General features: G+C 72.6%; 58 protein-coding genes (1 of these 58 running past the window's edge). 30 read left to right on the top strand and 28 right to left on the bottom strand.

Annotation, left to right across the window (positions count from 1 at the left end; translation table 11 throughout):
• Nucleotides 1-66 carry the final stretch of a sacsin N-terminal ATP-binding-like domain-containing protein gene (locus tag B6R96_RS20050; RefSeq protein WP_081523120.1) on the top strand. Its footprint begins 3,066 nt before the window's first position, so only the last 66 of its 3,132 coding nucleotides appear in the window; its start codon lies off the left edge, out of view; it ends in the stop codon at nt 64-66.
• Between the two features lie 85 nt (nt 67-151).
• Here B6R96_RS20050 and B6R96_RS20045 read toward each other — a convergent pair whose 3' ends face one another.
• Both B6R96_RS20045 and B6R96_RS20040 read right to left on the bottom strand, forming a co-directional pair.
• Nucleotides 152-931, bottom strand: coding sequence for an SGNH/GDSL hydrolase family protein (locus B6R96_RS20045; RefSeq protein WP_081523119.1), 780 nt, complete (start codon nt 929-931; stop codon nt 152-154).
• Nucleotides 918-1,484 carry a PadR family transcriptional regulator gene (locus B6R96_RS20040; RefSeq protein ID WP_030387380.1) on the bottom strand — a complete coding sequence of 189 codons (567 nt, stop codon included), beginning with the start codon at nt 1,482-1,484 and terminating at the stop codon, nt 918-920. The genes B6R96_RS20045 and B6R96_RS20040 overlap by 14 nt, the downstream gene beginning before the upstream one ends.
• 92 nt (nt 1,485-1,576) lie before the next feature.
• Here B6R96_RS20040 and B6R96_RS20035 point away from each other — a divergent pair, with 92 nt between their 5' ends.
• Complete coding sequence (locus B6R96_RS20035) at nt 1,577-1,990, top strand: nuclear transport factor 2 family protein (RefSeq protein ID WP_081523118.1); 414 nt, start codon at nt 1,577-1,579, stop codon at nt 1,988-1,990.
• Here the strand turns inward: B6R96_RS20035 and B6R96_RS20030 are convergent.
• Nucleotides 1,987-3,093: a serine hydrolase domain-containing protein gene (locus B6R96_RS20030; protein ID WP_159396345.1), complete on the bottom strand. Its 1,107-nt coding sequence runs from the start codon at nt 3,091-3,093 to the stop codon at nt 1,987-1,989. The genes B6R96_RS20035 and B6R96_RS20030 overlap by 4 nt on opposite strands.
• Nucleotides 3,094-3,319: 226 nt before the next feature.
• On the opposite strand from B6R96_RS20030, the gene B6R96_RS20025 reads away from it, so the two are divergent.
• The gene (locus tag B6R96_RS20025) at nt 3,320-4,051 is read left to right on the top strand and encodes a hypothetical protein (RefSeq protein ID WP_081523116.1); all 732 of its coding nucleotides are present in this window, start codon (nt 3,320-3,322) and stop codon (nt 4,049-4,051) included.
• 14 nt (nt 4,052-4,065) lie between these two features.
• On the opposite strand, the gene B6R96_RS20020 is transcribed toward B6R96_RS20025, so the two are convergent.
• The gene (locus tag B6R96_RS20020) at nt 4,066-6,531 is read right to left on the bottom strand and encodes a cation-translocating P-type ATPase (protein WP_053704525.1); all 2,466 of its coding nucleotides are present in this window, start codon (nt 6,529-6,531) and stop codon (nt 4,066-4,068) included.
• Nucleotides 6,532-6,815: 284 nt separating this feature from the next.
• Nucleotides 6,816-7,154, bottom strand: a complete 339-nt coding sequence (locus tag B6R96_RS20015) for a DUF2530 domain-containing protein (RefSeq protein ID WP_081523115.1) — start codon at nt 7,152-7,154, stop codon at nt 6,816-6,818.
• A 128-nt stretch (nt 7,155-7,282) separates the two neighbouring features.
• On the opposite strand from B6R96_RS20015, the gene B6R96_RS20010 reads away from it, so the two are divergent.
• Complete coding sequence (locus B6R96_RS20010) at nt 7,283-8,749, top strand: NCS2 family permease (RefSeq protein WP_030387374.1); 1,467 nt, start codon at nt 7,283-7,285, stop codon at nt 8,747-8,749.
• Nucleotide 8,750: 1 nt separating this feature from the next.
• Here the strand turns inward: B6R96_RS20010 and B6R96_RS20005 are convergent, their stop codons facing one another.
• The gene (locus B6R96_RS20005; RefSeq protein WP_030010567.1) at nt 8,751-8,933 is read right to left on the bottom strand and encodes a hypothetical protein; all 183 of its coding nucleotides are present in this window, start codon (nt 8,931-8,933) and stop codon (nt 8,751-8,753) included.
• A gap of 130 nt (nt 8,934-9,063) precedes the next feature.
• Between B6R96_RS20005 and B6R96_RS20000 the strand changes: the two genes are divergently transcribed.
• The 3 genes from B6R96_RS20000 to thpR are packed head-to-tail and all read left to right on the top strand — an operon-like array spanning nt 9,064 to nt 11,481.
• Complete coding sequence (locus B6R96_RS20000) at nt 9,064-9,501, top strand: MarR family winged helix-turn-helix transcriptional regulator (protein ID WP_030387373.1); 438 nt, start codon at nt 9,064-9,066, stop codon at nt 9,499-9,501.
• A gap of 25 nt (nt 9,502-9,526) precedes the next feature.
• Complete coding sequence (locus B6R96_RS19995) at nt 9,527-10,894, top strand: MFS transporter (protein ID WP_081523114.1); 1,368 nt, start codon at nt 9,527-9,529, stop codon at nt 10,892-10,894.
• 32 nt (nt 10,895-10,926) lie between these two features.
• Nucleotides 10,927-11,481, top strand: a complete 555-nt coding sequence (thpR, locus tag B6R96_RS19990; protein ID WP_081523113.1) for an RNA 2',3'-cyclic phosphodiesterase — start codon at nt 10,927-10,929, stop codon at nt 11,479-11,481.
• Between the two features lie 261 nt (nt 11,482-11,742).
• Here the strand turns inward: thpR and B6R96_RS19985 are convergent, their stop codons facing one another.
• A complete protein-coding gene (locus B6R96_RS19985; protein ID WP_030387369.1) occupies nt 11,743-12,732 on the bottom strand; it encodes an aldo/keto reductase in 990 nt (329 codons plus the stop codon).
• Between the two features lie 59 nt (nt 12,733-12,791).
• Complete coding sequence (locus tag B6R96_RS19980; RefSeq protein WP_081523112.1) at nt 12,792-13,484, bottom strand: GDSL-type esterase/lipase family protein; 693 nt, start codon at nt 13,482-13,484, stop codon at nt 12,792-12,794.
• 76 nt (nt 13,485-13,560) lie between these two features.
• Between B6R96_RS19980 and B6R96_RS19975 the strand changes: the two genes are divergently transcribed.
• From B6R96_RS19975 to B6R96_RS19970, 3 genes are all read left to right on the top strand, one after another.
• Nucleotides 13,561-14,568: a hypothetical protein gene (locus tag B6R96_RS19975; protein ID WP_081523111.1), complete on the top strand. Its 1,008-nt coding sequence runs from the start codon at nt 13,561-13,563 to the stop codon at nt 14,566-14,568.
• Nucleotides 14,569-14,759: 191 nt separating this feature from the next.
• Nucleotides 14,760-14,906, top strand: a complete 147-nt coding sequence (locus B6R96_RS37295; RefSeq protein ID WP_159396344.1) for a hypothetical protein — start codon at nt 14,760-14,762, stop codon at nt 14,904-14,906.
• Between the two features lie 42 nt (nt 14,907-14,948).
• On the top strand, nt 14,949-15,857 hold the full coding sequence (locus tag B6R96_RS19970) for a hypothetical protein (protein WP_237291464.1): 909 nt from the start codon (nt 14,949-14,951) through the stop codon (nt 15,855-15,857).
• A gap of 156 nt (nt 15,858-16,013) precedes the next feature.
• Here the strand turns inward: B6R96_RS19970 and B6R96_RS19965 are convergent, their stop codons facing one another.
• The 3 genes from B6R96_RS19965 to B6R96_RS19955 all read right to left on the bottom strand — a co-directional run bounded on the left by B6R96_RS19965 (nt 16,014) and on the right by B6R96_RS19955 (nt 18,834).
• Entirely contained in the window at nt 16,014-17,474 is a 1,461-nt protein-coding gene (locus tag B6R96_RS19965; protein ID WP_081523109.1) for a flotillin family protein, read from the bottom strand.
• Nucleotides 17,475-17,601: 127 nt separating this feature from the next.
• Nucleotides 17,602-17,832: a hypothetical protein gene (locus B6R96_RS19960; protein WP_053704517.1), complete on the bottom strand. Its 231-nt coding sequence runs from the start codon at nt 17,830-17,832 to the stop codon at nt 17,602-17,604.
• A 78-nt stretch (nt 17,833-17,910) separates the two neighbouring features.
• Nucleotides 17,911-18,834, bottom strand: coding sequence for a DUF3027 domain-containing protein (locus tag B6R96_RS19955; protein WP_078626411.1), 924 nt, complete (start codon nt 18,832-18,834; stop codon nt 17,911-17,913).
• A gap of 328 nt (nt 18,835-19,162) precedes the next feature.
• Here B6R96_RS19955 and B6R96_RS19945 point away from each other — a divergent pair, with 328 nt between their 5' ends.
• The 4 genes from B6R96_RS19945 (at nt 19,163) to B6R96_RS19930 (ending at nt 22,729) form a co-directional block, all read left to right on the top strand.
• Nucleotides 19,163-20,521, top strand: coding sequence for an MFS transporter (locus B6R96_RS19945; RefSeq protein ID WP_079405301.1), 1,359 nt, complete (start codon nt 19,163-19,165; stop codon nt 20,519-20,521).
• 127 nt (nt 20,522-20,648) lie between these two features.
• Entirely contained in the window at nt 20,649-21,140 is a 492-nt protein-coding gene (locus tag B6R96_RS19940) for a hypothetical protein (RefSeq protein ID WP_030387362.1), read from the top strand.
• Between the two features lie 13 nt (nt 21,141-21,153).
• Nucleotides 21,154-21,885 (top strand): futalosine hydrolase, encoded by a 732-nt coding sequence (locus tag B6R96_RS19935; protein ID WP_053173694.1) that lies wholly within the window; start codon nt 21,154-21,156, stop codon nt 21,883-21,885.
• Nucleotides 21,866-22,729: a 1,4-dihydroxy-6-naphthoate synthase gene (locus tag B6R96_RS19930; protein ID WP_081523108.1), complete on the top strand. Its 864-nt coding sequence runs from the start codon at nt 21,866-21,868 to the stop codon at nt 22,727-22,729. The genes B6R96_RS19935 and B6R96_RS19930 overlap by 20 nt, the downstream gene beginning before the upstream one ends.
• Before the next feature lie 65 nt (nt 22,730-22,794).
• On the opposite strand, the gene B6R96_RS38695 is transcribed toward B6R96_RS19930, so the two are convergent.
• On the bottom strand, nt 22,795-23,178 hold the full coding sequence (locus B6R96_RS38695; RefSeq protein WP_030012939.1) for a cold-shock protein: 384 nt from the start codon (nt 23,176-23,178) through the stop codon (nt 22,795-22,797).
• 178 nt (nt 23,179-23,356) lie between these two features.
• Between B6R96_RS38695 and B6R96_RS19920 the strand changes: the two genes are divergently transcribed.
• Entirely contained in the window at nt 23,357-23,608 is a 252-nt protein-coding gene (locus tag B6R96_RS19920; RefSeq protein WP_030387359.1) for a hypothetical protein, read from the top strand.
• Between the two features lie 15 nt (nt 23,609-23,623).
• Here B6R96_RS19920 and B6R96_RS19915 read toward each other — a convergent pair whose 3' ends face one another.
• A complete protein-coding gene (locus B6R96_RS19915; RefSeq protein ID WP_237291463.1) occupies nt 23,624-24,256 on the bottom strand; it encodes an HAD family hydrolase in 633 nt (210 codons plus the stop codon).
• 96 nt (nt 24,257-24,352) lie between these two features.
• Nucleotides 24,353-25,360 (bottom strand): hypothetical protein, encoded by a 1,008-nt coding sequence (locus B6R96_RS19910; protein WP_053704510.1) that lies wholly within the window; start codon nt 25,358-25,360, stop codon nt 24,353-24,355.
• Nucleotides 25,361-25,446: 86 nt separating this feature from the next.
• Between B6R96_RS19910 and B6R96_RS19905 the strand changes: the two genes are divergently transcribed.
• Together B6R96_RS19905 and B6R96_RS19900 are read left to right on the top strand one after the other, a co-directional pair.
• Nucleotides 25,447-27,933, top strand: coding sequence for a helicase C-terminal domain-containing protein (locus B6R96_RS19905; protein ID WP_081523106.1), 2,487 nt, complete (start codon nt 25,447-25,449; stop codon nt 27,931-27,933).
• Between the two features lie 116 nt (nt 27,934-28,049).
• A complete protein-coding gene (locus B6R96_RS19900; protein WP_081523105.1) occupies nt 28,050-28,646 on the top strand; it encodes a DUF4291 domain-containing protein in 597 nt (198 codons plus the stop codon).
• A gap of 119 nt (nt 28,647-28,765) precedes the next feature.
• On the opposite strand, the gene B6R96_RS19895 is transcribed toward B6R96_RS19900, so the two are convergent.
• A complete protein-coding gene (locus B6R96_RS19895) occupies nt 28,766-29,308 on the bottom strand; it encodes a DoxX family membrane protein (protein WP_079405306.1) in 543 nt (180 codons plus the stop codon).
• A gap of 230 nt (nt 29,309-29,538) precedes the next feature.
• Between B6R96_RS19895 and B6R96_RS19890 the strand changes: the two genes are divergently transcribed.
• Nucleotides 29,539-31,182, top strand: coding sequence for a DNA repair helicase XPB (locus tag B6R96_RS19890; RefSeq protein ID WP_030387353.1), 1,644 nt, complete (start codon nt 29,539-29,541; stop codon nt 31,180-31,182).
• Here B6R96_RS19890 and B6R96_RS19885 read toward each other — a convergent pair.
• A complete protein-coding gene (locus B6R96_RS19885; protein ID WP_081523104.1) occupies nt 31,140-31,907 on the bottom strand; it encodes a glycosyltransferase 87 family protein in 768 nt (255 codons plus the stop codon). The genes B6R96_RS19890 and B6R96_RS19885 overlap by 43 nt on opposite strands.
• Before the next feature lie 69 nt (nt 31,908-31,976).
• Entirely contained in the window at nt 31,977-32,162 is a 186-nt protein-coding gene (locus B6R96_RS19880; protein ID WP_081523103.1) for a hypothetical protein, read from the bottom strand.
• A 333-nt stretch (nt 32,163-32,495) separates the two neighbouring features.
• Here B6R96_RS19880 and B6R96_RS19875 point away from each other — a divergent pair, with 333 nt between their 5' ends.
• The gene (locus B6R96_RS19875; protein ID WP_081523102.1) at nt 32,496-34,580 is read left to right on the top strand and encodes a HelD family protein; all 2,085 of its coding nucleotides are present in this window, start codon (nt 32,496-32,498) and stop codon (nt 34,578-34,580) included.
• Between the two features lie 216 nt (nt 34,581-34,796).
• On the opposite strand, the gene B6R96_RS19870 is transcribed toward B6R96_RS19875, so the two are convergent.
• Complete coding sequence (locus B6R96_RS19870; protein ID WP_081523101.1) at nt 34,797-35,483, bottom strand: copper homeostasis protein CutC; 687 nt, start codon at nt 35,481-35,483, stop codon at nt 34,797-34,799.
• A 120-nt stretch (nt 35,484-35,603) separates the two neighbouring features.
• Here B6R96_RS19870 and B6R96_RS19865 point away from each other — a divergent pair, with 120 nt between their 5' ends.
• The 3 genes from B6R96_RS19865 to B6R96_RS19855 all read left to right on the top strand — a co-directional run bounded on the left by B6R96_RS19865 (nt 35,604) and on the right by B6R96_RS19855 (nt 38,988).
• Nucleotides 35,604-36,272: an HD domain-containing protein gene (locus B6R96_RS19865; protein ID WP_079405310.1), complete on the top strand. Its 669-nt coding sequence runs from the start codon at nt 35,604-35,606 to the stop codon at nt 36,270-36,272.
• A 54-nt stretch (nt 36,273-36,326) separates the two neighbouring features.
• Nucleotides 36,327-37,547, top strand: a complete 1,221-nt coding sequence (locus tag B6R96_RS19860) for a Cmx/CmrA family chloramphenicol efflux MFS transporter (protein ID WP_081523100.1) — start codon at nt 36,327-36,329, stop codon at nt 37,545-37,547.
• 160 nt (nt 37,548-37,707) lie between these two features.
• On the top strand, nt 37,708-38,988 hold the full coding sequence (locus tag B6R96_RS19855; protein ID WP_081523099.1) for a serine hydrolase domain-containing protein: 1,281 nt from the start codon (nt 37,708-37,710) through the stop codon (nt 38,986-38,988).
• Between the two features lie 16 nt (nt 38,989-39,004).
• Here B6R96_RS19855 and B6R96_RS19850 read toward each other — a convergent pair whose 3' ends face one another.
• The 3 genes from B6R96_RS19850 to B6R96_RS19840 all read right to left on the bottom strand — a co-directional run bounded on the left by B6R96_RS19850 (nt 39,005) and on the right by B6R96_RS19840 (nt 40,633).
• Entirely contained in the window at nt 39,005-39,874 is an 870-nt protein-coding gene (locus tag B6R96_RS19850; RefSeq protein ID WP_081523098.1) for an AraC family transcriptional regulator, read from the bottom strand.
• A gap of 107 nt (nt 39,875-39,981) precedes the next feature.
• The gene (locus B6R96_RS19845; RefSeq protein WP_030387344.1) at nt 39,982-40,251 is read right to left on the bottom strand and encodes a DUF4031 domain-containing protein; all 270 of its coding nucleotides are present in this window, start codon (nt 40,249-40,251) and stop codon (nt 39,982-39,984) included.
• Between the two features lie 7 nt (nt 40,252-40,258).
• Complete coding sequence (locus B6R96_RS19840) at nt 40,259-40,633, bottom strand: hypothetical protein (protein WP_052876164.1); 375 nt, start codon at nt 40,631-40,633, stop codon at nt 40,259-40,261.
• Between the two features lie 208 nt (nt 40,634-40,841).
• Between B6R96_RS19840 and B6R96_RS19835 the strand changes: the two genes are divergently transcribed.
• From B6R96_RS19835 to B6R96_RS19825, 3 genes are all read left to right on the top strand, one after another.
• Nucleotides 40,842-41,684 (top strand): MurR/RpiR family transcriptional regulator, encoded by an 843-nt coding sequence (locus B6R96_RS19835; protein WP_237291676.1) that lies wholly within the window; start codon nt 40,842-40,844, stop codon nt 41,682-41,684.
• 119 nt (nt 41,685-41,803) lie between these two features.
• Entirely contained in the window at nt 41,804-42,739 is a 936-nt protein-coding gene (murQ, locus tag B6R96_RS19830; RefSeq protein WP_081523096.1) for an N-acetylmuramic acid 6-phosphate etherase, read from the top strand.
• 23 nt (nt 42,740-42,762) lie between these two features.
• Nucleotides 42,763-44,271, top strand: coding sequence for a PTS transporter subunit EIIC (locus tag B6R96_RS19825; protein ID WP_107475546.1), 1,509 nt, complete (start codon nt 42,763-42,765; stop codon nt 44,269-44,271).
• Nucleotides 44,272-44,346: 75 nt separating this feature from the next.
• Here B6R96_RS19825 and B6R96_RS19820 read toward each other — a convergent pair whose 3' ends face one another.
• Nucleotides 44,347-45,606, bottom strand: coding sequence for an alpha/beta hydrolase (locus tag B6R96_RS19820; protein ID WP_081523095.1), 1,260 nt, complete (start codon nt 45,604-45,606; stop codon nt 44,347-44,349).
• 274 nt (nt 45,607-45,880) lie between these two features.
• Here B6R96_RS19820 and B6R96_RS19815 point away from each other — a divergent pair, with 274 nt between their 5' ends.
• The gene (locus B6R96_RS19815; RefSeq protein WP_081523094.1) at nt 45,881-46,264 is read left to right on the top strand and encodes a hypothetical protein; all 384 of its coding nucleotides are present in this window, start codon (nt 45,881-45,883) and stop codon (nt 46,262-46,264) included.
• Between the two features lie 16 nt (nt 46,265-46,280).
• Here B6R96_RS19815 and B6R96_RS19810 read toward each other — a convergent pair whose 3' ends face one another.
• Nucleotides 46,281-46,808: an amidase gene (locus B6R96_RS19810; RefSeq protein ID WP_237291462.1), complete on the bottom strand. Its 528-nt coding sequence runs from the start codon at nt 46,806-46,808 to the stop codon at nt 46,281-46,283.
• On the bottom strand, nt 46,805-47,026 hold the full coding sequence (locus B6R96_RS19805) for a hypothetical protein (RefSeq protein WP_030387336.1): 222 nt from the start codon (nt 47,024-47,026) through the stop codon (nt 46,805-46,807). Before B6R96_RS19805 ends, B6R96_RS19810 begins: the two co-directional genes overlap by 4 nt.
• A gap of 116 nt (nt 47,027-47,142) precedes the next feature.
• Here B6R96_RS19805 and B6R96_RS19800 point away from each other — a divergent pair, with 116 nt between their 5' ends.
• Together B6R96_RS19800 and B6R96_RS19795 are read left to right on the top strand one after the other, a co-directional pair.
• The gene (locus B6R96_RS19800; protein ID WP_081523093.1) at nt 47,143-47,979 is read left to right on the top strand and encodes a helix-turn-helix domain-containing protein; all 837 of its coding nucleotides are present in this window, start codon (nt 47,143-47,145) and stop codon (nt 47,977-47,979) included.
• A complete protein-coding gene (locus tag B6R96_RS19795; protein WP_081523092.1) occupies nt 47,963-48,229 on the top strand; it encodes a DUF397 domain-containing protein in 267 nt (88 codons plus the stop codon). Before B6R96_RS19800 ends, B6R96_RS19795 begins: the two co-directional genes overlap by 17 nt.
• Here the strand turns inward: B6R96_RS19795 and B6R96_RS19790 are convergent.
• A complete protein-coding gene (locus B6R96_RS19790; protein WP_081523091.1) occupies nt 48,213-49,394 on the bottom strand; it encodes a S8 family peptidase in 1,182 nt (393 codons plus the stop codon). The two genes, B6R96_RS19795 and B6R96_RS19790, sit on opposite strands and share 17 nt — an antisense overlap.
• Before the next feature lie 282 nt (nt 49,395-49,676).
• Nucleotides 49,677-50,888 (bottom strand): S8 family peptidase, encoded by a 1,212-nt coding sequence (locus B6R96_RS19785; protein WP_081523090.1) that lies wholly within the window; start codon nt 50,886-50,888, stop codon nt 49,677-49,679.
• A gap of 368 nt (nt 50,889-51,256) precedes the next feature.
• On the opposite strand from B6R96_RS19785, the gene B6R96_RS19780 reads away from it, so the two are divergent.
• Nucleotides 51,257-51,595, top strand: a complete 339-nt coding sequence (locus B6R96_RS19780) for a protease inhibitor I9 family protein (protein WP_081523089.1) — start codon at nt 51,257-51,259, stop codon at nt 51,593-51,595.
• 192 nt (nt 51,596-51,787) lie between these two features.
• On the opposite strand, the gene B6R96_RS19775 is transcribed toward B6R96_RS19780, so the two are convergent.
• Nucleotides 51,788-52,393: a phosphoribosylanthranilate isomerase gene (locus tag B6R96_RS19775; RefSeq protein WP_081523088.1), complete on the bottom strand. Its 606-nt coding sequence runs from the start codon at nt 52,391-52,393 to the stop codon at nt 51,788-51,790.
• A 58-nt stretch (nt 52,394-52,451) separates the two neighbouring features.
• Here B6R96_RS19775 and B6R96_RS38535 point away from each other — a divergent pair, with 58 nt between their 5' ends.
• Nucleotides 52,452-52,577 carry a hypothetical protein gene (locus B6R96_RS38535; protein ID WP_257789499.1) on the top strand — a complete coding sequence of 42 codons (126 nt, stop codon included), beginning with the start codon at nt 52,452-52,454 and terminating at the stop codon, nt 52,575-52,577.
• A 97-nt stretch (nt 52,578-52,674) separates the two neighbouring features.
• Here B6R96_RS38535 and groL read toward each other — a convergent pair whose 3' ends face one another.
• Nucleotides 52,675-54,297 (bottom strand): chaperonin GroEL, encoded by a 1,623-nt coding sequence (gene groL, locus B6R96_RS19770; RefSeq protein WP_030387326.1) that lies wholly within the window; start codon nt 54,295-54,297, stop codon nt 52,675-52,677.
• Nucleotides 54,298-54,518 lie beyond the last annotated feature (221 nt).

Genomic DNA, 54,518 nt, shown 5'->3' with positions numbered 1-54,518 from the left:
GTGGCGGCCCTCCTGGAGGACCCCTCCCGCACGGCGGAACTGGCCCGCGACCGCTGGTTCGACTGAACGTCGCGGCCGGGCCCGGACGTTCGGGCCCGGCCGGATCGGGCTGGACGGCCGGGTCGCACCGGCATGTGATCGGGCGAGGGGCTCAGGCCGGGCCGAACGGCAGGAGTTCGGGTCGCTTGGCCGTGCGGCCGTCCCCGGAGGAGCGGCCGCGCAGGCGGCGGCCCAGCCAGGGGCCCAGGAAGGCGGCCGCCCAGCGCAGTTCGGCCGCCACGGTGGATCCGCCCGCGGCGAGCGGCAGCGGCGGGAGCGGGTGCGTCCAGGTGTCGTCGCTGCCGGGCAGGCCGACGGCGTGGGCGAGGGCCGCAGCGATCCGGGCGTGGCCGACGGGGCTGGCGTGCAGGCGGTCCGTGGTCCACATCCGCGGGTCGGTCACGGCGACCGGCCGGGCGGTCTCGGCGACGGTGACCCCGTGGCGGGCGGCCGCGGCGCGGATGCGGTCGTTGAGGTCGGCTATGCGGGGTGCGACGGGCCGGGCGAGGGGCACGAGCACGCTGAGGTCGGGGAAGGTCACGGTCGCCACGTGGGCCCCGGCGGCCGTGAGCGCGGCGAACATCTCCTCCAGGTGGGCGGCGACCTCCGCGGCGTCGAACTTGGGCCGGAGGATGTCGTTGACCCCGGCGACGACGGTGGCCAGGTCGGGGTGCAGCTCCAGGGCGGGGCCCAGTTGTTCGGCGCGGACCTGTCCGGCGAGGCGTCCCCGTACGGCCAGGTTGGCGTACCGCAGGCCCGGGTTGGCGGCGGCGAGGTGCGCCGCGAACCGGTCGGCGAAGCCGCGCAGGCCCACGGTGTCGTCCCCGTCGCCGAGGCCTTCGGTCTGGCTGTCGCCCAGGGCGACGTAGCGCACGTACTCACCGTTCGGCACGGTTCATCCTCTCCCTCAGGACGGCCGCGCTGCGGCGGCACCAGTCGCGGTGTCCCTGTTCGAAGGCGAGGCCGCGCAGGCCGGTCAGGTACCCGCCGATCCGCTCGCCGTGGAGGAGGAACTCCTCCTCGTCCGTGTCGCCGCGCATCTTGCGCAGCACCTTGCCGAGCAGCTCGATCTTGGCGTCGGCGGCGACCGCGCGCGCCTCGAGCTGTTCGATCACCGGCTCGATGCCGATCCGGTCGGCGGTCTGCACCTTGACGAGGAGGTCGTCGCGGATGACCGAGGACTTCAGCGGGGCCGCGGCGAACTCCTCCAGTTCGGTGCGGCCGGCTTCGGTGACCCGGAAGAGGCGTTTGTTGGGCCGGGTCTCCTGGACCACCTCGCGGCCCTCGACCAGCCCTTCCTTCTCCAGCTTGGCGAGCTCGGCGTAGAGCTGCTGGGGCAGGGCGTGCCAGAAGTTCGCGACGCCGATGTCGAAGGACTTCGCCAGTTCGTAGCCGCTGTACTCGCCGTCCAGCAGCGCCGCCAGTACGGCATGCCGCAAGGCCATTCCGGCCTCCCCTTCCGCTCCACCACCAACACCGGCATCATACTCATGAAAGTGACTAGTCAGATTCATGAATATGAGCATGAGGAGGGGTCATGGAGAGTGCCGAACGCTTCCGCGCCGCCGTGGAGAAGCGGGATCTCAGCGCGTTGGAGGACCTGTTCACCGAGGACGTGCGGTTCTACAGCCCGGTGAAGTTCACCCCCTTCGAGGGGCGGCCCATGGTGCTGGGGCTCTTCGGGGTCCTGCTGCGCGTCTTCGAGGACTTCCACTACGTCGGCCGCTTCGAGGGCGCCGCCGAGACCAGCACCGACGGCGCGCAGGCCCCGGCGGAGGTGCTGCTCTTCCGGGCCACGGTGGACGGCAGGGAGATCCACGGCATCGACCTGCTCCACTTCGACGAGTCGGGCCGGATCAAGGAGTTCACCGTGATGGTCCGCCCGCAGTCCGCCGTGCAGGCCCTCGGCCAGGCGGTCCTCGCCGGCCTGACCGCGGACGGCCTCGCCTAGGCCGCCCGGCCGCCCGGCCGCCCGGCCGCCTGGACGGCCGCCCTGACGATGTCGGCCAGCAGCTGCGCCGTGCCGTCCGCCGGGTGGGCCAGGCGGGTGCGGGTCAGGGCGAACGACAGACCGCGCGCCCGGTCCGCGAAGGCGATGGTTCCGCCGCTGCCGTGGTGGCCGAAGGCGGTGTCCCCGCCCATCGGGGGCAGGCCGAGGAAGTAGCCGAGCCCCTTGGCGTGGTGCCGCATCAGCATCCGGTCCCGGCCCTCCACCTCGACGGCCGCGACCTCGGCGACCCGTGCCGGCGACAGCAGTCGTACGCCGTCCACCTCGCCCAGCAGCGCCGCGTACATCCGGGCCGCCGCCCGGGCGGTCACGGTGGCGTTGGCGGGGAGGTCGGTGCGCAGGTAGCCGGGCCGGTTCGCGAGGGTGGCGGTGGTCCACAAGCTCCGGTTCGGGGCGACCAGCCGGGTGAACGGGGCCCCGTACGGGAGCCCGGCGAGGTACGCCTCCCAGCCGCCCTCCACCAGCGGCACCACCCGCGGCAGTTCGGCCTCCGGCACCCCGAAGTACAGCTCGTCCGCGACCCCGAGGGGTTCGGCCACGTACTCCCGCAGGGCCTGCCCGGGGGTGAGTCCGGTGGCCCGCCGGACGGTCTCGCCGAGGATCCAGCCATACGTCCAGCCGTGGTAGCCGCTGTCGGACCCCGGCGCCCACAGCGGCCGCAACCCCTCCACGACCCCGCACATGGTGTCCCGGTCGCACAGCCCGGCGGCCGTCAGGGAGCGGGGCAGCTGGGGGATCCCGGCGGTGTGGGTCAGCACGTGGCGCAGGGTGATGCCGGCCTTGCCGTGGGCCGCGAAGGCGGGCCAGTACCGGGCCACGGGGGCGTCGTGGTGGAGGATCCCGCGCTCCGCGAGCACGTGCACGAGGGTGGCCGTGACCCCCTTGCCGACGGAGAACGCGTGGACCAGTGCCCCGGGTCCGGGCACGCCCGCCCAGACCTCCGCGAACGGCAGCCCGTCCCGGTACGCGCACACCTGGAGCCCGCCCTCGGCCCCGGAGGCCACCAACCCGTCGACCACCCGCTGAAGCTCCGCCTGAAGATCCATACGGCCACTCCTACCGCACCGCACCACAGCGCGCCCCGACCGCCGCACCGCGCAGTCCGGCGCCGGCCACCCGCGGGCGGGCGGCCGCGGGTGCGCCGGGGTCGCCGCATCAAGTACCCCTGCACCGAAGGCCTGTTGACCCTGATGCACCCTCAGGGGCGGCTCAGGGCCGGGCCGGGGCCTTCCCCGAGGCCACCGGGCGGGCGCCGGCAGCACCGTAGGGGCCATGAAGAAGACGACCACCACCGGATTCGCCCTCGCCACTGCCGCCGCGCTCGCGGTCTCCCTCGCGGGCGCGGCCGGCGCATCCGCCGCGCCGACACCCACGTACGACTTCTCCGACTGCCCGGCCATCCCCTCCGGGGTCGACGCCACGCGCTGGAAGTGCGAGGTGCTCACCGCCACCGGGTCCATGCGCCTGGGCAACCGCGAGGTCCCCGAGCTGGCCCCGATGACCATCACCCATGCCGAGGGCCCGATGCCCGACGGCAGCAACGGCCAGGTCTGGGGCGCCCTTCGCGGCGGCCCCACCGCCGTCCCCGGCGGCCTCCTCGGCACCCCGCCCGGGGACCGCGGCCCGCTGCTCGGGCTCTCCCTGCAGCCGGAGTACGGCGGCCGGTCCGACTTCTACACCGTCGGCGACCGGATGGGCCTGTTCACCCTGCGCTTCCGCGCCGTCAGCCCGCTCCTGCCCGGGGGCTGCGTCATCGGGGGCGGCGACGCCCCGATCGAGATACGCCTGACGCGGGTGGGCAGCTCGGAGTGGATCTCGAAGAACCCGCCCGTCATCAAGTTCACGGCGACGGACGACACCTTCACCGTCCCGGCCGCCACCGGCTGCGGCCCGCTGACCCGCCTGGTCAACGACCGCCTCGGCCTGCCCGCGCAGACCGGCAACAGGATCACCTTCTCCGCCGTCTACACCTTCAAGACGTACGACCTGCTCCCCGCGCGCTGACGCGGGGAGACGGCCTAGGCGGGGAACTTCCGGTCGACCCACCTGAAGGTGAACTCGATCAGGACCGCGGCCCCCACCGCGACGGCCACCGCGATCCACGGCACCGTGACGCCGACCAGCTTGAGCTGGAAGAAGTCCTGCAGCCACGGCACGACGAGGACGATCAGGAAGGCCCCGCCCATCGCGCCGACCAGCGCGACCCGCCACCACGTGTACGGCCGGGCGATGATCGCCAGTACCCACATCGAGGTCAGGAACAGCGTCAGCGTGGCCGCGCTGGACTCGGCCTCCAGGGCGCCCTCGCCCGTGTAGTGGTGGCGCGCGATCAGGTACGACACGAAGGTGGCCACGGCGGCGATGACACCGCCGGGGATCGCGTACCGCATGACCCGCTTCACGAAGTGCGGTTTGGCGCGCTCCTTGTTGGGGGCCAGGGCCAGGAAGAACGCCGGGATGCCGATGGTGAGCGTGGACAGCAGGGTCAGGTGGCGCGGCAGGAAGGGGTACTCGACCTGCGAGCAGACCACCAGGATGGCCAGCAGCACCGAGTAGACCGTCTTGGTGAGGAAGAGCGTCGCAACACGGGTGATGTTGCCGATGACCCGGCGCCCCTCGGCGACCACCGAGGGCAGGGTCGAGAAGCTGTTGTTGAGGAGGACGATCTGGGCCACCGCCTTGGTCGCCTCCGAGCCGGAGCCCATGCTCACGCCGATGTCGGCGTCCTTGAGGGCGAGCACGTCATTGACGCCGTCGCCCGTCATGGCGACCGTGTGGCCCTTGGACTGGAGGGCCCCGACCATGTCCCTCTTCTGCTGCGGGCTCACGCGTCCGAAGACGGAGTTGTCGTCGAGGACCTTCGCCATGTCCTCCCGGTCCGTGGGGAGCTTGCGGGCGTCGACGGTGTTCTCCGCGCCCGGCAGCCCCAGCTTGCCGGCGACCGCACCGACGGAGACCGCGTTGTCGCCGGAGATGACCTTCGCCCGGACGTTCTGGTCCTCGAAGTAGCGCAGCGTGTCGGCGGCGTCGGGGCGCAGCCGCTGCTCCAGGACGACGAGGGCGGTCGGCCGGACCCCGGTGGCGACGGCCGCGTCGTCGAGTTCGCGGGCGGAGCGCGCCAGCAGGAGGACGCGCAGCCCCTGTTCGTTGAGGTCGTTGATCTCCTCCAGGGCCGGGTCCCCGGCGGGCAGCAGCACGTCGGGGGCGCCGAGCAGCCAGGTGTTGTTCTCGCCGTCGCCCTCGCTGAAGCTGGCGCCGCTGTACTTGCGGGCGGAGGAGAAGGGCAGGGACTCGGTGCAGCGCCACTCCGCACTGTCCGGGTAGGCGTCGATGATCGCTTGGAGGCTGGCGTTGGGGCGCGGGTCGGACTCGCCGAGAGCGCCGAGCACCTTCTGGACGTACGCGGGGTCCGCGCCGCCGAGCGGGCGCAGCTCGGTGACGTCCATGCCGCCCTCGGTGAGAGTGCCGGTCTTGTCGAGGCAGACCACGTCGACGCGTGCGAGGCCCTCGATGGCGGGCAGCTCCTGGACCAGGCACTGCTTGCGGCCGAGCCGGATGACGCCGATCGCGAAGGCCACGGAGGTGAGCAGGACGAGCCCCTCGGGGATCATCGGGACGATGCCGCCGACGGTCCGGGCGATGGAGTCCTTGAGGTTGTTGTCCTTGACGAGGAGCTGGCTGATGATCAGGCCGATCGAGGTCGGGATCATCATCCAGGTGACGTACTTGAGGATGGTGGAGATGCCGGAGCGCAGCTCGGAGTGGACGAGCGTGAAGCGGGAGGCCTCTTCGGCCAACTGGGCGGCGTAGGCCTCGCGGCCGACCTTGGTGGCGGTGAAGGCGCCTCCGCCGGCGACCACGAAGGAGCCGGACATGACCGGGTCCCCGGGCTTCTTCAGGACGGGGTCGGCCTCGCCGGTGAGCAGGGACTCGTCGATCTCCAGGCCGTCGGCCTCGCCGACGGATCCGTCGACGACGACCTTGTCGCCGGGTCCGAGTTCGATGACGTCGCCGAGGACGATCTCGGAGGTGGAGATCTCGGCGGTCCGGCCGTCCCGGCGCACGCTGGGTTTGACCTCGCCGATGACGGCGAGGCTGTCGAGGGTCTTCTTGGCGCGCAGTTCCTGGATGATGCCGATGCCGGTGTTGGCGATGATCACGAAGCCGAAGAGGCTGTCCTGGATCGGCGCGACGACGAGCATGATCGCCCAGAGCACGCCGATGATCGCGTTGAACCGGGTGAAGACGTTGGCACGAACGATGTCGGCGGTGGAACGGCTGCTCCGGACGGGAACGTCATTGACCTCGCCACGCGCAACACGCTCGGCGACCTCGGCGGTACTGAGCCCCCCCGGCTTGAAGCGGGGCGCCGGCGGCCGCATCGGGTGTACGGGGTCCAGCTCCGCTCCCGCGTCGATGGCGGGGGCGGCCGTCCCGCCACCCGGCTCCGGTCCGTCGGATTCGGTTCCAGCCCGCTGCGTCATGCCTTCGACGTTAAGCGGGCTTCTTGCGCTTCACCCGCCGAGAAGTCCGAAGATCCGACTTCGGGATGACCCGAATCGTCCCCTGGTAGCCCCGCGGGTCAGACGCACTCGGGGACATCCCCGGAGACCGGGGAACCATGCCGTGGGGCGGGGACACTCCGGGACGTCCCCGCAGGTCGAGCGAACCCACCGCCGAACCACGGGCCGGTCCGGCCAAGGGTTCGCGAGCCGAGGAGACGTCCCGGAGGGGCACCGCCCCACCCGAACGACCCCGCCGCGCCCCGCTAGGCCTGCGGCCCCGAGTCCTGCCCGGGGCCCTGCTCCGAGCCCGCCGAGCCCGCCGAGCCCGCCTGCCCGGCCCGCTCAGCAAGCGCAGCGGCCTCGGCATGGCGCGCAAGCGCCGCCTCCCGCCCCCGGACGTACCAGATGCCGATCAGGCCGAGGAAGCCGCCGGCCGCGCAGGTCCAGACCCACCACAGCTGGTCCCGGTCCGCGAACCACCCGTAGAACGGCAGCTGGACCAGGAACAGGGCGAACCACAGGATCGTGCCACCTGTGACGGTGGCGACGACGGGGCCCTCCAGGGGCTCGGGCGCCTCGCGCTTCGCAGTCCATTTGGCCATGCGGCAAGTCTAGGCGTCGCGAAACGCCATCTACGCGCGGAGATGGACGCACTTTCGTTCATGTGTTCATACTGAAACGGTTTGGGCGCGGCCCATTTTCTTCGTATGAACCACCCAATGAGGACCGTATGAGCACCCCGGCCCCCGCCCCCGCAGCCGCCACCTCCCCGGAACCGTCCCCCCGGGGACCCTCCGGCGGACTGGACCGCTACTTCAAGATCTCCGAGCGCGGTTCGACCGTCGCCCGTGAGATCCGCGGCGGCCTCGCGACCTTCTTCGCCATGGCCTACATCATCGTGCTGAACCCGATCATCCTGGGCAGCGCGAAGGACATGTACGGGCACCAGCTCGACTCCGGCCAGCTGGTGACGGCCACCGTCCTGACGGCCGCCTTCACCACCCTCCTCATGGGTGTCATCGGCAACGTCCCGATCGCGCTCGCCGCCGGCCTCGGCGTGAACACGGTCGTCGCGCTCCAGCTCGCCCCGCGCATGAGCTGGCCCGACGCCATGGGCATGGTGGTCCTGGCCGGCTTCGTGGTGATGCTGCTGGTCGCCACCGGTCTGCGCGAGCGGGTCATGAGCGCCGTCCCGCTGGGCCTGCGCAAGGGCATCGCGATCGGCATCGGCCTGTTCATCATGCTGATCGGCCTGGTCGACGCGGGCTTCGTCTCCCGCATCCCGGACGCCGCGCACACCACGGTCCCGCTCCAGCTCGGCGGCACCGGTCACCTGGACGGCTGGCCGGTCCTGATCTTCGCGATCGGTGTGCTGCTCACCTTCGCCCTGCTGATCCGCAAGGTGCCGGGCGCGATCCTGATCTCCATCGTGGCCATGACCCTGGTCGCCGTCGTCGTCCAGCTGATCGCGGAGGTGCCCGACTCGGGCTGGGGCCTGACCGTCCCGGAGTGGCCCGGCAACCCGGTGTCCGCGCCCGACTTCGGGCTCGTGGGGCAGGTCAGCCTGTTCGGCGGTTTCGACAAGGTCGGCATGCTGACCGGCATCCTCTTCGTCTTCACCGTGCTGCTGTCCTGCTTCTTCGACGCGATGGGCACGATCCTCGGCGTCGGCGACGAGGCGAAGCTGATCGACAAGAAGACCGGCGAGTTCCCCGGGATCAACCGGGTCCTGCTGGTCGACGGCCTGGCGGTCGCCTCCGGCGGCGCCACCTCCTCCTCCGCGACCACCTGCTTCGTGGAGTCCACGGCCGGGGTCGGCGAGGGCGCCCGTACGGGTCTGGCGAACATCGTGACGGGCGGCCTCTTCGCCGTGGCGCTGTTCCTGACCCCGCTCGCCACCATGGTCCCGTCCCAGGCGGCCACCCCGGCGCTCGTGGCGGTGGGCTTCCTGATCCTGGCGGGCTCGGTCAAGGACATCGACTGGAGCGACTTCACCATCGCCGTCCCGGCGTTCCTGGCCATGGTGATGATGCCCTTCACCTACTCGATCACCAACGGCATCGGCATCGGCTTCATCAGCTTCTGCGCGCTGCGCCTGGCGACCGGCCGGGGACGCGGGGTCCCGGTGGCCATGTACGTGGTGTCGGCGGTGTTCGTCTTCTACTACGCGATGCCGGCCCTGGGCCTGGGCCAGTAGCTCACGTCAGCCCGTAGAACTTCTCTGTCTCGTCGACGGCCGCCTTGAAGCGCTCGTCGAAGTCATCGCGAATGAGCGTCCGGACCACATAGTCCTGGACGCTCATTCCGCGTTTGGCCGCATGGATCCGGAGCCTGTCGAGGAGCTCCCCGTCTATGCGCATGCTCAGCACATGTGTCCCCATGCCGAAAGAGTCGGGGCACAGGGTGCGTACGCGTGTCACTTTCAGCCGCCGACTCACCCGTATGAGTGACCCGGGGCATGCGGCGAAAAACCGGTGTTCCTTAGGGAGAGTAATGAGTTACTCTAAAGACATGCATGACCTTTCCCATGGCGACGACCTTGCCGCCGTGAACGACCTCCGCTCCGCCGTCATGCGGCTGGGGCGACGCCTGAAGCACCAGCGCGTCGACGAGTCGCTGAGCCCGACCGAGATGTCGGTCCTCGGCACCCTCGCCCGCTGCGGCCAGGCCACACCCGGAGAGCTCGCCCGCCGCGAGCACGTCCAGCCGCCGTCGATGACACGCATCGTCGCGTTGCTGGAAGCCAAGGGACTGGTCACGCTGGAACCGCACCCCGACGACCGCCGCCAGAAGGTGGTCCGCCAGACGGAGGAGGCCGAAGCGATGCTCGAAGAGAGCCGCCGCAAGCGCAACGCCTTCCTGGCCGGGCTCGCGGCCGAGCTGACCGAGGACGAATGGGCCAAGCTGCGCGCGGCCGCACCCGTCCTGGAGAAGCTCGCGCACCTGTAGGAACGACGCCAGGAGGCGAACGCTTTTGAGTACGGGAACCGGAGCAGACTCCGCACCCGGCCACATATCCACCCCCTCTACGCCTGCGCCGGCCGACCGGGCCGTCGCAGCACCCGCGGGCAAGGGCTCCATGTTCAGCTCGCTGCGGATCCGGAACTACCGGCTCTTCGCCACCGGCCAGGTCGTCTCGAACACGGGCACCTGGATGCAGCGCATCGCCCAGGACTGGCTCGTCCTCTCGCTGACCGGCTCCGCCTCCGCCGTCGGCATCACCATCGCCCTGCAGTTCCTGCCGATGCTGATGTTCGGCCTCTACGGCGGCGTACTCGCGGACCGGCTGCCCAAGCGGCCGCTGCTCCTCGCCACCCAGAGCGCGATGGGCCTGACGGGCATCGCCCTGGCCGCCCTCACCCTCGCCGGGCACGTCCAGGTGTGGCACGTCTACCTCGCCGCCTTCGCCCTCGGCCTGGTCACCGTCGTCGACAACCCGGCCCGGCAGACCTTCGTGTCCGAGATGGTCGGCAAGGAGCAGGTGGCCAACGCCGTCAGCCTGAACTCCGCCAACTTCCAGTCCGCGCGGCTGGTCGGCCCGGCGATCGCCGGTGTGCTGATCACCGCCGTCGGATCCGGCTGGGCCTTCCTGCTGAACGGGCTGTCCTTCGCCGCACCCATCGCCGGCCTGCTGATGATGCGGACGCACGAACTGCACCCCGTCGAAACCCGGCCCCGCGCCAAGGGCCAGCTCCGCGAGGGCCTGCGCTACGTCGCCGGCCGCCCGGAACTGGTCTGGCCGATCGTGCTCGTGGGCTTCATCGGCACCTTCGGGTTCAACTTCCCGATCTGGCTCTCCGCCTACGTCAGCGACGTCTTCCACGGGGACGCGGGCACCTACGGGCTCTTCAACACCCTGATCGCGGTCGGCTCCCTGGTGGGCGCCCTGCTCGCCGCCCGGCGCGGACAGTCCCGCCTGCGGGTGCTGGTCGCCGCGGCCGTGCTGTTCTCGGTCCTGCTCCTGGTGACCGCCTTCGCACCCGGCTTCTGGCTGTTCGCCGCCCTGCTCGTGCCCATCGGGATCTTCGGCCTGACCGTCAACGTCACGGCCAACTCCAGCGTGCAGATGGCGACCGACCCCGAGATGCGCGGCCGGGTCATGGCCCTGTTCATGATGGTCTTCACCGGCGGCACCCCGCTGGGCGCCCCGCTGCTGGGCTGGATCACGGACACCTACGGCGCCCGGATCGGCATGGCCTCGGGCGCCGTGATCTCCCTGGCCGCCTCCCTCGCGGTCGCGGTGGTCCTGGCCCGCGTCGGCAACCTCCGCCTCCGGGTGAGCCGCCGCGGCCTGACCTTCGTCCCGGCGGCCCCCGCCCCCGAGCTGGTCGCAGCCGCCTGACCCCGTCGCCGCGCCCCGGCTACGCTCGCCGCATGAGACTGTTCGCAGCCGTCCTCCCGCCGGACGAAGCCGTCGCCGAGCTGGCCCGGGCCGTCGACGAGGTCCACGACGACCGGCTGACCTGGACCGGGAGGGACGGCTGGCACTTCACCCTCGCCTTCCTCGGCGAGGTACGGGACGAGGTGCTCCCGGAGCTGCACACGCGCCTGGAGCGGGCCGCCCACCGCACGGCTCCCTTCGCGCTGCGCCTGCACGGCAGCGGCCACTTCGGGGACCGGGCCCTGTGGGCCGGCGCCGCCGGGGAGCTCCCCGCCCTGCGGATGCTCGCCGAACGGGCCGACGCCGCCGCCCGGCGGGCCGGGGTACCGATGGACCAGCACCGCCGGTACACCCCGCACCTCACCCTGGCCCGCAGCCACCACGCCGCCACCCCGCTGGGGCCGTACCTGGACGCCCTCGCGGACTTCGAGGGCACGCCCTGGCGGGTGGACACGCTCAGCCTGGTCCGCAGCAACCTCCCCGTCAGCGGGGTGCCGGGCGAGCAGCCCCGGTACGAGACCGTCCGGGCCTGGCCGCTCGGCGGCTGAGCCGCACACCGGCGCCGGGCCGGCGCCCGTTCGGCGCGGGCCCGGCGGGTGCCGGCTACCAGCCGCCGGTACCGTGATCCACGCCACGGCCGGCGGCGCACCCCCACCACGGCACAGCCCCTGCGTCCACGATGCAGGGGCTGCCGCGTTAGGCTCGACGGGTGGATCCCAAGACCCGAAACCGTGTGATGGCCGGTGTACTCGTACTGATGTTCGTCGTCGTGGCCGTGGCGGCTGCCGTCGGCCAGTAACCCCCGCCGCCTACCAGGCGAAGGCCTCCGGCGACGCCCCGGGACCGGGGAAGATCTCCTCGAGGCCCGCCAGGACCTCCTCCGACAGCTCCAGCTCCACCGCGCGCAGCGCCGAGTCGAGCTGCTCCTGCGTCCGCGGACCGACGATCGGCCCGGTGACCCCCGGACGCGTCAGCAGCCAGGCCAGCCCGACCTCGCCCGGCTCCAGGCCGTGCTTGTCCAACAGGTCCTCGTACGCCTGCACCTGCGCCCGTACCGCGGTGTTCGCGAGCGCGTCCGCCGACCGGCCGGAGGCGCGGCGGCCGCCCTCGACCTCCTTCTTGATGACCCCGCCCAGCAGGCCCCCGTGGAGCGGGGACCACGGGATGACCCCGAGCCCGTACGCCTCGGCGGCCGGGATGACCTCCATCTCGGCGCGCCGCTCGGCGAGGTTGTAGAGGCACTGCTCGCTGACCAGGCCGAGCCGCCCCTGGCGGGCCGCGGTCTCGTTGGCCTGGGCGATCTTCCAGCCGGGGAAGTTGGAGGAGCCCGCGTAGAGGATCTTGCCCTGCTGGACCAGGACCTCGACGGCCTGCCAGATCTCCTCGAAGGGGGTCAGCCGGTCCACGTGGTGGAACTGGTAGACGTCGATGTAGTCCGTCTGGAGCCGCTTGAGGCTGGCGTCGACGGCCCGGCGGATGTTCAGCGCCGAGAGGCGGTCGTAGTTGGGCCAGGTGTCCCCCTCGCGGGACATGGAGCCGTACACCTTGGTGGCGAGGACCGTCTTCTCACGGCGGTCGCCGCCCTGGGCGAACCAGGTGCCGATGATCTCCTCGGTGCGGCCCTTGTTCTCGCCCCACCCGTACACATTGGCGGTGTCGAAGTAGTTGATGCCCGCGTCGAGGGCGGAATCCATGATCGAGTGACTTTCGGGCTCCCCGGTCTGGGGGCCGAAGTTCATGGTGCCGAGTACAAGTCGGCTGACCTTGAGGCCGGTGCGTCCGAGCTGCGTGTACTTCATGGGGCACTAGCCAACTGCTTCGAGTGCGCTCGAAGCAAGACCCTGCCGTGAAGGGCGTGTTACAGCCCCTGCGCGGGCCGGTAGGGCCCGCCGATCCCCCACGCCTGGTGCAGGACCGCCGCGAACTCGCCCGCCAGCCGGTGCTCGCCGGAGGCGTTCGGGTGAGTGCCGTCGTAGGTGTCGCGGTGGATGTCGTACGCGTCCGGGCGCGCGGCCAGCAGGATCGGCGAGGCCTCGGTCGTCAGGTCGGCGACCGCCTTCGCGAGGAGCTCGTTGAAGCGGGCCACCTCCGCCGCGAAGGGCGCGTCCTCCTCGGCCCGGCTGTTCGGGATGACCGGCAGCAGGACCATCCGGACGCCGGGCCCGGCGGCGCGGGCCTCCGCCACGAACCGGCGGGCGTTGACGGCCGTCTGCTCGGCGTCGGTGTAGAAGCCGAGGTCGATCAGCCCGAGGGAGACCAGCAGGACGTCGGCGCCGGTGGCGGCGACCGCCGGGCCTATCAGGGGGGCCATGTGCTGCCAGCCCTCGCCCCAGCCGGCCAGATGGCGGCGGGCGTGCTCCGGAAAGCCCGGGTCGGCGTAGGCGTGGCTGGTGGGCGTGTCGGCGACGGTGTCGTACAGCTCGCAGCGCGGACCGACGATCCGGTGGGGACCGCCGAGGGTTGAGCTGAGGTGCTGCCACATCCGGTAGCGCCAGGTGTAGTCGCCGGCGCGTCCGATGGTCATGGAGTCGCCGACGAACATGAAACGCATCCGGTCATCATCGCGGATCGCGCGACAGAAACCCCTGTGACGCCGGACACGCGGCACGTACTGGCAGGCTGGGGGAATGCGCCTGCCCCTGCCGTCCGCCGCCGCGTCGGCCGCCGTTGCCGTGACCGCCGCCGTCGCCGCCGCCCTCGCCGTGCTGCCGGGCCCGGCCGTCGCGGCGGACACCCCCGCCGCGTCCTCCTTCACCATCTCCGATCCGCGGATCAAGGAGTCGAGCGGCCTGGCCGCCAGCCGGATCCACCCGGGCGTGTACTGGACGCACAACGACAGCGACGACGGCCCGTACATCTACGCGGTGGACTCGGCCACCGGCAGGACGGTGGCCCGGGTGACGCTGACGGGCATCGGCAAGCCGCGCGACGTCGAAGCGATCTCCCTGGGCCCGGACGGCCAGCTCTACGTCGGGGACATCGGCGACAACCGCGGCGGAACCTGGGACCACGTGTGGATCTACCGCTTCCCGGAGCCGAAGCAACTCGGTGACGTCACGGTCAAGGCCGCCCAGTTCACGGTGAAGTACGCCGACGGGGCGCGCAACGCGGAGGCCCTGATGGTGCATCCGGTGACCGGCCGCGTCTACATCGCCAGCAAGGACGAGAGCAAGGGCGGCCTGTACGAGGGGCCCGCGGAGCTGTCGGCGGGCGGCACGAACGTCTTCCGGCGGGTCGCCGACGTGCCGTGGGTGACGGACGGCGCCTTCTCCCCCGACGGCACCCGGCTGACGCTGCGCGGCTACTTCATGGCCCGCACCTACCCGTGGAAGGACGGCCTGCCGGTGGGCGAGGGCGAGCGGGTGGACGCGCCGTGGCAGGGCCAGGCGGAGTCGGTGACGTACACGCCGGACGGCGCGACGCTGATGTTCGGCGCGGAGGGCGAGGGCAGCCGGGTCATCGCGGTCCCGGTCGGGGCCGCCGCCCCCTCTGCCTCGCCGCAGCCGGGGTCCCCGTCGGGTGCGGCCCCTGCGGTGGAGCCGACGGGAAGCTTCGGCAAGGGCGCGCTCGTCCTGGCGGGCGGCCTGGTCCTGGTCTTCGGAGCCAAACGCCTCCTCCGCCGCCGCCGCCCCTGATTCAGCCCCTCCGGCGTTTGAGGAGCGGGGGTCCGGGGGCAGCGCCCCCGGCGGCGGCGCCGCACCTGGAGTCCGGCTCTCCCTGGCTCTTCCCTGCCGCCTTCCCGGGTCAGCACCTCAGCCACCCCCATCTCAGAAAGCGGCTCAACCGGCTGGGCATCTACTCCCGCCCTGGCAGAGCCTCCGCTCTGATGGGACTCCCCACCCAGCTGCCGGCGGCGGTCCTCACGGAACTCCTGGGCATCAGCCCCGGCACGGCGACCGCCTGGACCCAGTCCGGGGGCAACTGGGCCCGACATGCAGCCGAACTCCAGAGCCGTTCCCAGCCTGCCGGCTAATCCCGAGGCACTCAGCGGTTCCGCGGCCCTATCGTCTCGGCCATGGACTCAGAGCAGCTGAAAAGATCATCGCAACGGTGGATGCATGCCGCACTGGCGGCCTTCGTCGAGGGGCCGGAGGGCTACGACTTCGCCGTTCACCATGCGGGGATCGCTACGGAGCACCTGCTCAAGGCCTACCTCGCTGGGATTCACCCGGCGCTGATCGTCGACGGCCGGCACTTCGACTCGCTGCTGCATGCCACGGGGCTGGGCTCCCACGCGGGCCCTCTGGCCAAGGTGAAGACCATCGGTCTCGCTGAGGCCCATGAACGGGTGCTCAAGCTCCTCCCCAAGAAGATCCCGATCGACAAGAAGGCTCTGGAGCCTCTGGCGGACGCCCGAAACGGGGTCGCACACAGCGCGATACACGACGCGACGCAAGCCGAAGCGGTCTTCACGATCTGCCTGCGCCTGGTCGACCCGGTTCTCGAAGAACTGAAGATCGATCCGAACGGATACTGGGGCCCCTACCTGGTCCTGCATCACAAGCTGGTCGATGAACAGGTCCGGAAGGAACGAGTTGCGGCGGAAGCTCTGCTGGTCAAGGCCCGCGCAATGTTCGAACAACGCTTCGGGCACATGTCGCGCAAGGAGCGCGATGTGGTGCTGGCCGCGATCACCAGTCAGCCCCTGCTCACCATGAGCCGGGAAGCTCCGAAGAACTGCCCGGCCTGCGGATCCCAGGGGTGGGTGGCCGGCGAGGTAAACCTTTACGCAGACAGCAGCGGACTGAATGAGGTCTACCTCGTCCCCTATGGCTTCCACTGCGCAGCATGCGACCTCGAAGTCGGCAGCAAGCTCCTCGTCCACTTGGGTGACCTGAACGAGGACGTCCTACTGGATGACGATCCCTACGACTACTTCGACGACGAACGGTCGGTTGACGAAGACATCATCATGGGCCGATGAGCCAGCTCACCCGACAGCACTCCGCAGGTTGTGATATCCGCAGTTACCCTCGGGCGGTCACGCGGCGGGCTGCACTGGCGGACGAGCCTGCCGCCCATTTATGACGGCTGCCCTGCAGTGATCCGAAAGAGACGGCCCAGGGGCTGAATGAGGGGGTTACTCCTCGCGGATGGGGATGCGGGCGTTTGCCGGTGGGGTCGCGGGGGGCGGGGTCGGCGACGGGGGCTGGCCCATCGAGGCCAGGAGTTGGCGGGCCACGCCCAGGCCCGTGCCGCCCATCGTCAGGGCTTTGGCGAACATCTCCGACATGCCCTCGGCCCCGTTCAGCAGGACCATGTGCTCCACGTTCCCGAAGGCCCCCGCCCCCGCCTCCACGATCGCCGGCCAGTTCTCGGCCAGCTGCTGCGCGACCACCGCCTCCTGGTTCTCCGCCAGCGCGGCGGCCCGCGCCTTGATCGCTTCCGCCTCGGCCAGGCCCCGCGCCTTCGCCGACTCCGCCTCCGCGAGGCCCCGCGCCTGCGTGGCCGCCGCCTCCGCCTCGCCCGTCGCCCGCGTCGCCTTCGCCGACGCGACACCCCGCGCCTCCACGGCCTGCGCGTCGGCGGTCGCCGCCGTCGTCACCCGCGTCGCCTCGGCGGCCGCCGCGAGCTCGGTCTCCCGCGCCTTCGCCTGCGCCGCCGAGATCCGCGCGTCGCGCTCGGCCTCGGCCCGGGTGCGGGTCTCGTACGCCGCCGCGTCCGCGGGCTTGCGTACGTCCGCCTGGAGCTGCTGCTCGCGCCGGTGTGCCTCCAGCTCGGCGACCCGGGTCTCCTGGACGACGACCTCCTGGCGGGCGGCCGCCTCCGACAGCGGGCCCGCCTGACGGGCCGTCGCCGCCGCCTTGTCCCGCTCGGCCTGGTAGCCGGCCTGCAAGATCTCGCTGTCCCGGGTGGCCTCGGCCATCCGGGCGAAGGCGGCCTGCTCGGCCTCCGTGGCCAGCCGGTTCGCTTCGGCCTGCGCGATCCGCGCGTCCCGCTGCACGGCTGCCGCGTGCGGCATCGCCAGGTTCTTGATGTAGCCGGTCGGGTCCTCGATCTCGTGGATCTGCAGCGAGTCGACGATCAGGCCGAGCTTCTCCATCTCGGTGCCGCAGGCCATCCGGGTCTGCCCCGTCAGCTTCTCCCGGTCGCGGATCATGTCCTCGACCGTCAAACCGCCCACGATGGACCGCAGATGGCCCGCGAAGACGATGTGCACGCGCTCGGGCATCATCTTTTGCTGGTCGAGGAAGCGGCGGGCCGCGTTGGCGATCGACACGAGGTCGTCGCCGACCTTGAAGATGACGACGCCCTTCACCCGCAGCGGGATGCCCTGGTGGGTGACGCAGTCCACCGACAGCTGGGTCTCGTTGAGGTCCAGGGACAGTTTCCGCACCGCCTGCACGCCCGGGAGTACGAGCGTCCCCCGCCCGGTGACGATCCGGAAGCCCATGCCCTGGCCGAGGCCCTCGGTCTTGTGCGTGGAACCGGAGATGACGAGTGCCTCGTTCGGTTCGGCCACCCGCCACATGAGCTTGAACAGGCCGATCAGAGCCACGATTGCGGCGAGAACGATTCCCGCCACGACGCCGATAGCCATCGGCAACGCCCCCTTAGCGCGGTGCCGTTCGGCACCGACGAGGGCGAGTCTGCGCCTGCCGCGGCCGGTCCGGAAGACGTCGGCCGCGTCTTGTCGCCATCCTGATACGTACAGGTGGGACGGGGCGTCAGTTGTCGTAGGCCGCCATGACGTACACCGTGCGCGGCGGCAGGTACTCGACCACCGTGACCACCGTCCCGACGGCCAGGCGGCCGGTCCCCGGGACCGGATGCGCGAGGAAGTGCTCCGCCCCGCCCCGGATCCGGACGATGACCTCGCCCACCAGGCCCGGCCCGACCGTTCCGGTCACCCGCCCGGTCATTCCCACCATGTCCGCGTCCGCGCCCGTGTCCCCCATGGGGCGAGGGTACGCCGCGGCGCCCGCGGGCAGGGCCGGACGACCCGGCCGGGCACGACCGCTCTACGGGTGACCGCTCTACGAGTGGCCGAGGTCCGCGGCCGGCAGGTCGGCGGCCGCGTCCGGCACCGAGCCGCTGTCGGCGGCCGGGCGCAGGGTGAACTCGTCCGAGGCCATCGAGTCGAGCACGGGCGGGGCCGGCCGCAGCGGCGCCGGCATGACCGCGGCCTCCGAGTGGCCGCCGCAGCCGTAGGACAGCGACACCAGACGGCCGTCGGCCGGGCTGAACTCGTTCGCGCAGACGCCGAAGGCCTGGCCGAGCGAGCCGCCGACGGCGACCAGGAAGCCGCAGGAGACGCAGGACGCGGGCGCGGCCTGCGCCATCGGGGTCTTGGCGCCGAAGGACTCGTCCCAGCGGTCGGCGGCGGTGTGCAGCCCGTACCGCGACAGCACGCGCGCCCGGCGCATGCCCAGTTCCTCGGCGACCGACGTGATGGAGCCGCGTACGGGGACCACCGCGCGGTCGGTGACGTCGGCGTCCTCGGCCTCGACCAGTTCGGCCATTTCGGTGGAGACGACGGAGTTCGGCGGCGGGGTGTCCTCGCCCGACCAGCCCGGCTCCAGCCGCAGGTCCTCGGCGTCGGTGGGCAGCAGGTCGCCGGGGCCCATGTCGCCGGGGCGCAGCCGCTCGCTCCACGGCACCCACTCGGGGGCCAGCAGTGCGTCGTCGCCGGGCAGCAGCACCGTTTCGTCGAGGGTGACGTTCTTCGCGCGGGAGGCGCGGGTCACGGTGACGGCCCAGCGCCAGCCCCGGTAGCCGGGTTCCTTGGACTCGAAGAAGTGGGTGACGACGCGGTCGCCCTCCGCCACGGCGGAGACGTGTGCGCCCACCACTCCGGGGAAGGCGGCCTCCTCGGCCGCCGCACGGGCGAGTTCTACCGCCTCGACGCACAGGCGGTCGGGGGTACGCGGGGTACGGCTTCGCGTCGTCGCAGCACTCACTGGTCTCGTTCTCTCCTACGCCGTCTCACGTGTGCGCCGTCCGTACTGTCGTCCACAACGACCCGTCGGTGCTGTCCGTACGTGGCACGGGCGGAGCGGACCAGAGGGCCGCGTCGACGTCCGCACCCGATCGGACTCCGGGCGCACCTCACTGCAACCCATTCTGCGGGATCACGAAGAGGCGCGCGGCCAGGAGCAACCGCCGGTGGCGCGCTACGCACGCTACCTCCTCTTAAGCCTCGGGCACACATGCAAGGTCCGATTCGCGGACAAGCCACCGGGTCGGCGACGCGCCGGGAGGCGCCCCGGGAGGGCCGGGTGGGGCACTATGTCGAGTGTGGCACCCGTACGGTCGTCCGACGACGGCTCGGGACCGGCCAGGCGGGCCGGCCGGGCTGTCGGGCGCGTGCTGCACTCTCCGGCGCGCGGCATCAGGCGGGCGACGCACGCGCACGGGGCGGGGGAATCGGGCCTCGGCAGGCTGATCGAGCTGCACGCCATCAACGGCGCCGGCGACATGATGATCACGGTGGCGCTGGCCTCGACGGTGTTCTTCTCCGTCCCCACGGACGAGGCACGCGGCCGGGTGGCCCTGTACCTCGGCATCACGATGGCCCCCTTCACGGTGCTGGCCCCGGTGATCGGACCGCTGCTGGACCGGCTGCCGCACGGCCGCCGGGCGTCGATGGCGGCCGCGATGCTGGCCCGTGCACTGCTGGCGCTGATGATGTCGGGCGCGGTGGCCACGGGGGGCATTCAGCTGTATCCGGCGGCGCTGGGCGTGCTGGTGGCGTCGAAGTCGTACGGGGTGGTGCGCAGTGCGGTGGTGCCGCGGCTGCTGCCGCCGAAATTCTCACTCGTGAAGGCGAACTCGCGGGTCACCCTGGCCGGTCTGCTCGCCACGGGCGCCGCGGCGCCGTTGGGGGCCGCCCTGCACACGATCGGCCCGCCGTGGCCGCTGTACGGGGCCTGTGTGATCTTCGTGTGGGGCACCTTCGCGGCGTTCACGCTGCCGCACAAGGTGGACGAGGCCAAGGGTGAGCGGCGGGCGCGGCTGTCCACGCACGAGGCGCACTCGAAGCGGCCGGGCCTGCGGACGGTGAGCCGGTCGGTGCTGTGCGGGCTGCTGGCGAACGCCTCGATGCGCGCACTGTCCGGGTTCCTGATCTTCTTCCTGGCGTTCCTGCTGCGCGAGCATCCCCTGGCGGGGCAGAGCGCGGCGGTGTCGCTGGGCATCGTCGGCGTCGCGGCGGGCGTGGGCAACGCGTGCGGCACGGCGGTGGGCTCGTGGCTGCGGGCCCGCGCGCCGGAGGTGATCATCGCGGCGGTGCTGTGCCTGACCCTCGGCGTGGCGGTGCTCGCGGCGGTGTTCTTCAGCGGGCTGTTCATGGCCGTCCTGGGTGCGACGGCGGGCTTCTGCCAGGCGCTGGCGAAGCTGTCGCTGGACGCGATGATCCAGCGGGACGTGCCGGAGTCGGTGCGCACCTCGGCCTTCGCCCGTTCGGAGACGTTGCTCCAGGTGGCGTGGGTGATGGGCGGCGCGATCGGAATCGTCCTGCCGCTGAACGGGGTACTGGGGATGTCCGTGGCCGCCGCGATCGTCGCCCTGGGCACGACGATGGCCCTCCGGGGCGTCCTCTCCGCCCCCCACCACCACCCGGGCACCTCCCGCCCCCGCGTGGCGTGACGGACTAGGCCCCGCCGGCCGGTACGGCCCCGGGGCGGGGGCTTCGCGCAACCGGAGCAACGCCGCGCCGCAGGCCACCGGTACCCCGTGCGGCGGCGCAGCCCACCGGCCCGATAGCCTTCGGCTCATGACCGCACCGCTTTTCTCGGGTAGGGCCCGCCGCAGCGTCGCGGCCCTCGGAGCCGTGTCCGCCGGCCTCCTCCTCCTCTCCGCCTGCGGCGAGAAGCCGACACCGTTGGCGACCGTGACGGTCGGCACCTCGTCGGTGTCCGCCGAAGCCTCCTGCCACAACGAAGGCAAGGAGCTCTCCATGGAACAGGTCCAGGAGTGCCTCACGAACCTCAAGAACCCCAAGACCGTCGAGTACGCCCGGGGTGACACGCTGCGTCTCGGTGTCGAGCCCGAGATCGTCGAGGACGGCAAGCGCTGGTCGGCGGTCCTGGACGGCCAGCCGATCACCGAGCCCTCCTCGAACACCTACCGCAGCTTCCCCGGCGCGGACGTCTTCGCGACCGGCGGCCAGGGCGAGGCCCCCGCCTCGAAGAAGCTGGCGTTCCTGCAGATCGGCGAGGACGGCAAGCCGCTCGCCGTCTGGTCCTTCAACCTCAAGCTCAAGTAACCGGGCGGCACCGGTGCGCGCGCTCGTCGTGACCGCGGTGGCGGCGGAGGCAGACTCCGTCACCACCGGGCTGACCCCTCATCCCGACGCCTTCGGTCCCGGTCCGCGCACGCTCCCCGGCGGTTACCCCATCAACCGCCGGGACCTTCCGGGCATCGCCTTCGACGTGCTCGTCGGGGGCGTCGGGCCCGCGGCGGCCGCCGCTGCCACCGCCACCGCCCTGGCCCTCGCCGACTACTCGCTCGTCGTCTCCGCCGGCATCGGCGGCGGGTTCGCACCCGCCGCCCCGCCCGGTTCCCTCGTAGTGGCCGACGCGATCGTCGCCGCCGACCTGGGGGCCGAGACCCCCGACGGCTTCCTCGACGTGACCGAGCTCGGCTTCGGCCACAGCGTGCACCTGCCGCCCGCCGAACTCGCCGCCCGCGCCGCCGAGGCGACCGGGGCGCTGCTCGCGCCCGTGCTGACCGTCTCCACCGTCACCGGCACCGCCGAACGGGCCGCCGAGCTCGCCGCCCGGCACCCGATGGCCGGGGCCGAGGCCATGGAGGGCTTCGGGGTCGCGGAGGCGGCCGCCGCGCACGGGCTGCCCGTACTGGAGGTCCGCGCCGTGTCCAACGCCGTGGGCCCGCGGGACCGTGCCGCCTGGCGGATCGGGGACGCGCTCGGCGCGCTCACCGACGGCTTCCGCGTGCTGGGGCCCGTACTCGCGAACTGGGGAGAACGCCATGAGCACGATCACCGGTGAACCGCTGAGGATCGCCTACTCGCCCTGCCCGAACGACACCTTCGTCTTCGACGCGTGGGCGCACGGCCGGGTCCCGGGCGCGCCCGGCCTCGACGTCACCTTCGCGGACATCGACCTCACCAACGGCATGGCCGAGCGCGGCGAGCTGGACGTGCTGAAGGTCTCGTACGCGGTGCTGCCGTGGGTGCTGGAGGAGTACGCGCTGCTGCCGTGCGGCGGTGCGCTGGGACGCGGCTGCGGTCCTCTGGTGTTGACCCGTGAGCCGGGGCTCGACCTGGCCGGGCGGACGGTGGCCGTACCGAGCGAGCGCTCCACCGCCTACCTGCTGTTCCGGCTGTGGGCGGCGGACGTGCTGCCGGAGGGCGTCGGCAAGGTCGTCGTCCTGCCGTTCCACGAGATCATGCCGGCGGTCCGCGACGGCCGCGTGGACGCCGGACTGGTCATCCACGAGGCCCGGTTCACGTATCAGGACTACGGGCTGCACCGCCTGGCGGACATGGGTGAGCACTGGGAGTCCACGACCGGCCTGCCGATCCCGCTGGGCGCGATCATCGCCAAGCGCTCGCTGGGCGCCGAGCGGCTGCACGCGCTGGCCGCGGCGGCGCGTGCGTCGGTCCGGATGGCCTGGGACGACCCGGAGGCCTCCCGCCCGTACGTGCAAGCGCACGCCCAGGAGCTGGACCCGGCCGTCGCCGACCAGCACATCGGTCTCTACGTCAACGAGTTCACCGCCGACCTCGGCGATTCCGGCTACGCGGCGGTGCGCGGGCTGTTGACCCGGGCGGCGGCGGAGGGGCTGGTACCGGCCATCGCGCCCGGCTCGCTGGACTTCCCGCAGGGCTGATCCGCATGGACACGGCTGCGCCCCGCCGCTCTTTCGAGTGGCGGGGCGCAGCCGTACGCGTGAGGTCAGACGTCGAGCTGGTCGGCCACCGCGCGCAGCAGGCCGGCGATCTTCGTGCCGTGCACCTTGTCGGGGTAGCGGCCGCGCTCCAGCATCGGGGTGATGTTCTCCAGCAGGGTCGTGAGGTCCTGCACGATCGAGGCGAGCTCGTCGGGCTTGCGTCGCTGCGCCGCCGCGACGGAGGGCGCCGGGTCCAGTACCGTCACCGAAAGTGCCTGGTCACCGCGCTGACCCGCGACGACACCGAACTCGACGCGCTGGCCGGGCTTGAGTGCGTCCACCCCGGCAGGGAGCACCGACGAGTGGACGAAGACGTCGCCGCCGTCGTCGCGGGAGAGAAAGCCGAAGCCCTTCTCACTGTTGAACCACTTGACCTTGCCGGTAGGCACGTCCGTCCTCTGTCCTTGTGCTCGTCGGGGTCCGAAGTGCCGTGAACGGCTCCGGACAACAGCGCAGCGGGCCATGTGTGACCCGCCACCTCAAGGCTAATGGTCAGGGGCCGGGTGACAAGACGTTCCCCGGTCCTTCGCCGTCGGCTGCCTTCGGCCAGGCAACTACCCTGGTGAGGTGACTGTTACTCCTCATTCCGACGAAGCGCGGCCGGGCGACGGACTCGTCAAGGCCGGCGGCATCGTGTTCATCGCCGGGGCCGTGGCCACGCTGGCGACCATGGCTCCGCTCTTCCTCGACATCGACCCGTTCCCGCCGTACGCGTGGGCGGTGTGCATGCTCATGGGCGTCGGCTTCGCCATCTCCGCGGCGGGCGTGCTCCGCTCGGCGGCGGCGCAGCGCAGGGCCGCCCGCGCCTCGCAGGCGTGAGCGGGACCGCGGGTCCTACACCGGCTGCTCCTGCACCGGCTGCGCGGCCACGTACTGCGTGAGCCACTGCGGCAGCGCGGTGAGGTCGGGCAGGACCACGTCCGCGCCCGCCTCGCGCAGCTCCGCCTCGGGGCACGGGCCGGTCGGCACCACCACGGACAGCGCGCCGGCCGTACGGGCACCGCGTACGTCGCCGACGTGGTCGCCGACGTAGACCTGCGCGCCGTACTCGCGCAGCGCGCCGGCCTTGGCCTCCGCCCAGAGCCAACCGATGACCGCGTCGGGCTCGATGCCCAGGTGCGCCAGGTGCAGGCGGGCGTTGGGCTCGTGCTTGGCCGTGACGACGATCGCGCGGCCTCCGAGCGCCCGGACGGCCTCGATGGCCTCGCGGGCACCCGGCATCGCCGGGGTCGGCCCGATGGCGTGGGTGGGGTAGATCTCCCGGTAGCGGTCGGCGACGGCCGGGATCTCGGCCGCCGGGAACCAGTGCGCGAGCTCCTCGTCCAGCGGCGGGCCCAGACGGGTGATCGCCTCGTCGGCGTCGATGAACGTTCCCGTTTCGGCGGACAGGGCCTGGTAGGCGGCCTTGATCCCCGGGCGCGAGTCGATGAGGGTCATGTCGAGGTCGAAGCCGACTGTGAGGTTCATACCTGCCATTGTGCCGAGGCCGCCGTACGGGCGGCCGACCCCGGGGCAACGGCAGGCGAACGCCCGGGGCGGAGCCCCGGCGGCGCACCCCACGGGTTACCTCCGCCGCGCCCGCCACACCAGGTACAGGACCGACGCCAGCGCCGCCGACCTCAGCACCCACGGCCACATCCCGTGCAGCGCCCCGCTCAGCTGGTCGTCCGCGAGCGTCTCGCCCCACTTGCCGTTCATCCGGCCCCACAGCCAGAGCACCGCCCCGGCGAGGACCGCACCGGGCGGCCCGAAGACGACCCACTTGCGCTCCGCCGGCCCCAGCACGCGCGACGCGTACGGCAGGGCCCAGCCGATGACGAGCAGCAGCCAGTAGCCCGTCACCATGCCGACGACGAGGACCGCCGCGGCCAGCAGCAGGAAGGCGTTCGGCCGCGGCCGGACCGCCGGAGCCTCCGCGACCGCCGCAGCGGCGGCCGCCGCTTCCTTCTTCGCGCGCCGCCGCTCCCGCAGGAACCGTACGAGGGTCCGCGCGCGGCCCTCGTCCTCCCCGGGCGGGGCCGCCCCCGCCTTCGCCGGCTCCTCCTCCGGGTCCTCCTTGAACAGGTCCGGGATCTCGATGCCGCCCGCGAAGCCCTCCACCTGCGGGCCCGACCCGGGCCCGCCCGGGCTCACCCGCCACCAGTCGGGCTCGGCGCCGCCGGAGGGGCCGAGGTCGTCCAGCCCGGCCAGGTGCGGCGGCACGTTCTCGGGTTCCGCCGGGCGCACCGGGGCCGTGTCCCGGCGGCGCAGGCGGCCCGGCCCGCGCTGGACGGGGACCGACAGACCGGCGTCGGCGGGGGCGGGGGCCGGGGCGGCCGGGGCGGATCCGGGGTCCGCGCCCTGCCGGGAGCCGAGGGTGTCCAGGACCTCCTCGGGCGTGCCGATGCGCTCCAGGATGCGCCGTACGGCGGCCGGGGTGTCCGGGTCGTACTTGGCGCGCCGACGGTCGATCTCGTCCCGCAGCCCGGCCACCAACCGCATCCGGTCGCCCGAGGACAGCTGCCGCCGTTGCGCCAAGTCCCCGACGCGGCTCAGATATTCGTAGACCAGATGGTCGCTCTCGATCCCCACGCCCAGGCTCCTCCCTTACCCCCTGACCCGAAGGTAGCGCGTGCGCCCGTGGAGCTGCTGCGGGCGCAGCGGATACCGTTGACCGGATGGGGACCGGCCGACTGACCGGCCGACGCGACCAGGAGGCGACTGTGCCCGAGGCAAGCACTGCGGCGGGATCCGCCGGCGGGAGCCCGGCGGGAAGCTCCCCGCGTTCACTCGCCGAGGCGTTGCGCACCCGTGACGACGCGGCGCTCGCGGCCCTGTTGCGCGCCCGGCCGGACCTGCTCGGCCCGGTGCCGGGCGACGTGACCCAACTGGCCACCCGTGCCGGGACCCGGGCGTCGGTGGTGCGGGCCCTGGACCGGCTGGACCGGTTCGCCCTGCAGACCGCCGAGGCGCTCGCGGTGGCTCCGGACCCGTGCCCGTACCCGGTGCTGGAGGGATTGCTGACGGGCGGCGAGGACGAACGGGCCCGCGCCGCGCTCCCCGACGCGCTGGCCACCCTGCGCGACCAGGCCCTGGTGTGGGGCGACGAGGAGCGGCTGCGGCTGGTCCGCACCGCGCGCGAGCTGCTCGCCCCGGCCGCCTCCCGCCCCTCCCCCACCGGCCTCGGGCCGACCGTCGCGGAGGCCACCTCCGGGATGTCGCCGACCCGGGTGCAGGAGATCGTGGCGGCCGTCGGGCTGCCCGCCACCCACGACCCGGTGTCCGCGGTGACCGCGCTGACCGGGCTGTTCACCGACCCGCAGCGGATGTCCGCGCTGCTGGACGAGGCCCCGGCGGAGGCGCACCAGGTGCTGGGCCGGCTCGTGTGGGGGCCGCCGTACGGGGAGGTGACCCCGAATCCGACGCCGCCGGTGCGCTGGCTGCGCGACCGGGGGCTGCTGCTGCCCGCGACGGCGCGGACCGTCGTACTGCCCCGCGAGGTGGCGCTGCACCTGCGCGGCGGGCTCGCGCACCGGCACACCGCGCCGGTGGCCCCGCCGGTGCCCGCGGCCCGCGAGCACCGTCCACAGCTTGTGGACGCGAACGCCGCCGGCCAGGCGCTGGCCGCGCTGGCCACCGTCGAGGAGCTGGTGAAGTCCTGGGAGCACGCCGGTCCGCCGGTGCTGCGCGCGGGCGGGCTGTCCGTACGGGACCTGAAGCGGGCCGCGGCCCTGCTGGACACGACCGAGCCGCAGGCGGCCTTCTGGATCGAACTGGCCTACGCGGCCGGGCTGCTGGCCAGCGACGGCGAGGCGGACGAGCGGTACGCGCCCACCCCGGCCTTCGACGACTGGGTCGACCTGCCGCCCGCCGAGCGCTGGTCGCAGCTCGCGGCGGCCTGGCTGCCGGCCACCCGCACGGCCCCGCTGGTCGGCGAGCAGGACGCCAAGGGGCGCACGCTCTCCGCGCTCGGCCCCGAACTCGACCGCTCCGCCGCCCCCGAGGTGCGCCGGCGCGTGCTGGAACTGCTCGGGGAGCTGCCCGAGGGCGGCTCGCCCGACCCCGAGATTCTGCTGGCACGGCTCGCCTGGGAGCGCCCCGTACGCGGCGCGAGCGACCTGCGGGCCCGCCTCGCGCGCTGGGTGCTGACCGAGGCCGAGGTCCTCGGCGTGACCGGCCGCGGCGCCCTGTCCGGGCCCGGCCGGGCCCTGCTGGAGCACCGCGACCCGGCGCCGCTGCTGGCCCCGCTGCTGCCGGAGCCGGTGGACCACGTGCTGCTCCAGGCGGACCTGACGGCGGTGGCCCCCGGCCCGCTGCGCCGCCCGCTGGGCGACACCCTGTCCGTGCTCGCGGACGTGGAGTCCAAGGGTGGTGCGACGGTGTACCGGTTCACGCCCGGCTCGGTGCGCCGGGCCCTGGACGCCGGCCACGCCGCCGCCGACCTGCACGCCTTCCTCAAGGAGCACAGCCGTACGCCCGTACCGCAGCCGCTGGCCTACCTGATCGACGACGTGGCCCGTCGGCACGGCCACCTGCGGGTCGGCGCGGCCTCCTCGTACGTGCGCTGCGACGACGACGCGATGCTGGGCGAGATCCTCGCCGACAAGCGCTCGGCCGGGCTGGGGCTGCGCCGCCTCGCGCCGACGGTGCTGGCCGCGCAGGCCGAACCGACCGTCCTGCTGGAGGGGTTGCGGGCGATGGGTTACGCACCGGCCGCGGAGTCCCGTACCGGCGACGTGCTGGTGGCGCGGGCCGATGCCCACCGCACTCCGGCCCGCTCGGCGCCCGTACCGGTGCCGGACGGCCCGCCGGTGCCGGACCGGGCGCTGCTGGCGGCGGCCGTACGGGCGATCCGCGCGGGCGACCTCGCGGCGACGGCCGTGCGCAAGGAGCCCGCGACGCCCTCCGCGGCCGGGGCGCCGGGCGAACTGCCGCGCACGAGTGCGGCGGAGACCCTGGCCACGGTGCAGGCGGCCGCGCTGACCGGGTCGGCGGTGTGGATCGGGTACGTGAACGCGGAGGGCTCGGCGAGCCAGCGGGTCATCGCCCCGGTCCGGGTGGAGGGCGGCTTCGTCACCGGCTACGACCACACGGCGGACGAGGTACGGACGTACGCGCTGCACCGGATCACCGGTGTCGCGGAGCTGGCGGACGACCAGGTGTAGGAGCGGACGCCCCCGGCCCGCGGCCGCCCCCGCCTTCGCGGCCACCGTCTCGGCCGCGCCCGCGGCCGCGGCGAAAACCGATGGTCAGCAGGGTGACGTGCCGTCATCCTGGGCCCATGTCCGACGAGCACGTACCGAACCGCCAGATCCGCGCGGCGCACACCGACACCACCGTCACGGTGTACCAGGCCTACTCCCCGGCGCTCGGGGTGCCGGCCGCCCGCGACGGGCGCTTCCCGCCCGCGTGGAAGCGGGAGCGGATGACGTGGATCAAGCCGTCGTTCCTGTGGATGATGTACCGCTGCGGCTGGGGGTCCAAGGAGGGCCAGGAGACGGTGCTGGCGATCGAGATCACCCGCGAGGGCTTCGACCGGGCCCTGCGCGACGCCTGCCTGTCGCACTACGCGCGGGGCGTGCACGCGGACCGGGAGGCCTGGAAGGAAGCGCTGCGCGGGGCGCCCGCCCGGGTCCAGTGGGACCCCGAGCGGGACCTTGCGCTGAAGCCGCTGCCCTACCGCTCGCTCCAGCTGGGCCTGTCCGGTCCGGCGTCGCGGGCCTACGCCGACGAGTGGACGGTCGGGATCCGTGAGGTGACCGGGCTGGCGCGGGAGATCCGCGGCCTGCTCGGGTCCGGGGACGCGGCGGCCGCGCGGGCCCTGCTGCCCGTGGAGACCCCGTACCCGGTGGGGCCGCTGCCGCACCTGGGCGCGTAGCCCGGCGGTCCGGGAGGCCGGGGAGGGCCGGGCCGGGGGCGGGGCGGTCCGGGGGGCGGTCCGGGGGGCGGTCCGGTCCGCGGGGCGGTCCGGTCCGGGGCGGTCCGGTCCGGGGCGGTTCAGTCCCGGATGAGCAGGACGATGAATCCCGCGACCACACCCACCAGCAGGGCGAGCAGGGCGTAGCGGGGCCGGGACTCGCGCAGCACCGGGAGGTAGTGGTCGACGGCGAAGCGGCCCGGGCCGGTGAGGGTGAGGGCGACGACCGCGGCGAACAGCACCACTTCGAGCTCCACGCCCTTGGGCGGGAAGTAGGCGCCGAGTCCCCGGACGTCGAGGACGTTGATGAAGATGCCGGTCAGGGCCGCTCCGGCGAGCGGGGTGAGCAGGCCGAGGGCCAGCCCGAGGCCGCCGAGGGTCTCGGAGAGACCGGCGATGACGGCCATGGCGTCCCCGGCGGGGTAGCCGGCCATCGTGAAGCCCTTGCCGGTCGCGGTGAGGCCCGGGCCGCCGAACCAGCCGAAGAGCTTCATCGCCCCGTGGCCGGCCATGCTGAGGCCGACCACGAGCCGGAGCAGGAGCAGGCCGGTGTCGTGGGTGATGGTGGTGGTGGGAGCCGAGGAGGTGCTGAAGAGCGTGCGGTCCCAGCTTGTGTGCGTCATGAGGGTCCGTTCCGAGGTCGCCTGGCAGCGACGGCCACCGTACGACGCGCACCCACGACACCCCGGCGCAACATCACCGGCCATCACCATCAGCACCGTCGTCTACCCGTTCGGCCCCGGAACACCTGCCCGGCACCGCCGCCGGCCTGCCCCGCCGAAGCGGCGTGTTCCCAGCCTTCCCGCCGTACGGCACACTGGAGGTTTGACCTGAATGAAACGGGGCGCCGCGCGTGAATGGTCCACTCATCGTCCAGAGCGACAAAACCCTCCTCCTCGAAGTCGACCACGAGCTCGCCGGAGCCGCCCGGCGCGCCATCGCCCCCTTCGCCGAGCTGGAGCGGGCTCCCGAGCACATCCACACCTACCGGATCACCCCGCTCGGCCTGTGGAACGCCCGGGCCGCCGGCCATGACGCCGAGCAGGTCGTCGACGCGCTCGTCGAGTACTCCCGCTACCCCGTCCCGCACGCGCTCCTCGTCGACGTCGCCGAGACCATGGCGCGCTACGGCCGCCTCACCCTCTCCAAGCACCCCGTGCACGGACTCGTGCTGACCAGCACCGACCGGCCGGTGCTGGAGGAGATCCTGCGGTCCAAGAAGGTCGCCCCGCTCGTCGGTGCGCGGCTCGACGCCGACACCGTGGCCGTGCACCCCTCCGAGCGCGGGCAGATCAAGCAGACCCTGCTCAAGCTGGGCTGGCCCGCCGAGGACCTCGCCGGCTACGTGGACGGCGAGGCGCACCCGATCGACCTCGCCGAGAACGGCTGGGCCCTGCGCCCGTACCAGCAGCAGGCCGTCGAGGGCTTCTGGCACGGCGGCTCCGGCGTGGTCGTGCTGCCCTGCGGCGCCGGCAAGACGCTGGTCGGCGCGGGGGCCATGGCGATGGCCAAGGCGACGACGCTGATCCTGGTGACGAACACCGTCTCGGCCCGCCAGTGGAAGCACGAGCTGGTGAAGCGGACCTCGCTGACGGAGGACGAGATCGGTGAGTACTCCGGCACCCGCAAGGAGATCCGGCCCGTCACCATCGCCACGTACCAGGTCCTGACGACGAAGCGGAAGGGCGTCTACCCGCACCTGGAGCTCTTCGACTCCCGGGACTGGGGCCTGATCGTCTACGACGAGGTGCACCTGCTGCCCGCGCCGGTCTTCAAGTTCACCGCCGACCTCCAGGCGCGCCGCCGGCTCGGCCTGACCGCGACGCTGGTGCGCGAGGACGGGCGGGAGTCGGACGTCTTCTCGCTCATCGGGCCGAAGCGGTTCGACGCCCCGTGGAAGGAGATCGAGGCGCAGGGCTACATCGCGCCCGCCGACTGCGTGGAGGTCCGGGTCAATCTGACGGAGTCGGAGCGGCTCGCGTACGCCACCGCCGAGACGGAGGAGAAGTACCGCTTCTGCGCGACGACGGCGACGAAGCGGAAGGTCACCGAGGCCCTCGTGGCCAAGCACCGCGGTGAGCAGACCCTGGTGATCGGCCAGTACATCGACCAGCTCGACGAACTGGGCGAGCACCTGGACGCGCCCGTCATCAAGGGCGAGACCTCCAACGCGCAGCGCGAGAAGCTCTTCAACGCCTTCCGCGAGGGCGAGATCAGCGTGCTGGTCGTGTCGAAGGTCGCGAACTTCTCCATCGACCTGCCCGAGGCCACCGTGGCCATCCAGGTGTCGGGCACCTTCGGCTCCCGGCAGGAGGAGGCCCAGCGCCTGGGCCGCGTGCTGCGGCCGAAGGCGGACGGCCACGAGGCGCGGTTCTACTCGGTCGTCGCGCGCGACACGATCGACCAGGACTTCGCGGCGCACCGCCAGCGGTTCCTCGCCGAGCAGGGCTACGCCTACCGGATCATGGACGCCGACGAGCTGCTGGCCAGCGACTGACCCCGGCCGGCGCGGGCTGCGAGGACGGCCAGTAAGGGCGCGCACCACACCCACAGGGGCGGCCAGTCCAGGACCAGGGCCCGGGCTGCGGCGGGCAGTTGCCCGGTCCAGAAGGCGGCGGACGCCTCCGGGAGGACCAGCAGCCCGAGCAGGGCGGTGCCCGCCGACGCCGCCAGGGCCGTGAGCCCGGCCCGGACGCGGCGGGTCAGCAGGAGGTACGCGGCGATGGCCGCCGGGGCGAGGGTGATCCCGGCGGCGACGCCCAGCGCGAAGCCCTTGCCGAGCGCCGAGCGGGGCCGGCCGAGGTCCCACAGGACCAGGCAGGCGAAGGCCAGGTTGATCTGGCCGGGCAGCGGAGCCTGGAACAGCGGTTGCAGCCACAGCCCCACGATGGTCGCGGCCAGCACGGGCCCGGGCCGGGACCGCAGTCCCGCGAGGCGGCAGGACAGCGTGATCAGGAGCGCGAGCAGGCCCGCGTTGCCGAGGACGAGGAAGGCCTTCAGCGCGCCGGCCGGCAGCCATGCGGCCGGAGTGAACAGGATCGCCGCGAACGGCGGATAGGCGGCGGGCGGCCCCCATTCGGCGGCGGAGAAGCCTTCGACGAGAGCGTCGGCCACCGGGATGCGCAGGGCGATGCAGAGCACGCCCAGCACCAGCAGCGAGCCGGTCAGCAGCACATCGGCCAGAGGCGACGGCGAGCGGCTGGGAACGGGGCTCCGGGTCACCCGCGTGACCCTAGTGGATCAGTGGACGTGCCGCGCGAGCCCGCCCGGGCCGGGCAGCGGGCCCGCAGGTCAGTGACGTATGACGCCCGCGTCCTCGGCGTATTCACCGAGGACGACGACGCTGACGGCGGTCGCCGCGAAGATCCTGACGGCGCGCAGCATGCCGCCGAGGCCCTGGCGCGGACGGGAATCGGAGGTGTCGGCGGCGCCGCTCGGGCGGCCGCCCCGGATCGGGGTGAAGGTTGCGGTGCTCATGGATCCATGGTGCGTTTTCGCGTCGCCCCGCACATCGCTCCCGGGAGGGAACCTCACCGGTCCCCGGGTCCTCCTCCCGTCGCATGCGCACCCCTAGGGGGAGCTACCGAGGTCTGACACTCCCCGGTATGACACCGGCTCAACGCCCCCCGGGGCCCCTGCCGCCCGCCCCCGGCGCCCGTGCCCGCCACCCGTTTATCCATTCGCGCCGCACCGCACCCGTGGCTAGAATCTCCGCTCTTGCCGCCTCCCACCGCCTCATCGGGGAGAGCCGCCCTCCGGCCGGAAACCGGCGGGCCATCTGTTCCGCACCCAGCAGCTGGAGGCAGTCCCGTGCCCGCGCACGCCCCCGAGACCACGCACGACGACCCGCTGGGCCGCGAACGCGCCCACCTCACCGCCTCGCGCTCCGCCCTGCGCGCCATGCGCGAGGACGTCGAGGCCCTCGACATCCGCGACGTCACCGCGAACTGGGTCAACGCGATCGTCCTCCAGGCCCAGATCGACGACCGCATCAAGGCCCTCGCCGACCTCGCCCACACCCCGCTCTTCTTCGGCCGCCTGAACTACCTGCACGCACCCGGCGCCGAACTCGCCGAGGGCGCGGAGGGCGAGCAGTTCTACATCGGCCGCCGCCACGTCCACGACGCCGACGGCGACCCCATGGTCATCGACTGGCGCGCGCCCGTGTCCCAGCCCTTCTACCGGGCCTCGAAGAAGGACCCGCAGGACATCTCCCTGCGCCGCCGCTTCGGGTACACCGGCGGCGAGCTGACCGCGTACGAGGACGAGCACCTGTCCGACCCCGCCGAGGCGGCCGCGGTCAGCAAGCTGCTCCAGCAGGAGATCGAGCGCCCGCGCGTCGGCCCGATGCGGGACATCGTGGCCACGATCCAGCCCGAGCAGGACGAAATCGTCCGCTCCGGCCTGTCCGGCTCCGTCTGCGTGCAGGGCGGTCCGGGCACCGGAAAGACCGCGGTCGGCCTGCACCGGGTCGCGTACCTGCTCTACGCGCACCGCGACCGCCTCGCCCGCACCGGCACCCTGGTCATCGGGCCGAACCGTTCCTTCCTGCACTACATCGAGCAGGTCCTGCCGGCCCTGGGCGAGCTGGAGGTCAAGCAGGCCACCGTCGACGACCTGGTCGCCCGGCCCGGCCTGGAGGTACGCGGCACGGACGCCGCCGAAACCGCCGTCGTCAAGGGCGACGCCCGGATGGCGCAGGTGCTGAGCCGCGCGGTCCGCTCGCACGTCACCCGCCCCACGGAGCCGCTGATGGTGGTCCGCGGCTCGCGCCGCTGGCGGGTGCCCGCGTACGAGCTGGAGGAGATGGTCGAAGAACTCCAGAAGCGCGACATCCGCTACGGCGCCGCCCGCGAGGCACTGCCGCAGCGCATCGCGCACGCGGTGCTCGTACGGATGGAACAGGCGGGCGAGGCGCCCGACGACCGGGTGCAGGACGCGGTGGCCCGCAACGCGGCCGTGAAGGCGGCGGTGAAGGAGATCTGGCCGCCCGTCGAACCGGCGAAGCTGGTCCTGCGCCTGCTGTCCGACCCCGAGTTCCTCGCGCTGCACGCGGCGGACGTCCTCACCGAGGACGAGCAGAAGCTGCTCCTGTGGCCGAAGCCTTTCCGGAGCGTGAAGTCGGCGAAGTGGTCCGCGGCGGACCTGGTCCTGATCGACGAGGCGGCCGACCTGGTGGAGCGGACGCACTCGCTGGGCCACGTGGTCCTCGACGAGGCCCAGGACCTGTCACCGATGCAGTACCGGGCGGTGGGCCGGCGCTGCACCACCGGCTCGGCGACGGTGCTCGGCGACCTCGCGCAGGGCACGACCCCGTGGGCCACGCGCAGCTGGGACGAGGCCCTCACGCACCTGGGCAAGCCGCAGGCGGTGCTGGAGGAGCTCACGGCGGGCTTCCGCGTACCGCGCGAGGTGATCGCCTACGCCTCCCGGCTGCTGCCGTCGATCTCCCCGGGCCTGGCCCCGGTCTCCTCGGTCCGTGAGACGCCCGGGTCGCTGCGGATCGAGGAGTCCGCGGCCGCGGACCTCGACGCGGCGGTGGTCGGCGCCTGCCGCGACTCCCTGGCCCACGAGGGTTCGATCGGCCTGATCGCGGCGGACGCGCGGATCCCGGCCCTGGCCGAAGCCCTGCTGGCGGCCGGGCTGCCGTACCTGTCCCCCGGCGAGGAGACGACCGCGCAGTCCCGTCTGACGCTGGTGCCGGCGTCGCTGGCGAAGGGTCTGGAGTACGACTACGTGGTCCTGGACGAGCCCGCGGCGATCGTGGACGGCGAGCCGGACGAACGGACGGGGCTGCGCCGGCTGTACGTCTGCCTCACCCGCGCCGTCTCGGGCCTCTCCGTGCTGCACGCGGCCGCCCTGCCGGTGGCTCTCGCCCGAGGGGACGCGGCCTGACCCGCGGGCCCGCTCCTGGGGCTCCGCCCCAGACCCCGCGCCTCAAACGCCGGCGAGGCTGAAAGACCGGGGCTCCGCCCCGAACCCCGCTCCTCAAACGCCGGAGGGGCTGGAAATCAAGCGCCGCCGGCACAACTCCCAGCCCCGCCGGCGTGTGAGGCGATCTTTCAGCCTCGCCGGCGTTTGGGGCGCGGGGGTTCGGGGGCGGAGCCCCCGTCAGGACAGGGCGGCGCGCCAGTCCGCGACGGCCTCCGCCGAGACGGGCCGGCCCCACCCGGAGGGACGCGCCGCGCCGCCGATGTGGAAGGCGTCGATCCCGCCCGCCCTCAGCACCGGCAGGTGCTCCAGCGTCAGGCCGCCGCCGACGAGGATCCGCGGCCCGTACCCCGGCTCGCCCCCGCGCGCCGCCTCCGCGAGCAGCACCGGCAGCCCCTCCTCCACACCCGCGGGCGAGCCCGCCGTCAGGTAGGTGTCCAGCCCGGGCACATCCGCCAGCGCCTTGCGCAGCTGGTCCCGGTCCGCCGCGCGGTCGATCGCCCGGTGGAAGGTCCAGCGGCAGCCGTCCAGCTCCGCGACGACCGCCTCGACGGCGGCCAGGTCGGGGGTGCCGTCCGCGTGCAGGAAGCCGAGGACGAACTCCTGCGCGCCCTCCGCCCGCAGCTCCCGCGCCGCCCGGACCAGGTCGGACACGTCACCGGCCGCGAAACCGTCGGTCCTGCGGAGCATCACGCGCAGCGGGATGTCGACGGCCGCCCTGATCGCCGCGAAGGTCTCGCGCGGCGGGGTGAGCCCGTCGGCGGCCATGTCGGTGACCAGTTCGAGTCGGTCCGCCCCACCGGCCCGGGCCGCGACCGCGTCCTCCACGTCGAGGGCGATCACCTCCAGGAGCGCACGGTTGCTCATTCGATCCCATCCTTCGGAAAGCAGCTCGGGAAACTGCGGAAATAGGTCTAGTCCAATATTCAGAGTACGGGGCTCCACCCGCCCTTCACCAGCACAATCACGCCACCCCACAATGTGCCCATGGACACAGGCACCCCGCGCAGCGACACCGCCGATCTCCGGGCCCGCTGGCACGCGACCGTCACCGCCGCCGGCGCCCCCGCCGACCGCGATCCCGAGCCCTACGCGGACCGCCTCCTCGCCGCCTGGGCGGAGCCGCAGCGCCGGTACCACACCACCGCCCACCTGGCCGACGTACTCGCGCGGATCGACGTACTGGCCCCGCACGCCGCCGATCCGGCCGCCGTGCGGCTCGCCGCCTGGTTCCACGACGCCGTCTACCGGCCCGACCGCTCCGAGAATGAGGAGCGCAGCGCCGCCCTCGCCGAGCGCGCCCTCCCCGAGCTCGGCATCGACCCCGCGCGCACCGCCGAGGTGGCCCGGCTGGTCCGGCTCACCGTCACCCACGACCCCGCCCCCGGCGACACCGACGGCGAGGCCCTCTGCGACGCCGACCTGGCCGTCCTGGCCGGAGCCCCCGACGCCTACGCCGCGTACGCGGCCGCCGTCCGCGCCGAGTACGGCTTCGTCCCGGACGACGCCTTCCGCACCGGCCGCGCCGCCGTCCTGCGCCAGCTCCTCGACCTGCCGCGGCTCTACCGCACGCCCTACGGAGCCGAGCACTGGGAGGGCCCGGCCCGCGCCAACCTCGCCGCGGAACTCGCCGACCTCACCGACCGGGGAATTTGATCGCGTTCGCGCTGGTTGGTGACAGGCATGCCCGCAGCCTCAGCACGCCCCCGCATGCCCGTCGCCGTCTACGTCCTCGGCCTGTCCGTCTTCGCGCTCGGCACCAGCGAATTCATGCTCTCGGGTCTGCTGCCACCCATCGCCGAGGACATGGGCGTCACCATCCCGCAGGCGGGCCTGCTCATATCCGCCTTCGCGATCGGCATGGTCGTCGGGGCACCGCTGCTGGCCGTGGCCACCCTGCGGCTCCCCCGCCGCACCACTCTCATCTCCCTCATCAGCCTCTTCGGCCTGGGGCAGGTCGCGGGCGCGCTTGCCCCCTCGTACGAGCTCCTCTTCGCCTCCCGCGTGGTCTCCGCGCTCGCCTGCGCCGGCTTCTGGGCCGTGGGCGCGGCCGTCGCCATCGCCATGGTCGACAAGGACCAGCGAGCCCGCGCGATGGCCGTCATGATCGGCGGCCTGTCCATCGCGAACGTCCTCGGCGTCCCCGCCGGAGCCTTCCTCGGCGAGCACCTGGGCTGGCGCTCCGCCTTCTGGTCGGTCGGCGCGGCCTCCGCGATCGCCCTCGTCGGCATCCTGGCGCTGATCCCGAAGATCCCGCTGCCCGCCGAGAAGCCCTCGCTCGGGCGCGAGCTGCGCATCTACCGCGACCGCCAGGTGTGGCTCTCCATCGGCATCACGGCGCTGGCCGCGGGCGGCGTCTTCTGCGCCTTCAGCTACTTCTCGCCGCTGCTCACGGACGTGGCCGGGCTGGACTCGCAGTGGGTCCCGTGGATCCTGGGCCTCTTCGGCATCGGTGCGCTGGTCGGCACCACCGTCGGCGGCCGGGTCGCCGACGCGCACCTGTTCGGCGTGATGATCTGGGGCATCACCGCCTCCACCGTCTTCCTCGGCGCGCTCGCCCTGCTGGCGTCCGCCGCGGCCGCGGCGGTCGCCCTCGCCTTCCTGCTCGGCTTCTCGGCGTTCTTCACCGCCCCGGCGCTCAACGCCCGCATGTTCAACGTGGCCGGCGCCGCCCCGACCCTGGCCGGTGCCACCACCACGGCCGCCTTCAACCTCGGCAACACCGGCGGCCCCTGGCTCGGCGGCACCGTCATCGACGCCGGCCTGGGCTTCGCCGCCACCGCCTGGGCGGGCGCCGCCATGACGGTCACCGCGATCGCCCTCCTGGTGATCGCGCTGCGCCTGGACCGCCGTACACGGCCGGGCACGACCCGCGTGGTCGCCGCGGGCCGCGCCGCCGCCCCCCACGTCGAGGAGCCCGCCCGCGCCTGACCGCACGACCGGGCACGACCGGGCACGGCCGGCGCCGGCCGTGCCCGGCTGCGCCCGCCCGGGTCCGGGTCGCCGCCCCGGACCCGGCTTCCTACGATGGGAAGGTCCGCTCGGGGATCCGGGCACGCGCTCGGGGACGTGCCGTCAGAGGGGGTCCCCCATGGGCCGGTACCGCACGCCCACCGTCCTCGCCGCCGCCTCCCTGCTGCTGACCGCGCTGTGCGCGGGCCAGGCCCCGGCGGCCGCCCCGCCGGGCCGGGCCGACATCGACCCCGCCACCGCCGAGCAGCTCGACGACGCCATCACCGCGGCCATGCGCAAGGCCGGCATCCCCGGTGTGGGCGTCGGCCTGTGGATCGACGGCGACGGCTCCTACGTGCGCACCTTCGGCACCGCCGACAAGGCCACCGGCACCCCCATCAAGACCGACATGCACACCCGCATCGGGAGCGTCACCAAGACCTTCGCGATCACCGGCGTCCTCCAGCTCGTCGACGACGGGAAGGTGCGGCTCGACGCGCCGATCTCGACGTACCTCGACGGCGTGCCCGGCGGCGACAGGATCACCGTCCGGCAGCTCGCCGACATGCGCAGCGGCCTCTACAACTACACCGAGGACCCCCGCTGGACGGCCGCCTTCAAGGCCGACCCGCACCGCGCCTGGACCCCGCAGGAGCTGCTGGACTTCGCCTTCGCGCACCCCGCCGACTTCCCGCCGGGCGCGCGCTGGGAGTACTCCAACACCAACACCGTCCTGCTCGGCCTGCTCGTCGAGAAGATCAGCGGGCAGCCCCTGCACACCTACCTCCAGCAGCACGTCCTCGAACCGGCCGATCTGGACGCGACCTCGCTGCCGACCGGCGCGGAGATCCCGTCCCCGTACGTGCACGGCTACACGAACTTCACGCCGAGCGGCGCGACCGTCGACGCCTCCACCTGGAACCCGTCCTGGGGCTGGGCGGCCGGCGCGATGATCTCCACCATGGACGACCTGCGCTCCTGGGTCCCGACCCTGGTCACCGGACGGCTGCCCGACGGCGGCCGCCTGCTGGAGCCGGGCACCCAGGCCCAGCGGCTGCGCATGCTGCCCACCGGGCACTCCGGCGTGGGCTACGGACTGGGCATCGCCGAGCTCGACGGCTGGATCGGCCACAACGGCGAGCTCCCCGGCTACGAGACCGTCGCGGTCCGGCTCCCGCAGGAGCGCGCCACGATGGTGATCGTCGTGAACTCCGACGTCGACGGAAAGTTCGGCAGCCTGAGCTCTCTCATCGCCAACACGGTCACCGAGATCGCGACCCCGGAGCACGTCTGGTCGCTCCCGTCGGCGGCCCAGCCCAACACCGTCCCCGAGCCCTCCACGACAGCGACGGCGCCGTCGTCGTCGTCGTCCGCGCCGTCGACTCCGGTCCCGGCCCCGACCCCGGCCCCCAGTTCCTAGAGGGGCGTCCTGCCGATCACGCCGGTTCGACGGGCAGCCACAGTTCACAGGTCGCGGTGCTGAAGTCGGCCGCGCGGTCCAGGACCGCGACGATCGAGGGGCCCGGCCGCAGCCGCCACGGGTTGGAGGGGAACCACTCGGTCGCCGTCGCGGCCCAGGTCGTCTGCAGTGCCTGCGGATGCGGTCCGTCGGTACGGAAGACCGCCCACATCCCGGCCGGCACCTCGATGGCGTCGAGGTCTTCGGGGGCGCGGGTGTCCCGGGAGACGGCGACTCCGTGCAGGTAGGTCAGTTCGCTCCCCTCCGTGCCGTCGGGGTCGAGGTCGTCGGAGACCGCCAGCAGGCCGGCCGGTTCGGTGTCGCCGAGGGCCTTCAGCCGGAGGTGCTCCTCCTGCGGCAGTGCGGTGACGTGCTGCTGGATGTGCGGGTTGATGCCCTGGTGGATGAGCGGGACCCGGGCCGCGTGTCCGACCAGCCGGAAGGCGGGGCGGTCGATGAGGCGGGTGTCCATGGGGATGCTCCCTTCGACGGTCAGGCGGATCCTGAGCCGTGGCTGTGTGCGAAGGGGGCCTCCGTCGCGGCGCACGTCACGGGGACCGGCGCCGTGGACCGCGCGGAACGCGCGCCCGAACGCCTCGGTCGATCCGTATCCGTACCGGACGGCGATGCTCAGCAGATCGTCCTCGCCGCGGACCACGTCGGCGGCGGCGACCGTCATGCGGCGCCGGCGCACGTACTCCGAGAGCGGCATGCCGGCCAGCGACGAGAACATCCGGCGCAGGTGGTACCCGGTCGTGCCGAGCCCCCCGGCCAATCCGTTGACGTCGAGCTCCTCGGCGAGGTGCCCCTCGACGAGATCGACCAGCCGGTTGAGTGCCGAGATCACGAGGCCTCCCTCCCTTCGACGCCAACCCTGCCGCAGGGGCCCCTCCCCGCACCCGACCGCTGCGATCCGATCCGATCGGGCGCCCGGCAGGATCCGGAGGAGACGGCCTACGCCGCCGGCCGGCCCTTCGGGCGGCGCAGTCCCGCCGCGGTGAGGCGGCGGACGAGTTCCTTGCTGCCGATCTCCACCGCACCGGCGCCGACCGCGTCCGCGTAGCGGTAGGACGGCACGTCGTAGTGGTCCCGCTCGAAGGCCCGCGGCGGGCAGCCGATGCCGGCCGCGAAGGCGTGCAGCTCCTCGTACGAGACGTCGCTGACCAGGTGCGACCACATGCGGCCGTGGCCCGGCCAGGTCGGCGGGTCGATGTAGACGGTCACCGGCGGCTCATCGCCGGCCGAGGACGGGGCCCAGGCCGCCTATCGCGGCCACCTTCACGCCCGCCTCCGAGCACACCCAGTGCGGGTCGGGTCCCAGCTCCGGCTCCACGTCCAGCGCGTGCGGTTCGCCGTGGTTGCAGACCGGGCACAGCGGCCAGCGTCCGTACTTCTCCAGCAGTGCGTCCTTCACGTCCTGGGCGACGAGTCCGGCAAGGTAGTCGACACCCTCCGGCCACTGCTCCACCCACCACCGGCGGTGCGTGACCGAGTCCTCGACGAGGGAGACGACATCGGCATCGGCGACCTCGCCGGCGGCGAGATCGGCGAGAACGAGGGCACGGGCGACGTGCAGCGCCTGTTCCAGGGGGGTCGCGTGGTCCATGCGCCCATTGTGGACCCGTTCGGGGCCCCTGATGAAGGCCCTCTTTCCGAGGGCCCAATGGCGTATTGACCGGAACCGCACCTGAAAATAAGTTTCAGATGTGAGCCAGAATCCGAAGGAAACTTCCAGCGCCACTGCGGTCACCCCTGCGGTCACCCCCGCGCCCCCCACCGCCCCGGCTCCGCCGCCCCACGCCCTCCGGGCCCGGATCCGCGCCCTCGGCCCGTCCCTGCCCCGCTCCGTGCAGGCCGTCGCCGACGCCGTAGCCGCCGACCCCGCCGCCTGCGCCCGGCTCACCGTCTCCGCGCTCGCCGAGCACACCGGCACCAGCGAGGCCACCGTCGTGCGCACCGCCCGCCTCCTCGGTTACCCCGGCTACCGCGACCTGCGCCTCGCGCTCGCCGCCCTCGCCGCCCAGCAGGAGTCCGGCGCCGCCCCCGCCGTCACCGTCGACATAGCCGTCGACGACCCCCTCGCGGACGTCGTCGCCAAGCTGGCCCACGAGGAGGCGCAGACCCTCACCGACACCGCCGCCGCCCTCGACCTGAACCAGCTCGCCGGCGCCGTCACCGCCCTCGCCACCGCCCGCCGCATCGACATCTACGGCGTCGGCGCCTCCGCCCTCGTCGGCCAGGACCTCGCCCAGAAGCTGCTGCGCATCGGCCTCCTCGCCCACGCGCACAGCGACCCCCACCTGGCCGTCACCGGCGCCGTGCAACTGCGCCCCGGCGACGTGGCCGTCGCGATCACCCATTCCGGCACCACCGGCGACGTGATCGAACCGCTGCGCGTCGCCTTCGGCCGCGGCGCCACCACCCTCGCCCTCACCGGCCGCCCGAACAGCCCCGTCACCCGCCACGCCGACCTCGTACTGGCCACCTCCGCCGCCCGCGAGACCCAGCTGCGCCCGGCCGCCATGTCCAGCCGGACCAGCCAGCTGCTCGTCGTCGACTGCCTCTTCGTCGGCGTCGCGCAGCAGACCTACGACACCGCCGCGCCCGCCCTCGCCGCCTCCTACGAAGCCCTCGCCCACCGCCACACGACCCGCTGACACGTCCAGCCACGCCACCGAATCCGGCCCCTCCGGCGTTTGAGGAGCGGGGTCCGGGGCGGAGCCCCGATCCCGAAGCCCAGCCCGCACACCATCCGCCGCCCGCCCGGGAGCCGCCCATGACCGCCCACGCAGAACTCCGCGCCCAATTGGAAACCCTCACCACCGAGGCCTTCCGCCCGGAACTCGCCGAGATCGACCGGCTGTCCACCCTCGACATCGCCCGCACGATGAACGCCGAGGACGCCACCGTCCCCGCCGCCGTCGCCGCCCAGCTCCCGCGGATCGCCGCCGCCGTCGACGCGATCGCCGAACGGATGGCCCGCGGCGGCCGGCTCGTCTACGCGGGCGCCGGCACGGCCGGCCGGATGGGCGTCCTGGACGCGAGCGAGTGCCCGCCCACCTTCAACACCGACCCGGCCGACGTCGTCGGACTGATCGCGGGCGGCCCCTCCGCCATGGTCCGGTCCGTCGAGGGCGCCGAGGACTCCAAGGAACTGGCCGCGGGCGACCTCACCGCGCTGGGGATCGGGCCGGACGACACGGTCGTCGGCATCTCCGCCTCGGGCCGCACCCCGTACGCGATCGGCGCGGTCGAGTTCGCCCGTACCCGCGGCGCGCTCACCGTCGGGCTCTCCTGCAACGCCGGATCCGCCCTCGCCGCGGCCGCCGACCACGGCATCGAGGTCGTCGTCGGACCCGAACTCCTCACCGGATCCACCCGCCTGAAGGCCGGCACCGCGCAGAAGCTCGTCCTCAACCTCATCTCGACCATCACGATGATCCGCCTCGGCAAGACGTACGGGAACCTCATGGTCGACATGCGCTCCTCGAACGAGAAGCTGCGCGCCCGCGCCCGCCGCATCGTCGCGCTGGCCACCGGCGCCCCCGACGAGGAGATCGAGGCCGCGCTGGCCGCCACCGGGGGCGAGGTCAAGAACGCCGTCCTCGTCGTCCTCGGAGGGGTCGACGGGCCCACGGCCGCCGAACTGCTCGCCGCCTCGCAGGGCCACCTGCGCGCCGCCCTCGCCCGCGCCCTCGCCCCCACCAGCTGACCCCCGACCCAAGGCGATCCCACATGTCCACTGACAAGAACCGCGCCACCGCCGCCGCGATCCTTCCGCTGGTCGGCGGCCCGGACAACATCGTCTCGATCGCGCACTGCATGACCCGCCTGCGCATCTCGCTGCGCGACCGCTCGCTGGTCCAGGACGAGGCCCTGCGCGCCCTCCCGGCGGTGCTCGGCGTGGTCGAGGACGACACCTACCAGATCGTGCTGGGCCCGGGCGCCGTCGCCCGCGTGACCCCGGAGTTCGAGGCACTGGTCGAGGAGGGCCGCTCGGCGTCACCGGCACCGTCACCGGCACCGGCACCCATCACCGCGGACGACCTCGCCGCACAGGGCGCGGCACTGAAGGAGGCTCAGAAGGCCCGCAACGCCACCCCCTTCAAGCTCTTCCTGCGCCGCGTCGCGAACATCTTCGTCCCGCTGATCCCGGCCCTGATCGGCTGCGGCATCATCGCCGGGCTGAACGGCCTGCTCACGAACCTCGGCTGGGTCCCCGCCGTCGTCCCCGCCCTCGCCGCCATCGCCTCCGGCTTCATGTCCCTGATCGCGGTCTTCGTCGGGTACAACACGGCCAAGGAGTTCGGCGGTACGCCGATCCTCGGCGGCGCGGTCGCCGCGATCATCGTCTTCCCGGGCGTCGCAAAGATCGACGCCTTCGGCCTGGAGCTCAAGCCCGGCCAGGGCGGCGTCCTCGGCGCGCTCGCCGCCGCCCTCCTCGCCGTGTACGTGGAGAAGTGGTGCCGCAGGTGGGTGCCGGAGGCCCTGGACGTCCTCGTCACCCCCACCCTCACCGTGCTGATCTCGGGCCTCGTCACGATCTTCGGCCTGATGTACCTCGCCGGTGAAGCCTCCGCCGCCATCGGCACCTTCGCGAACTGGCTGCTCGCCAGTGGCGGCGCCTTCGCGGGCCTGGTCCTCGGCGGCCTCTTCCTCCCCCTCGTGATGCTGGGCCTGCACCAGGCCCTCATCCCCATCCACACCACCCTCATCGAGCAGGACGGCTACACCGTCCTGCTGCCCATCCTCGCCATGGCCGGCGCGGGCCAGGTCGGCGCGGCCATCGCCGTGTACTACCGGCTCCCGCGCAACGGCTCGCTCCGCACCACCATCAAGTCCGCGCTCCCGGCCGGCTTCCTGGGCATCGGCGAACCGCTGATCTACGGCGTCTCCCTGCCGCTCGGCCGCCCCTTCGTCACCGCCTGCATCGGCGGCGCGGCCGGCGGCGCCTTCGTCGGCCTCTTCCACCAGCTGGGCGTCGCCTTCGGCTCCACCGCCATCGGCCCCTCCGGCTGGGCCCTGTTCCCGCTGCTCGACGGCAGGTCCAGCGCGGGCCTCACCCTCGCGATCTACGCGGGCGGCCTGCTGGTCGGCTATCTGGCGGGCTTCCTCGCCACCTACTTCTTCGGCTTCACCCGCCGGATGCTGGCCGACCTCAACACCGACCCGGACCACACGAACCCCGCCCAGGACACCGCGACCGCCGCCGGAGCGCCCCCGCAGGAACGCGTCCCCGCCTAGGCGGGCCGCCGACCGGAGCGCCGGGGTGGGCGGGGGCGGCCACCGGGCCGGGGCCGCCCCCGCCCACCCCGGTGGTCACTCGGCCACCACGATCTCGTTCACGAGCCACGACCCGAGTTCCTCGGTCATGGTGGTGTGGCCCTCGTTCCGGCCGGCGCACAGGAAGGCGTCGAGCGCGCCGGCGTCCGCGGCGATCGGGCGGTACAGCGCCTGCGGGTCGTTGATGTCGCCGGACGCGACGGCGCTGATGGCGGGGATGAAGCAGGACGTGTTGATGACGTCCGGGTCGACCACGTTGCCGAGAAGGGTCATGAGGAGGGCGGCGAGGCCGAAGCTGCCGGTGTCGCCGACCGGGGACTGCATGGTGAACAGGCCGCCGGGAGCGCCGTCGATGTCGGGCAGCCCGCTGGTGCGCACCAGGGTCGGCTCGTCGCCGGCCTTCTGCAGCCTCGCGACGATCTGGTCGCCCTGGGCCTGGATCTTCAGCCAGGTGTCCTGGAGCGTCTCGCCGTCGCCCCGCACCGCGATCTCGCCGGCCTCGGCGCCGTTCCCGGCACCGGTGTCCACGCCGTTGGCGACACCGATCTTGCGGAGGTTCCGCGGCCACCCCCCGATCTCGTCGAGCTTGCGCAGGAACGCGAGCCGCTCCGGCGCCTGCTCCGGCTCGGCGTCGACCTTGCCGATGTGCCACCGCGCCATCTCCTTCGCCGCGGGGCTGTTGAGCAGCCCGGAGAGCTGGCGCAGCACCGGGCCCAGCGTGGGAACCTCCCCCCACTGGTCCGTCGCGTAGTGGGTGAAGGCCTGGAGGGAGACCGGGAACCACGCGCCGTGGTGAGGGGTGTCGTAGGAGAGGTAGGTGGCGGTCTCGTGGTCCGGGAGGCCCGGGTCCTGCTCCATCCTGGCCAGCGCGTAGCGGGTGATGAGCCCGCCCATGCTGAAGCCGCCCACGGCCAGCTTCGCGCGACCTGCCCGCTCGGCGACGGCCCGGCGGATGCACTCGATCGCGGTCTCGGCGTTGGCCGTGATCGAGGCCGTCCGGTCGTGGTAGCCGAGGATGATCACATCCCGGCCGGCGGCGTGCAGTTCACTGATGAAGCGGTAGTTCCCGTTCTCCTCCAGCCCGTGCCAGAGCTGGTCCAGGTTGCTGGATCCGCCCGAGAAGCCGTCGGAGAGGATCACGGGCCGGATGAGCTGCCGGCGGTTCAGCGGGCTGTAGTACACCCAGGCCGTGCCGCCCTCCAGGGGCCACTCGTCGTGCGCGTCCGGCGCGGGAGGGAAGGAGGAACGGGCCTGCGGGGAGGCAGGCCCCCAGATGTCAACGACGGTGTTGGACATACTCGGTCGACTCCTTGCGTAGTCATGGAACCACCGCACGCAGACGCGGTGACTCGGGGCGGGCCGGGAGCGCCTGAGGACCGGCCGCTCCCTGCCGCCCGGCATCCTCACACCGGGTCATCGGCCGCTCCCCGTGCCTCTGAGCAGGGAAACCATCCCTCCGAGTGATCATCTTCAGCATTCGGTCGAGGCGCGGCACACCAAAATCGTTTCGCCACAAGGGAGTTGTCGAGCTGCCGGAGGGACCCCGAACCCCGGATGCCATGCTGTGCCGATGCTGCTCCCCGCCGACGCCGTCGCCGCCACGACCCGTATCGACGTCGTGCGCATCACCGCCGGCCCCGAGCAGCACGGCGACCCGATGACCGGGCCCGTCGTCGGCTCCTGGGAGGGACCCGCCGTGACGGAGATGCTCGGCGTGATCCGCAGGATGCCCACCGCCGACCTCACCCTGTGCGGGTTCGCCCCCGGCTGGGGCATCCGTGCGTACGCCGACCCGGCCGGACCGCCGCTCTACGAGGCCGCGTTCTGCTACGGCTGCGACATGGCCTGGGTCTGGGGCCCCCGGGTCCCCCCGGCACTGCACCGCCAGACCTTCGACTCCGGATCGCCCTACGCGCACTTCCTGCGCATGCGGATGCGCGCCGCGGGCCCCTGATCCGGCCGCACCGGCCTCAGCGCCCGGGGCTGCCCGCCCCGGCGGCCTCCTTCAGGAACCCGGCCAGATCGTCCACGCCGTAGCCGAGCCTGGGCCCCCGCTCGGCGGCCATCAGCAGCAACTGCCCCACGATCTCGGCACCCCAGCCGTCGGTGCCGTCCTGCGACCACTCCCACAGCCTGTCGATGCCGAGCCCGGTCATCAGCAGGCCGTGCCGGGTACGGATCTCCGCGCACAGCTCCGCGACCGCGTCCAGCAGGCGCCCGCCGGGCCGGTCGCACGTCAGCCCCAGGCATCCGCCGAGGTCCTCCACCGCGCAGCCCTGCGGCGGAGCCGCCTTGAGCCCGTCGTAGCGGGGGTCGTCGAACCCCGGATAGCCCTCCACCGGGCAGTGCACCAGCGTGAACCGCTGCCGCCCGGGCGGCGCGGGCGGACCCCCGGCCGTCGGGCCGCGGGTCCCGCGCGGGGCCAGGGCCGTCTCCAGGCCGCGCAGCTTCCAGCCGAGCTCGAAGGCGAAGTTCGCCGCCTCCACGGCCTCGCTCACGAACCCGCCGCCCGCTCGTGCAGGACGGCGGCCAGCCGGAGCGCGGTGTCCAGGTTGCAGCGGCCCAGGTCCACCAGCGGCAGCCCGTACGTCCCGGCGGCCGAGACCCGTTCCACGTCCAGCGAGGGGAACAGCACCCCGACCCCGGCGAGGGACTCCCGCAGCTGCCGGACGGCCTCCTCGGCCGCCTGCATGCGCTCCTGTGGGGAGAGCACCATGACATGTCACCTTTCTACTCTGAGTATCCAACTTCTTCACACAGAGTGGCGACGCGCTCATTAGCCTTTCAAGTGAGGGCCCCTCAACAACCGCACATGTTGCTCAGGGAGTTGCCATGCCACGAAAGAACCTCGATCCCTCCTCCTCACCCCGCGCCCTCCTGGGCGCGGAACTGCGCGTAGCGCGCGAACGCGCAGGCATGAGCCAGGCCGAACTCGGCGAACGGCTCTTCGTCAGCGGGTCGTTCATCGGCCAGCTCGAAGCGGGCACGCGTCGCATGCACCTGGAGTTCGCCCGCCAGATCGACGAGATCCTCGACACGGGAGGCTTTTTCGTCCGCAACTGCGAGGCGGCGGCCGAGTCGAAGTACCCGGACCACTTCGCGGAGGCAGCCGAAGCAGAGGCTCGGGCGAGGGAAATCCGGGAGTACGCCCCACAGCTGATTCCTGGACTGCTCCAGACAGAGGCTTACGCCCGGGAGGTGTTCCAGGCCGGACATCCGACTGCAACAGAGGAGAGGATCGACGAACTCGTCACGAACCGGCTGGCCCGCGCGGCACTGCTCAACCAGCCAACAACCCCTTTGTTGTGGTGTGTCCTCGACGAGGCGGTGCTGCGCCGCGCGGGGGACAACCCAGCCGTCCGGGTCGAGGCCCTGCGCCACATCGCAAGTCTGATGCGGGCCCGCCGCATCATCGTTCAGGTATTGCCCTTTAGCGCTGGCCTGCATGCGGCCATGGGGGGCGCCATCAAGTTGATGTCGTTTGACGACGCTCCCCCGCTCTCCTACGCCGAAGGCATGGGAACAGGGCTCCTTTTCGACGATCCGGCGACAGTCGCCCATCACACGCTGACCTACGATCTCCTCACGGCCAACGCGCTGTCACCGCGCAAGTCCCTGGCCTTGATCGAGTCCGTGGCGGAGGATTACGAACATGACCAGCACGCCTGAGTACGACCTGACGACGGCCATCTGGCACAAATCCAGCTACAGCGACGCAAGCGGCGGCAACTGCCTGGAGATGGCCACCTGGCGGAAGTCGACGTACAGCGGCGGCGATGGCGGCGACTGCCTCGAAGTGGCCGACGGCCACCCCGACCTCGTCCCCGTCCGGGACTCCAAGCAGCCCGAAGGCCCACACGTGATCTTCCACGCGCAGGCCTGGGCCCGGTTCGTCGGGTCGCTCAGAGACCGTTGGTGAACAGCAGCTTGTCGGGGCCGTTGTCGCTGAGGTTCTGGATGACGCCCGGGGTGGCCTCGTTCTTCAGGGAGTTCGCCACCTCGGTCGGGCTCGCGGTGGGGTGCGCTGCCTTGTAGAGGGCTGCCACCCCGGCGACGTGCGGCGCCGCCATGGAGGTGCCGTTCAGCGACACGCTGCCGCCGCCGTTCCGCGCGGAGATGATGTCCTGGCCGGGGGCGTAGAGGTCCAGGACCTCGCCCCAGTTGGAGAAGTCGGTCTCCTGGTCGTAGCGGTTGGTCGCGCCGACCGTCACCGCGTTCGGCGTGGAGGCGGGCGACACCCGGCGGGCGTCGACGTTCTCGTTGCCCGCCGCGACGATCGGCAGCACGCCCCGGTTGAACAGCGCGTTCGTTGCGTCGTTGACCGGCTCGAAGCGGTCACCGCCCAGCGAGGCGTTCAGGACGGCCGGCTGGCGGGCGTTGTTGGCCACCCAGTCCAGGCCCGCGATGATCCCCGACCAGGGGCCCCGACCGTCGCATCCCAGGACCCGGACGCTGACCAGGCTCACCTTGTGCGCCACGCCGAAGGTCTCGCCGCCGACCGTGCCCGCGACGTGCGTGCCGTGGCCGTTGCAGTCCGCGCCGTTGCGGCCGTCGCCGATCGCATCGAAGCCGGGTCGGGCGCGGCCCCCGAACTCGGTGTGCCGGAAGTCGATGCCGCTGTCGAGGATGTACGCCGTCACCCCCTGGCCGTTGGTGTTGGGGCTGAACTCGTTGTCGAGCGGCAGGAACCGCTGGTCGATCCGGTCCAGGCCCCAGGAGTTCGACGGCGCCTTGGTCGCGACGCCGGCCGCGGGCGCCGGCGGGGCGGTCACCAGCGCGTCCTGTGCCACGGACTTCACGCCCGCCGTCTGCCGGGCGGCCTGCAGCTGCTTCTCGGTGAGGGTCGCGGAGAAGCCGTTCAGCGCCGAGCTGTAGGTGAACTTCGCCTTCACCCCGAGCGCCGCCGCGACCTTCGCCGGGGTGGCGGACTTGTCGAGGGTGACGATGTAGCTCTCGGGGATCGGGTTCGCGGCGGTGAGCAGCGGTGCCGGGGTCGGCTCCGGGGCCGCGGAGGAGGCGGTGGCGGCCGCGACAGGGGTGACGGTGACGAGAAGGGCCGTGGCCAGACGGGCGAGCAGACGCATGGAAAGAGCTCCCTGACGTGCTTCGAAGGGGGGCGTGGAGGAGCCGCCCCCGCGACCTGGAGTCCTCCGCGGGTGCGGCCCTCCCGTACATCGGATGCGTCCGGGAGAGAACTTGAGCCGCCCGCCTCCGCCTGGCGGACAGTGCGTTGCTTCTGTCGGGGGCGTGTCGCGGACGCTGCAGAAAGGGTCATTCCGGGCCGCTACCCGGGGTGACGTCCCGAACGGACGACCGCAGGAAGATCACCCGTACGGGCGGCCGGGGGCCGCCCGTACGGGGGCGGGTCAGAGACCGGCGGTGTAGAGCAGCTTGTTCGGACTGGCCGGGCTCAGGTTCTTCAGGACGTCCTTGGTGGTCTCGGACTCCAGGAATTCGGCGATGGCCTCCGGCTCCGCCGTCGGGTTCTTGGCCTTGTAGAGGACCGCGACACCGGTGGCGTGCGGCGCGGCCATCGACGTACCGTCGAGGGCCACGCTGCCGCCGCCGAGCTTCGCGGAGACGATGGCCTGGCCGGGAGCGTAGAGGGTCACGCACTGGCCCCAGTTGGAGAAGTCGGTCTCCTCGTCGTACCGGTTGGAGGCGGCGACGGTGACCACCTTTGCCGCGGAGGCCGGCGAGACGCCGCAGGCGTCTTTCGCGGAGTTGCCCGCCGCGATGACGGGCAGCACGCCCGCGGCGGTGACCGCGTCGGCGGCGTCGTTCACGGCCTTCGACAGCTCGCCGCCCAGCGAGCCGTTGAGCACGGCCGGCTGCTTGGCGTTCTTGGCCACCCAGTCCAGCCCGGCGATGATCCCCGACCACTCGCCCTTGCCGTCGCAGCCGAGGACTCGGACGCTGACCAGGCTGGCCTTCTTCGCGACCCCGTACGTCTTCCCCGCGACCGTACCCGCGACGTGCGTACCGTGGCCCTGGCAGTCGGCGCCGTTGCGGCCGTCGTTGATCGCGTCGAAGCCGAACGTGGCGCGAGTGGCGTCGGGCCCGCCGAACTCGGTGTGGTTGTAGTCGATGCCGGTGTCGAGGATGTAGGCGGTCACCCCGGCGCCGTTGCCCTCGGGGCTGAACTGCCCGTCACCCGTGCCGTTGGCCTTGTCCCAGTCGTCCTGCTGGTCGATCCGGTCCAGGCCCCAGGACGAGGCCGGGGCCCGGGTGCCCGCCACGGTGCTCTGCCTCGGCACCGACTGCACCTTCGCGTCCTCCTCGACGGCCTTCACGCCCAGGCTGTTGCGGACGATCGTCAGCTGGAGCGGGGTCAGCGAGGCGGCGAAGCCGTTCATCGCCGAGGTGTAGACGAACGAGGGCTTCAGACCCAGCTTCTTCGCGGCCTGCGCCGCGTCCACCCCCGTTCCCAGGGTCACGATGTACTTGCCGGGCACCGCGTTGTCGGACTTGAGCAGCGGTGCCGGGGTCGGCTCCGGGGCCGCGGCGGAGGCCGTACCGGCCACGACCGGGGGGACGGTGAGGAGGGCCGCGGCGGCCAGGCGTGCGAGCAGGCGCATGGAAGGAACTCCCTGACGGGGTGGGGAAGGAAGACATGGGTGTGGGCCGCCCAAACGGCACCACGTGCTCCTGCGGGGCGGCCCTCGGCTTCATCGGTGCCACCGCCCGGCCGGTTGAATCACCGGCTTCACCTGGTTGCCCGTCCGGTACGCGCCGACACGCCGTGGCGCGCGCGGCGCGCAGAAAGGGTTATCCCGCTGTGCCGCACCGGGCGCACTCCGGCCCGCGCGGCCGGTGGCCCGCCCGGCAGGATCACCCGTACGGTCCGCCCCCAGATCAGGGGGCGCACGGCCGGTGCGCCGCCCGTACCCCCGCCACACCCGCGGGCTTCGTTGACCCGCCCGGCCGCGCGTGATGGCCTCGGGCCATGCGCATCCGTCTGAGCCGAACCCTGACCGTGGCCGTCGCCGTACTGGCCGCCGTCGCCGCCCTGCCCGTGGCTGCGGCCACCGCCGACGTGCCGGAACCCGTACCGCACACGGCTCCCGCCGACCACGCCACGTACATCGTCACCGTGCGGGAGGAAGTCGACCCGGCCTCCGTGGCCGAGCGGGTCGACGCCACCCCCGTACACGTCTACCGCACCGTCCTGCACGGCTTCTCCGCCCGGCTGAGCCCCGCCCAGGTCAAGGCCCTGCGGGAGATGCAGGACGTCGAGGCCGTCGAGGAGGACGGCCGGGCCATCGGCTTCGGCCCCGGCTTCTGACACCCTGGCTCCCGCCCTCCCGGCCCGGGAGGGCGCCCCGTCAAGCCCCGAATGTCCGCGCCGTGACGCGGGCGCCCGCACGGGGGCGCAATGGAGGTCGGCCCCCTTCCCCGACACCACCGAGGACCGACCTCATGACCCTCGCCAGGACCCGCCGCACGGCCTTCGTGATCGTCACCCTGCTCGCCGGTACTAGAGGGTGGCCCTGGCCGTCTCGATGAAGGCGCGGATCAGCTCCGGCGCCTTCACGCCGCGCTCCCGCTCCACCCCGCTGGACACGTCCACGCCCCAGGCGCCGGTCACCCGGACCGCCTCCCGCACATTGCCCGGGTTCAGGCCGCCGGCCAGCAGCCAGCGCCCCTCGGGCGCGGTGAAGTCCGCCGAGCCCCAGTTCCACGGCTTGCCTGAGCCCGGGTCGGGAGCGTCCAGCAGCAGCAGGTCCTCGCCGTACTCGCCGCAGCGCTCCACGTGCTCGGCGGTGGCCCGCAGCAGGGTCCGGCCGTCGGCGCGCAGCGCCGCGAAGTCCTCGGGGCCCTCCTCGCCGTGCAGCTGCACCCCGCGCACCCCGCTCTCCTCGGCGAACCGGCGCACCTGCGCCACCGACTGCCCCCGGAACACCCCGACGGTGAGCACACCGTCCGGCACCCGCGCGGCGAGCTCCCGCGCGACCGCGGCATCGACCGTACGCGGACTGCCGGGCGCGAAGACGAACCCGACGGCGTCGGCCCCGGCCGCCACGGCCACGTCGACGTCGTGCGCGGTCTTCAAGCCGCAGATCTTGACGAAGAGATCGCTCATGCGCCCAGTCTTCCACCGCACCCCGCATCAACGGCGCCGACCCGTTTCACTCCTTGGTATGCACATCGCACCGGGACCCCTGCCCCTGCTGCGCCGCCTCGCGCACGCCTTGGACGCCGGACTGAACATCGCCCTCGGCGGGGACCACGAAGAGGTCACCTTCATCGCGCACCCCGCCGCCTGAGGCCGCCCCCGGCGAAACGCCCGAGGGCGGCACCCCCGTGGGGGTGCCGCCCTCGTTCGAGAACAGCCGATCAACCAGTGGCCGGAGCCGGGGTCGATCAGAAGTCCATGTCACCGCCCGGCATGCCGCCCGGCGCACCGGCGCCGGCCTTCTCGGGCTTGTCGGCGATGACGGCCTCGGTCGTCAGGAACAGCGCGGCGATCGACGCGGCGTTCTGCAGCGCGGAGCGCGTGACCTTCGCCGGGTCGATGATGCCCTCGGCGATCATGTCGACGTACTCGCCGGTCGCGGCGTTCAGGCCGTGACCGATCGGGAGGTTGCGCACCTTCTCGACGACGACGCCACCCTCGAGACCACCGTTGACGGCGATCTGCTTGAGCGGGGCCTCCAGGGCGAGCTTCACGGCGTTGGCGCCGGTCGCCTCGTCACCCTCGAGCTCCAGCTTCTCGAAGACCGCGGAGGCCTGGAGCAGGGCCACGCCACCACCGGCGACGATGCCCTCCTCGACGGCCGCCTTCGCGTTGCGAACGGCGTCCTCGATGCGGTGCTTGCGCTCCTTGAGCTCGACCTCGGTCGCGGCACCGGCCTTGATGACGGCCACGCCGCCGGCCAGCTTCGCGAGGCGCTCCTGGAGCTTCTCGCGGTCGTAGTCCGAGTCGGAGTTCTCGATCTCGGCGCGGATCTGGTTGACGCGACCCTGGACCTGGTCGCTGTCACCGGCACCGTCGACGATGGTGGTCTCGTCCTTGGTGATGACGACCTTGCGGGCGCGGCCGAGCAGGTCGAGACCGGCGTTCTCCAGCTTGAGGCCGACCTCCTCGGAGATGACCGTGCCGCCCGTGAGGATGGCGATGTCACCGAGCATGGCCTTGCGGCGGTCACCGAAGCCCGGGGCCTTGACGGCGACGGACTTGAAGGTGCCACGGATCTTGTTGACGACGAGGGTGGAGAGCGCCTCGCCCTCGACGTCCTCGGCGATGATCAGCAGCGGCTTGCCGGACTGCATGACCTTCTCCAGGAGCGGCAGCAGGTCCTTGACCGAGCCGATCTTGGAGTTGACGATCAGGATGTACGGGTCGTCCAGGGACGACTCCATGCGCTCCATGTCGGTGGCGAAGTACGCCGAGATGTAGCCCTTGTCGAAGCGCATGCCCTCGGTGAGCTCCAGCTCCAGACCGAAGGTCTGGGACTCCTCGACGGTGATGACGCCTTCCTTGCCGACCTTGTCCATGGCCTCGGCGATGAGCTCGCCGATCTGGGTGTCGGCGGCGGAGATGGAGGCCGTCGAAGCGATCTGCTCCTTGGTCTCGACATCCTTGGCCTGGGCGAGCAGGGCGGCGGAGACGGCCTCGACGGCCTTCTCGATACCACGCTTGAGGGCCATCGGGTTGGCACCGGCGGCCACGTTGCGCAGGCCCTCGCGGACGAGCGCCTGGGCCAGGACGGTGGCCGTGGTCGTACCGTCGCCGGCGACGTCGTCCGTCTTCTTGGCGACTTCCTTGACCAGCTCGGCGCCGATCTTCTCGTACGGGTCCTCGAGCTCGATCTCCTTGGCGATGGAGACACCATCGTTGGTGATCGTGGGGGCGCCCCACTTCTTCTCAAGGACGACGTTGCGACCCTTGGGGCCAAGGGTGACCTTGACGGCGTCGGCGAGCTGGTTCATCCCACGCTCGAGGCCGCGACGGGCCTCCTCGTCGAACGCAATGATCTTGGCCATCTGAAGTGGTCCTCCCGGACAGCGGTGGATTGCTCCCAGGACCGCGCCCGCGCCCGCGACGGACGGCCTGCGTGCCCGGCGGTTCCTTCCCACCGGACCCTGCGGGCCTCACCGACCCGGTCCTCGTTTCAGTAGCACTCTCACGTGGAGAGTGCTAACGCCAATGATTAGCACTCGACCCCCTCGAGTGCAAGCGGCTTGGTGCAAAGCCCCGCCACTAC

This window comes from Streptomyces sp. Sge12, from assembly GCF_002080455.1.
Taxonomy (GTDB): Bacteria; Actinomycetota; Actinomycetes; order Streptomycetales; family Streptomycetaceae; genus Streptomyces.
This window is presented reverse-complemented; position numbering and strand designations above follow the sequence as displayed.

Bases quoted from the DNA above. Each gene is read 5' to 3' on its own strand.
- B6R96_RS19865 (WP_079405310.1), top strand. From the start codon at position 35,604: ATGGACACAGGCACCCCGCGCAGCGACACCGCCGATCTCCGGGCCCGC.
- B6R96_RS19960 (WP_053704517.1), bottom strand. From the start codon at position 17,832: ATGGGGGACACGGGCGCGGACGCGGACATGGTGGGAATGACCGGGCGG.
- B6R96_RS19840 (WP_052876164.1), bottom strand. From the start codon at position 40,633: ATGGACCACGCGACCCCCCTGGAACAGGCGCTGCACGTCGCCCGTGCC.
- B6R96_RS19930 (WP_081523108.1), top strand. From the start codon at position 21,866: ATGAGCACGATCACCGGTGAACCGCTGAGGATCGCCTACTCGCCCTGC.
- groL (WP_030387326.1), bottom strand. From the start codon at position 54,297: ATGGCCAAGATCATTGCGTTCGACGAGGAGGCCCGTCGCGGCCTCGAG.
- B6R96_RS20040 (WP_030387380.1), bottom strand. From the start codon at position 1,484: ATGGCCTTGCGGCATGCCGTACTGGCGGCGCTGCTGGACGGCGAGTAC.
- B6R96_RS19780 (WP_081523089.1), top strand. From the start codon at position 51,257: ATGCGCATCCGTCTGAGCCGAACCCTGACCGTGGCCGTCGCCGTACTG.
- B6R96_RS19940 (WP_030387362.1), top strand. From the start codon at position 20,649: ATGACCGCACCGCTTTTCTCGGGTAGGGCCCGCCGCAGCGTCGCGGCC.
- B6R96_RS19880 (WP_081523103.1), bottom strand. From the start codon at position 32,162: ATGAGCACCGCAACCTTCACCCCGATCCGGGGCGGCCGCCCGAGCGGC.
- B6R96_RS19790 (WP_081523091.1), bottom strand. From the start codon at position 49,394: ATGCGTCTGCTCGCCCGTCTGGCCACGGCCCTTCTCGTCACCGTCACC.
- B6R96_RS19820 (WP_081523095.1), bottom strand. From the start codon at position 45,606: ATGTCCAACACCGTCGTTGACATCTGGGGGCCTGCCTCCCCGCAGGCC.
- B6R96_RS19985 (WP_030387369.1), bottom strand. From the start codon at position 12,732: ATGAAGTACACGCAGCTCGGACGCACCGGCCTCAAGGTCAGCCGACTT.
- B6R96_RS20020 (WP_053704525.1), bottom strand. From the start codon at position 6,531: ATGACGCAGCGGGCTGGAACCGAATCCGACGGACCGGAGCCGGGTGGC.
- B6R96_RS19975 (WP_081523111.1), top strand. From the start codon at position 13,561: ATGCGCCTGCCCCTGCCGTCCGCCGCCGCGTCGGCCGCCGTTGCCGTG.
- B6R96_RS19980 (WP_081523112.1), bottom strand. From the start codon at position 13,484: ATGCGTTTCATGTTCGTCGGCGACTCCATGACCATCGGACGCGCCGGC.
- murQ (WP_081523096.1), top strand. From the start codon at position 41,804: ATGACCGCCCACGCAGAACTCCGCGCCCAATTGGAAACCCTCACCACC.
- B6R96_RS19870 (WP_081523101.1), bottom strand. From the start codon at position 35,483: ATGAGCAACCGTGCGCTCCTGGAGGTGATCGCCCTCGACGTGGAGGAC.
- B6R96_RS19825 (WP_107475546.1), top strand. From the start codon at position 42,763: ATGTCCACTGACAAGAACCGCGCCACCGCCGCCGCGATCCTTCCGCTG.
- B6R96_RS20005 (WP_030010567.1), bottom strand. From the start codon at position 8,933: ATGGGGACACATGTGCTGAGCATGCGCATAGACGGGGAGCTCCTCGAC.
- B6R96_RS20030 (WP_159396345.1), bottom strand. From the start codon at position 3,093: ATGGATCTTCAGGCGGAGCTTCAGCGGGTGGTCGACGGGTTGGTGGCC.
- B6R96_RS19970 (WP_237291464.1), top strand. From the start codon at position 14,949: ATGGACTCAGAGCAGCTGAAAAGATCATCGCAACGGTGGATGCATGCC.
- B6R96_RS19800 (WP_081523093.1), top strand. From the start codon at position 47,143: ATGCCACGAAAGAACCTCGATCCCTCCTCCTCACCCCGCGCCCTCCTG.
- B6R96_RS19900 (WP_081523105.1), top strand. From the start codon at position 28,050: ATGTCCGACGAGCACGTACCGAACCGCCAGATCCGCGCGGCGCACACC.
- B6R96_RS37295 (WP_159396344.1), top strand. From the start codon at position 14,760: ATGGGACTCCCCACCCAGCTGCCGGCGGCGGTCCTCACGGAACTCCTG.
- B6R96_RS19965 (WP_081523109.1), bottom strand. From the start codon at position 17,474: ATGGCTATCGGCGTCGTGGCGGGAATCGTTCTCGCCGCAATCGTGGCT.
- B6R96_RS19805 (WP_030387336.1), bottom strand. From the start codon at position 47,026: ATGGTGCTCTCCCCACAGGAGCGCATGCAGGCGGCCGAGGAGGCCGTC.
- B6R96_RS20010 (WP_030387374.1), top strand. From the start codon at position 7,283: ATGAGCACCCCGGCCCCCGCCCCCGCAGCCGCCACCTCCCCGGAACCG.
- B6R96_RS19785 (WP_081523090.1), bottom strand. From the start codon at position 50,888: ATGCGCCTGCTCGCACGCCTGGCCGCCGCGGCCCTCCTCACCGTCCCC.
- B6R96_RS19860 (WP_081523100.1), top strand. From the start codon at position 36,327: ATGCCCGTCGCCGTCTACGTCCTCGGCCTGTCCGTCTTCGCGCTCGGC.
- B6R96_RS19775 (WP_081523088.1), bottom strand. From the start codon at position 52,393: ATGAGCGATCTCTTCGTCAAGATCTGCGGCTTGAAGACCGCGCACGAC.
- B6R96_RS19945 (WP_079405301.1), top strand. From the start codon at position 19,163: ATGTCGAGTGTGGCACCCGTACGGTCGTCCGACGACGGCTCGGGACCG.
- B6R96_RS19915 (WP_237291463.1), bottom strand. From the start codon at position 24,256: ATGAACCTCACAGTCGGCTTCGACCTCGACATGACCCTCATCGACTCG.
- B6R96_RS19905 (WP_081523106.1), top strand. From the start codon at position 25,447: ATGGGGACCGGCCGACTGACCGGCCGACGCGACCAGGAGGCGACTGTG.
- B6R96_RS20000 (WP_030387373.1), top strand. From the start codon at position 9,064: ATGCATGACCTTTCCCATGGCGACGACCTTGCCGCCGTGAACGACCTC.
- B6R96_RS20015 (WP_081523115.1), bottom strand. From the start codon at position 7,154: ATGGCCAAATGGACTGCGAAGCGCGAGGCGCCCGAGCCCCTGGAGGGC.
- B6R96_RS38535 (WP_257789499.1), top strand. From the start codon at position 52,452: ATGCACATCGCACCGGGACCCCTGCCCCTGCTGCGCCGCCTCGCGCAC.
- thpR (WP_081523113.1), top strand. From the start codon at position 10,927: ATGAGACTGTTCGCAGCCGTCCTCCCGCCGGACGAAGCCGTCGCCGAG.
- B6R96_RS19795 (WP_081523092.1), top strand. From the start codon at position 47,963: ATGACCAGCACGCCTGAGTACGACCTGACGACGGCCATCTGGCACAAA.
- B6R96_RS19855 (WP_081523099.1), top strand. From the start codon at position 37,708: ATGGGCCGGTACCGCACGCCCACCGTCCTCGCCGCCGCCTCCCTGCTG.
- B6R96_RS19895 (WP_079405306.1), bottom strand. From the start codon at position 29,308: ATGACGCACACAAGCTGGGACCGCACGCTCTTCAGCACCTCCTCGGCT.
- B6R96_RS19815 (WP_081523094.1), top strand. From the start codon at position 45,881: ATGCTGCTCCCCGCCGACGCCGTCGCCGCCACGACCCGTATCGACGTC.
- B6R96_RS20035 (WP_081523118.1), top strand. From the start codon at position 1,577: ATGGAGAGTGCCGAACGCTTCCGCGCCGCCGTGGAGAAGCGGGATCTC.
- B6R96_RS20025 (WP_081523116.1), top strand. From the start codon at position 3,320: ATGAAGAAGACGACCACCACCGGATTCGCCCTCGCCACTGCCGCCGCG.